The sequence below is a fragment of the Streptomyces sp. NPDC059816 genome, from assembly GCF_042732055.1.
In the GTDB taxonomy this organism is placed as follows: Bacteria; Actinomycetota; Actinomycetes; order Streptomycetales; family Streptomycetaceae; genus Streptomyces.
In genome coordinates, this window is record NZ_JBHWIQ010000001.1 from 386,162 (window position 1) to 442,133 (window position 55,972).

The following is a 55,972-nucleotide window of genomic DNA, read 5'->3' on the forward strand; positions in this document are numbered from 1 at the left end:
CGCTGGCAGTTGAAGATCCCGCAGCTCATCGAGATAGCCCCGGTACCGATCGGACAGGTCGAAGTAATGCCCCAGTACTTCGGCGTCGAGCCACTGCCGCGCCAGATACTCCTGGACCGGCATGCCGTCGCGGCGCAGGGCATGCTCGTCGAGAACGACAGGGCTGAACTGGACCTCCACCCCGGCCTCGGTCACGAGGCCGGCCAGGGCCCGGCACTCGCTGTCGCTCAGGTCCCAGCAGGTGACGTGCAGGATCTTCGTCTCGGTGCTGATGGCGCGCAGCGTGTCGATACCCGAGGCCGCCGTACGGCTGGTTCGACCCAGCAGCATCGCGCCCCGGGAATCCGCGGAGACGGTCACATTGGCCAGGAGATCCGCCACGTGAGAGAGGGCGATCACGTCGGTCACGGTGCGGGCCGAGGTGACCGTCGAAACCGACATGCCGAACTGGAGGGCCAGTCGTACGAGCTGCCTGAGCTGCGGATGGTGGGTCGGCTCGCCGCCGGTCAGACACACCCCGTCCACGCCCGTCTCCTTCAGCCGGGACAGGGTGCGGGTGTAGGTCGGGGTGTCGAGGAAGCCGTGGGCCCGGTCGGCCCGGAAGCAGAATCCGCAGGCCACCTTGCAGTGTCCGGCCGTGGAGATCAGCGCGGTACGGACGTGGCCGCTCATTGCACCCCCGTGTTGTCCCACACCGCGATCTCACTCTGCTCCGCCAGGCGGCCGAGGTGCTCGGCACTGCCGGTCACGAGGAAACCGTCATCGCCGCCCTGTCCGAGATCGTGGCGGGACGGCAGCAGACCGCAGACCTCTCGCGGCTGCGAGAGCAGGTCGGACAGATCGCCGCCATCGCGGGGCTAGCACTCCAAGGCAGGGATTCGGCACTCACCTGATCGGCCCCGACCGTCTCGCAGTGATCAACAGCAGCTGGCACAGGCTGGTCTCAAGACGGCCGCCGGCCAGCCGCTAAGTCCACCGGGAGGCACCCTGACTCGTAGGTCTCCGTCCAACGCTCCCGATGCCGCTGATTGCCCTTCCGCAGACCGTTCACCGCGCCAAGTGACAGGCGAAGTGGGCACACGGGCCGGCTTTCCCTGATCCGAGTCGACCATCAGCGGTCAGGTGCTCGCTGGCCTATTCGCGTCCGAGTTGGTGGAGAGACGAAGGATCTTGTCCCAAGTAGCCACTACCCCCACAGAGGCGGCTGCGGCCAGGGCGACGCCCACAGCTGACGAAGCTAGGGCAAAGACGATGCCAGCGAAACAGAGGGTGAACGCAGATCCTCGCAGCACCTGCTGCCGCCACGCTCTGCGCTCGCGGTGACTGTGCAACAGCCCATCGGCGGATACGTCCCCAGGTGCGAGATCTTGCAGCCGGCCGCTGGCGAGCACTTTCAGGATTCGTTCCACTTCGAGCAGAGCACGCTTCGCACCGTCGATCCGATCAAGCTCTACCCCGTCCCGAAGTTCACGCACGAGAGCAGCGGCTGCTGCCAACCGAGCCACGACCTGGGGCATGGGGTTACGGCCGTCAGGAAGCGCACGTTGCACGGCATACCTCTCCAGCGCGATGGCGAAGTCTTCCAACGCTTGCACTGCCGCAACATGCGGAGAGTTGAAGGGCGATGCCGCCGGAGGCTCCTTCCCCGTTACCTCCAGAGGCTGGAGAAGTGCCTCATAGGCCCTACGCACCGTGACCGTCATGGCCTCGGTTGTCCACCGTTGCATGCCTTGGTTCGCGACAAGCGAGGCGATCACAGCAGTGATCAACATGGGCGTCACCAAAACCCCTATGGCGACGGCGTCGCGCCAGACGTGCCAGCTTGTGCGTTGGATGGCTGCGGCAAGTGCGCCACCCGCTGAGACGGATGTCGCGACGGGGACGACCATCTTGAGGGCGAGTGCCCTCCGGGACGCCTGATACAGAACGTCTTCGCGCTGCAAGTAGTCCAGCGTCGGACGGTCTGGACGCGCCGCCAGGGAGCTGTCCCGGACCTGACGCACCAGGTGAGCGCGGCGCCGTGTTGCGTGTGCCCGCGCATGAGCCCAGCAGATCCGTTCCAAGATCGTTCTGTTGCGTCGGCGCTGCGAGGTTGCCGTCATGGTCAGGGCCCATATCGACAATGTCCAAGCAGCGAAGATCAGCGCCCCAAACTCGGCTTTCGACACGTTCTCCCCCTCCGGAACATCGAGGGGCTCATCCCCATCGCAAGTCCCTATGCCCTGGGGAGGGTCGCCAACGCCTCACTGTCGGCACGAAACCCTGTGCGAGCCGAGTACCGTCGATCTGGCCACCGCGGGCCCGTGACCAGCTACAGGATCAGGCTGCCAACCCGGCAGACGACCCAGCCTCGTGGTCTCAGTTCTGGTCTCATTCGGCCCCGACCGTTGCCCGTCCGGACGAGGCCAGCCCGAACGCTCCGCACCAGGTCAGGATGGGTACGAACCCAGCCGGACCCCCGTACGAACATTTGGAAAACGTGTGGGACAATCCCTCACGCGTTCGGATCTCGTGTCCGCCGCCCTGCCTCACCGGGCACTACGAAGTAACCCTAATCTGCGTTTACGTGGGTCAGGGCTACTTTGCTTTGTGGCGCTCGTGCTGCGACTCCGCATCCAGACAGAGCTAAGCAAGACGCTTCGGCAACGCGGACTCGTCTTGCTGCCCGAAGCCGGGATCGACTAGGTCCAGTCGAGGTCGTACTCAAAGTCGGTACTCGCCCGGCTGCCGCCGGGGCCTGTTCAGTGAGTCAGCCCCTCCACGAACGGCAACGCCAACCAGCCCGGCGACCAGCCAGGTTTACCTCGTGCTGGAACAGATCTGCGAACCGCCCGGCGGTGAAGAGCAGACCCGGCTCGTCCCGGACCCGGACCGCCAGGCACCCCATGGGGACGGCCGCTCGCGCTTTCCGCACCGTCTCGACCGGACTCTCCTCGGCTCCAGTGGCTACATCGGCATCCCCACACGACAGCGTCGGCACCCCAGACCACGACCAGGTCTCGGGAGCCGACGTCTCTCGAGAGCCAGAGACCGTCCCACAGCGTCCGGATCACCGATCCGAGTCCCCTGCACGTTCGATGGCGGTACCCACTGAGACCACGCCCGCCCCGTTCAGCCGCACGGCGGCATCCCGGGTCGGCGAGGGGGCGTGAACCGATCGCGCCTCACCCGGCCGAGAGCCATGGGCAGGGGACCCTGGCAGCCATCGTCAGGGCCACCCGCCGCGCGGTCAGATCAGCTCGCGGGCTCGGCGCTCCCAGTCCGCGATCCGGGCCACCGCGTTGTTGACCTGCTTGACCGCGGCCGAGATGTCCCGACCGGGTGCCCGCAGCTCCCGGCTCATCTTCGCCACCCACCGCATACCGACCTCGACCTCGCCAAGCACGCCGACCACCTCCTGGGTGGACTCGGCGATGCTGACCATCTGCACCAGGAAACCGGTCGCCGAACCGGCTCGCTGCTCGGGCGGCATCGCCGCAATGACGTCGAACGCCGTCTGGACCGCAGCGTCCATCTCCACCATCTGTCCGGCGAAACGGGTACACGCCTCGCGAAGACCGGAGGCCGGCTCGGCGATCGTCTTAGCCAGCTCGGAGATCGCCGGCAGCCACGCGCTCATCGGCGCACCGGGCTGGGAAGCCCGCTCCATCACGGGACCGATCTGCAGGACAACTTCGGTGATCACTGTCATGAATCCGGTGATCGCCTCCGTGGTCTCGCCCATCGCCTCGGTCTGTTCCTCCACCCGGGCAAACCTGTCGATCAGCCCTGGTGCCTCCGGGTCGTCGTCCAGCTCCGCCTCGGCCGGCAGCGGCGCCGCGGGCAGCCCGAACAGGATCCGGGCCGGGGTAAGCGGCTCGAATCCGTTGCATAAGGCGCCCTCCAGCGCGCTCTCCAGGTCCCGTCGCGCCCTGACCAGCCCGGTCCGGCTGCGTTTGAACATGATTGTCCGGATCAGCGAGAGGTCGAACGGCAGCTCGCCGTGCTCGCCGATGTGAATGATGGGCTTGCCGGTCAGGTGCCGGATCCCCAGCTCATAGGTGACATTGGCGTTGCCCCCAGTGAGGTCGGCGATCACGAAGTCGTCCTGCAGCACGTGGCGGCAGATCTGCTCGGTGATCTCGCCCGAGTCGGCGATCCCGTCGGCCCGGACCGGGACGATGCCGTGCTTGGCGCAGGCGGGCAGGATCACCTTCTCGTAGATCTCCAGGTTCTCCTCGAAGGCCAGGAGCTCCGGACTCCCGTCCGGGGCATGCTCGTTGCCGATGGGCGCGATGACGAAGCAGGTCTTCGTCCGCGCCTCCTCGGGCTCCGAAGCGGCGACGGCCACAATGCTCATGCGTAGTCCTCCGTTTCGAATTCCCTTGCACAGCCGCGCTGTTCCGCGAAGTCGGCACCAGCTCGCAGGTCGGCCGGGTAGACGGGGCGCTCTTCGATCCCGAGTGCCCGAAGCAAGTCGGTGGTGGGGATCCGGTACTGCCACCCGAGGCGCAGCACTCGGCAGGGAAAACGACCCTGGTGGACGAGCTTGTAGGCGGTGGCGCGGCAGAGACCGAGCGCTTGGGCTGCGGTGCGCAAGTCGACTACCAGCGGGAGGTCGAACGCCTCCCCGAACGATAGCCAGGTGCCGGGACGCGGGGTCATGGCCGCCCTCCGCCCGGACCCAGCGACAGGATGCCGATCCGGCCGTCGCTCGGGCGCCGCGCTCGGTGCACGTACTCTCCGAGGCCCAGGTGGCCTGCCAGCTCGCCTAGTCGGAAGCTCTCCAGCCGCTCCGGTGCAATGCTGAACCGCACCGTTGCCGACAGGCCGTCAGGCCGGTCAGGCGGCGACACGCATAGCTCCCAGTCATCCCGCCAGCAGCTGACCGGCGGCTCAGGGGGCGCCTCCACGGCGAGGTGGGCGGCAGCCAGGGCCCCGATGTCCGCCACCGGCCGCTCCTGGGCACAGGCCCGGGCAAACGCCCAGACCTGGTTGATGGCGGGACGCAGCAATGCGCGACCTGCTTCCTGGGATTGCGGGTCCACGTCGGTGAGCGCCGTCAGCAGCGCGAACAACGCCTCTGATTCCAGCTCCCGCCGGTCGACCGCGAACCGGATCGCGACCCTGTGAAGGGTGCACCGCATAGCGGGCAGAGCCAGCCACAGTGCTAGCAACCGGCTCGGTCCGGCCGCGCTGGTGTCGCGTTTCGCTGCGCCGACGGCCTCGTGCCAGATCTCCTCGCGGAGTCGCGGGTCCGCCGCCCGGCTGTACAGCGCCCGCCTGGCTGCCAGGGCGGAGAGCCGGGCCGGGCCGTCGGCCGTGGTGACCGGGAAGGGCAGGCCAGCGGGCCGATGCCGGTGCTCCAGTACGTCGAACACCCGGTTGTAGGGGATCAATCCCATGGTGAGCCTCCCGAATCATCGGTGTCGTCACGCAGGCTGTCCACGATGCGCGAGCAGGCCCGGATGATCCGATGCAACTCCTCGCGCAGCATCTCGTAGGGGACCGGCGAGAAGCCCGCCGTGCGCTGCCGCGCACTCGTGGCGGGGTGGTGCTCGCTGGCGGCGGCGTAGTAGTAGTACACGTCGCCGGTCCGGCCCTGCAGGGAGAGGCCCTGGGTACCCTGCTGGCAGTTGCTGCCCGCTGCGCTATCGTCGGATACGCGGCCACCGGCGAGCGGGGCGCTGCTCATCAGTCTGCCTCGCCAGGTGCTGACCTGTGGAAGACTGACCCGTGGATCACGCCAGCCTGAACGGCTGTGCCGCGGATGCCGTGCTGCACAAAGCTCGGTTGCTCCCGATCCCCCGCTCGCTCCGAGGGCCGCGGCCTGTCCTCTCGCCCGCCCGGCCATGACTCCTGCGGGTCCATTCCGGGCAATCGGAGCCAGCCATACCCGGCAAACCCCTTCTGCTGTACGTGGATGCGGCGGTACTGCTCCGGGGCGAGTCCGTGAGATCGCGAGCGCACCACGTCCTGGTAGAGCCGGTCGGACACCACCACGGCCAGGCTCTCCGACACGGCGGCCGCCAAGGTCTGCTTCACCTCCGGTGCGTTCAGGTAGCGGGCCACCGCGACTGGCGCGGGGCCGGAGAAGCCAAGAGCGGCCGTGGTAGCTACGCCAGTATCGATGGCCAGCCGAAGCCGAATTCGCCCAGTGGGCGGGCGGGTGGCGTTGTAGCTGCCGAGCTCGGCCGCCACGTACGTGACGTACTCGCCCAGAACCAGTTGCTCGGACGTGCCGGGCGGAAGCACCGCGAACTCCAGGTCTCCCTGCGGCTGGGTGGACCACTTGCTGTGGTCAAGTCCGCTGCGGTCGGCTGCCACCCGCAACACCCGGGCGAGTTCGGCCTGTGCAGCCCACTGATCCGGGGTGTCGAAGCGACTGTACTGCTCAATGTCCGCCGCCAGGCAGAGGCGGCGGGTGGCCTCCTGACGGGTCTCGTTCCAGGGATGCGCGGTCGGGTGCGACGTCATGTGAACCATCACCTGCTCGCTGAGAGGGAACGGTTGGCCGTGCTGAACGCCAATGGTGGGGCAAACATGCCGCAACCTCGGAGCGGGCCGTAAAAATGCGGGCTTCTCGGTCCTGTCAGCGACTGGTCGTCGGGAGGAGTCCGATCGTTCGGAGGCGGTCCAGCTTGATCACCTCCATCCGGCGGCAGCCAGTCGTGATGACCCCCTCGGCGCGGAAGCCCGCCAGCGTCTTCTGTACCGTCTCCCGCTGGGATCCGATGAACGTGGCGAGTTCGGTGTGCGTGAGGTCGATACAGATCAGGGTGTGCGAACGGACGGCCCGGCCGTAGTCCTCCGCCAGCTCGACGAGCACCCGGGCCAACCGCACTCGGACCGGGAACTCGCCGAACGCGATGCGCCAGGCATTCGCCGTGCGCAGGCGGTGGTTGCTGAGTCGCACGATCTGCATAGCGGCCTCGGGGTGCTTGTCCAGGAAACGTCGCATCGCTCGGCCTTCCACGACGTGCGCGTCGATGTCGTCGCACGCCGTCACTGTGGCCGACCTGGGGACGTTGTCGATCACAGCCATCTCCCCGACCACGTCTCCGCCGACCCGGATGGCGATCAGGCCTTCGTGCCCGTTGCAGAGCCTTCCCGTGACTTTCACACGGCCGGTTGTCAGGAGCACCAGGTAATCACCCGGCGCCCCTTCGACCAGGATCTTCTCCCCGGGTGCATACTGCCGTGGGGAGCCGATGCTCATCAGTTCCTCCCGAACTGGCACCGATAGGCTGCCCAGGAACCGGGCCGGCTTCCGCCCGCCAATGTCATTCGTGCTGCGCCGTACTTTCCCCTGAGTCGTGCGCTCCATACCCCACCTCGTGTTCGAACCCGAGTGCCCTCCCGATCAGGGAATCAGACCCGGATTCGAGTGGAAAGAGCGTGCAACGCACCGACGACGCTCGGCGAACCGTACTCCCGGCACCTGGGCGAAGGGTTACGGGAACTGCGGTTCGCTCTGGGGCACGACGGCAACGCCATCCGTCTGACCTACTGGCTCGCTCCCGGCCGCCGCATCGTCTTCCTGACCGTGTTCCGCAAGACGCGTATGCGTGAGGACGCCGAAGTGCACCGCGCCAAACAGGCGAAGAAGCTCTGCGAAGCAGAGCGCCACACCGTCCATGGCGAGTTCACTCGCGAGACGGGGAAGGAGGAAGGTGGATGAACCACACTCGTTGGAGGCTCGCGCGCGAGCGCGCGACCGTCGAGGGTCAGCAGGAGCCGTCCGAGGTGGAGGCGGTGCGCACCGAGATCCGTATGGCCTTCGACCTCGGCCAAGCTGTGTACGACCGTCGAACCGAGCTCGGCATCTCCCAGAGCGAACTCGCCAGGCGGGCGAGCATGACCCAGCCGCAGGTGTCGAAGCTCGAACTCGGCGGGACCGTCCCCACGCTGCCGCTACTGGCCCGGCTCGCCAAGGCTCTCGACGCTTCGCTCGACATCGCGTTGGACGGCGACGAGTCGACCGTCGTCTTCACCGGGCACGCCGCCTGACTGTTCGCGCATCGCCATCGTCGCGGTGAACGTGCGGAACGCCGTCCGGTACGTCCGCGGGCTGGTGCCCGTGAGGCGGTGGAAGTGGTGACGGAGGTTGGCGGGCGAGCCGAAGCCCGACCGGGACGCGATCTGTTCGATCGGGGTGTCGGTGGACTCCAGGAGCAGTTGCGCGTGGTGGAGCCGTGCGCGGAGCAGGTACTGGAGCGGGGGGAGACCCGTCCGGGCCTGGAAGTGACGGGTGAGGCTGCTGACGCTGAGGCCCGCGTGCGCCGCCAGGTCGTCCAGGGTGAGCGGGCGGTGGAGGTTGGCCTCCGCCCAGGCGCGGGTCGGCTCGATGTCGGTCCGGTGGGCGATCTCGCGTTCCAGCTCCTCCTGGTCGTCGGTGACCTTCTCGTACAGGGGCATGATCAGCCGTCGGGTGGTCGCGGCGGCCGTGTGCACCCCGTGGTCCCGCTCCACGAGGTCGACGCAGAGGTCGAGCCCGCCGAAGACCGCGCCCGAGGTGATGAACGGGCCGTCCTCGACCGAGGGGGAACCGACGGGGACGACGTCGACCCGGGGGTGGAGCGCGGCCAGTTCCGTGACGTGCGGCCAGGACGTGGTGGCCCGGCGACCGTCGAGGAGGCCGGCCGCGGCGAGGGTGAAGACGCCCGTACCGATCCCGCCGATGCGGCAGCCCCGGTCCGCGCACCCGCGCAGGGCGTCGGCCACCGACGGCGGGGGTGGCTCGCGAAAGGTGTCGTGGCCGGTGACCAGGACGGTGTCGGCGTCGCTCAGGGCCGTCAGGTCCCAGGGCGTGGTGACGTCGAGCGGCGGTTCACCGGTGGTGACGGTCCCGGTGGTCGAGCAGATCCGGACGTCGTAGACGGCCCGCCGCAGGGCACGACCGGCCGCGAGGAACACCATGCCCGGGGTGGTCAGTTGGTGGCCCGGCACTCCGTCCGCCACCAGAACCGCGATCACCGACATGAGCAGAATTTAGCGCACGGTGAAGCAGGTACCGCTTTTTCGACGGTCGGGGCGGAACGCAGGATGAGGGCGCAGCGCCGGAAGCGAGGGGACGCCCGGCGGCTCGCCTCCCGTACCCACGACTGAGGGGACAGCCCTGTGTTCCATCCCATCACCACCGTCCGAGCCGGCTCGTCCGGCGCCGTCCCCGGGCGCCGCACGGCCCGGTACGCGGCCGTCGCCCTGGCTGCCGCGACCCTGACCGCGGCGGCCCCCGCCGTCGCCGCCGGCCCACCTGCCGCTGCCGGCCCGTCCGCCGTCGCGGTTGCCGCCGCGGCCGAGCGTCCCGGGGCCCGCGACCGCGCCGAACGGGTCGTCGCCGGGATCGAACGCCGTGCACACCCGCTGCGCACCGCCGCCCCGGGCGGCCCGAGCGGGGACTTGGCGGCCCTGTCCCGCATGGTCGGGGGCGTGAACATCGTCGGCGTGGGGGAAGCCACCCACGGTTCGAAAGAGTTGTTCCAGCTCAAACACCGTCTCTTCCAGCACCTGGTGGAGCGCAGCGGCTTCCGGACCTTCTCCCTGGAGGTGCACTGGTCGGCGGGCGCCCGCCTCGACGCGTACGTCATGACCGGCGAGGGCGATCTGCGGCAGATCATGCGCGACGAGTTCCAGTTCTCCTTCGAGGACTGGCGCAACGAAGAGTTCCTGGCCCTCTTCACCTGGATGCGCGCGTACAACCGCACCGCCGCACCCGACCGGCAGGTCCGCGTCATGGGCAACGACATCGGCGACGTGGGACGGGAACAGTACGCGCGCGTCTTCGCCTGGGCCGCCGAAGACCGTCCCGCGCTGCTGCCCGAACTCCGGCAGCGGTATGCCGCGCTGCTCGCCCTGCCCCACTCCATGGGGGAACGGATACAGGCCCTGGCCGGCAAGCCGCTCGCCGAACGCCGGGCCGTCGACGCCGATGCGCGGGCCGCCCTCCGGCTGCTCGAACAGGCGGGCGCGGTGGACCCGTGGGTGCTCCAGGAGGCCCGTGTCGTCCAGCAGGTGACGAAGCTGTACGCCTACGACCAGAACGACCCCGTCGAGCAGGCGGAGTACAACCGGCACCGCGACCGGGCGATGGCCGAGAACACGGTGTGGTGGCAGCGGCAGACCGGGGACAGGATGCTCGTCTCCGCCCACAACGCGCACCTCGGCTACGAGTCGCCCTCCCCGACCACCCATCCGAAGGTGCAGGGGGCCTTCCTGCGGGAGCTGGTGGGACGCGAGTACCTGGCGGTCGGCACCACGATCCACCGCGGCGAGTACCGGGCGATGGACGGCAGGACCGGGCAGTACGGGGTGTTCTCCACCGGCCGCGCCGCGCCGGGCAGCAACGAGCACACCCTCGACCAGGTCCGCCATCGTGACTACTACGTCGATCTGCGCGAGGCGGGCCGCGATCCGGCCGTCGGTGGCTGGTTGTCCGGCTCCCGGCCCACCTTCGTCGTACCGGGCTCGTACCCCAACGAGCCGCTGCCCGTCTCGCTGGGGCGCACCTTCGACGTGCTCGTGCACCTGCATCGCGTACGGGCCTCGGTACCGGTGGAGTAGCCCGCGGACCGGGCAGGTCAGGACACCGGCCCTGTCGCCGGGGCCGGTTCTTCCGGTGCCGACGGCAGGGCGCGGAGCCGGCTGACGGGGGACAGGACGAGCGCGATCAGCACGGTGGCGGAGCCGATCGCCGCAACCGTCAGCGCGTCGTGGGCGCCGATCCGGCCGGCGAGCAGGCCCGCGGTCAGACCGCCGAGTGCACCGCCGCCGAACAGCAGGGTGCGGAAGACCGCCGTCATCCGGCCCATCATCGACTGCGGGGTGCTGACCTGGCGCAGGCTGACGATGATGACTCCGGCGACGCCGAGTCCGAGGTAGGTGGTGAAGAAGGAGAGGACGAACATCCCCACCATCACCGGCCGGGGTCCGGCGGCCAGGACGATCAGCAGCGGGCCGACGAGGAGGGCCGACTGGGCGACCAGGTAGACGAGACCGAGCCGGAAGCGCCGGATGACCTTCCGGGAGACCGCCGCGCCGATCAGTCCGCCCACGGAGGCGGTGGCGAAGACGGCGCCGATGGTCGTCGAACTCAGGTGCAGGTCGCGCGTTCCGTACAGCAGGAACATCGTCCACACGGTGACCATGGAGAAGTTGCAGCAGAACCCGATCAGCGCCAGCGACCGCAGGACCGGGTTCTTCAGCACCCAGCGCAGGCCGTCCCGGAGTTCGGTCGGCAGGTGCCGTCGTGCGGCGGTCGGTCGGGGCTTGGGCTCGGGGGTGCGGATGAGCAGCAGCGAGACCAGGGACACCAGGTAGGAGAACGCGTCGACGATCAGCGCCACGGGCGCGGTCAGGGCGCCGACCAGGACACCGGCGAGCCCGGGCCCCGCCACATCGGCCGCCGAGGAACTCATCCCCATCTTGGCGCCGGCTTCGACGTACCGTTCGGGGTCGCGCACGAGCGTGGGTACGTACGACATCCAGCTGACGTCGAACAGCACCGAGGCGACGCCGACGGCGCAGGCGATCACCAGCAGCGTGGCCAGGCTGAGGGCGTCCGTCCAGTACAGGACGGGTACGAGGGCCAGCAGGACCATCCGGACGAAGTTGGCGCCGAGCATGATGCGCCGCCGCCGGGCCCGGTCCACCCACACCCCGAAGACCAGGGCGAGACCGAGGTACGGGACGAGCTGGAGGAAGCGCAGGACGCCGACCTGCTCGTCGGTGGCGTCGAAGGCGAGGATCGCGGTCAGCGGCAGGGCGAGGTTGGTGACCTGGGCACCGAGCAGCGAAAGCGTCTCGCCGAGCCAGAACTTGAGGAAGTCGCCGTTGCGCCAGAGGCTCTCCGGGCGGGCCCAGGACGGCTCGGCCGCGCGCGCGGGCGTGGTGGTCACCGTCGTCCCGCAGCGGCGAGGTCCGCGACCGCGTCGGCGACGTGGTCGACCTCCTCCTCGGTGTTGTAGTAGTGCGGCGACAGCCGTAGGCACCATTCGATGCCCTTGGTCCCGAAGTCGAACTGCGCGAACTCGCGGTAACTGAGCGCCGAGTTGATGCCACGGGTGTCCATGGCCGCCTTGAACGGCGCCGGCTGCCAGCCCGCCACGCCGAAGGTGACGAGCGCGGCGAGGCGCGGGCCGCGGTCGAGCAGGCGCACTCCGGGGAGGGGTTCGAGCCGGGCGCGCAGCCGGGCGGCGAGCGCCGGTGCACGCTGCTCGACGGCTTCGATGCCGACCTCGCGGGCGTAGCGCGTGGCGGCGGCGCTGCCGAGGACCGTGGCGTAGGGGAACTCCCACTCCTCGAACCGGGCCGCCGTCCGCACGGGCTCGTAGTCGCCCGGTGCGGTCCAGCGGGCGCCGTGCATGTCGATGAACAGCGGTTCGTGGCCCGCGCGCAGCACGCGGTCGGAGACGTAGAGGAATCCGGAGCCGCGGGGGCCGCGGAGGAACTTGCGGCAGGTGGCGGTGAGGAAGTCGCAGCCGATCTCTTCGACGTCGATGACGAGCTGTCCCACCGACTGGCAGGCGTCGACCAGGTAGAGCAGGTCCAACTCGCGGCAGTGCCGGCCGATTTCGGCTACCGGCGAGATCAGGCCGGAGTTGGTGGGGACATGGGTGGCGGACACCAGACGCGGGCGGTGGGTACGCATCAGCGCGGCCATCGCCGCCACGTCGACCCCGCCCTCGGGCGCGTCCGGCGCATGGACGATGCGCACGCCGAACCGCTTGCGCAAGGACAGGAAGGCGATCTGGTTGGAGACGAAGTCGTCGCGGGTGGTGAGGATGACGTCGTCGGCCTCGAACGGGATCGACGACAGGGCGTTGGCGTAGGCGTGGGTGGCGCTGCCGGCGAAGGCGATGTTGTCGGGCGTGGTGTTGATGAGGGCGGCTGTCTCCCGGTAGAACCCGCGGACTTCGGCGGCCCGGGTGGCCGATGCCTCGTAACCGCCCATCTGCGCTTCGAGGTTCAGATGGTCGACCATCGCTTCGAGGACCGGGGTGGCGAGCAGACCGCAGCCGGCGTTGTTGAAGTGGATGACCTGACGGCACCCCGGGGTTTCGGCCCGCAGCGCGGTGACGTCCAGCTGAAGTGCTTCCCGAGTGGAGCCAGAAGCGCTATTCATCTCTCTCATGAACTACGGTAGCACTTCTCAACACTTCCAGCACGGGAGTCGGCAGTCTTCGCGCGCCGCCCTCCAGAGAGATACGGATAGCTCTATGGAAAGTATGGTTACTTGTATGGCAACCAAGAAGGTGACCGTGACGATCCCTGAGGAACTCCTCGACGAGATCCGCTCTGAGGCGGCGGAGAGGGGCCTGTCCGCCTACGTCTCGGAGGCGCTGCGCTTCAAACGCGACCGGGACCGGTTGCGGGAGCTGGCGGACTGGCTGCAAGAGGAACACGGCCCGGTGACCGAGGACGAGCACACCACGGCACTCGCGGAGCTGGAGGACCTCGATGCCGAGCACGAGCGCCGCGCCCCCGGAGGCCACGACGCCGAGGAAGCCGCGTGAAGAAGCGGACCGGTGAGCAGCGTCCGCGACCACTGCGCGTCTTCGTACTCGACTGCGAGGCCCTGTCCCTGGCCGTGCGCGGCGACCGGAGGATGATCGCCTGGATCGACCTCGCGGCGCGGGGTGAGGCCGAGGTGGTGACGTCCCCGATGACCCTGGTCGAGGCTTACGACGGAAGGACGACAGAGCAGCGCTGGGACTGGGTCCTCTCCCGGCTCACCGTCGCCGACATCGGCAAGGAGGAGGCCCGCCAGGCCCGGCGGCTCCTGGCCGACGCGAAGCTGCACGGTCACAAGCACGCGATCGACTCGGTGCTCGCCGTCATCGCCCGGCAGCAGAAGGGGCAGGTCACCGTCTTCACCTCGGACGTGGATGACCTGGAGCGGCTGGTCCCGGAATCGATCGTCGTCAAGAAGGTCTGACCGGAGGCGTCGAAGGACCTCACACCGCCCCCGTTCAGCGGACCAGGACGAGTCCGCAGCTGTAGGCGCGGGCGTGGCCGACGCCTCGAGTGAGGGCGGTGACGAGTCCGCCCTCGGCTACGTCGCCGGCGGTCGGTGAGGGCCCGTGGACGTCCGCGGGGGCGGATCGGTGCGGAACGCCCGGCGGTAGGCGCCCGGGGTGGTGCCGAGGACGTTGAGGAAGCGTCGGCGGAGGTTGGCGGGCGAGGAGAGGCCGGTGCGGCGGGCGATCGCGTCCAACGGCAGGTCGGAGCCCTCCAGCAGCTCACGGGCCGCGGTGATCCGTTGGGTCAGCAGCCACCGTCCCGGACTGGTGCCGAGTTGGTCGGCGAACCGCCGGGCGAGGGTGCGCGCCGATACGCCCGCGTGCGCGGCCATGCCGTCGAGGGTCACCGGTTCGCCGAGCCTTTCGGCGACCCACTCCAGCAGCGGGGCGAGCGTGCTGTCGAACTGGGTGGGGTGCGGCGGGCCCGCGTACTGGAGTTGCCCGCCCTCGCGATGGGGCGGCATGACCATGTTCCGTGCGACCTGTGCGGCGTAGCGGGCACCCTGGTCGCCGCGGACGAGGTGCAGGCACAGGTCGATGCCGGCGCCGGCGCCCGCGCTGGTGGCCACGTCGCCGTGGTCCACGTACAACACGTCGGGGTCGAAGCGGACGGCCGGGAAGCGCACGGCGAACTCCGCGGCCAGCGCCCAGTGGGTGGTCGCCCGACGCCGGTCCAGCAGCCCGGCGTACGCCAGCGCGAGGGCGCCGGAGCAGATGCTGACCATGCGCGCTCCGCGGGCGTGCGCCCGGAGCAGGGCGGCGACGACCGCGGGCGAGGGCGGTTCCCGGGCGGGCGGCCAACCGGGGACGACCACGGTGTCCGCCCGTTCCAGCGCGTCCAGCCCGTCCGTCACGAGCATGTCGTACCCGGCGCGGGTGGGAATCGGGCCGGGGTGTTCCGTGCACACGCCGAAGTCGTACCGCACGGGCAGTTCGCGTCTCTGGATGCCGAACACTTCGGCCGCGCAGGCGAGTTCGAAGGTCGACTGTGGTGGGTGGACGAGCGCCGCCACTCGGTGCATGGCAGGAAAGTACCCCGGGGTGTCGATCCTGACACTCGTGGGGGGTGTGGCCGACCGCCAGGCTGAGTTCCATGACGACAGAACAGAACCAGCCCGGTTACGTGTGGGCCGACGTCCGGGACGCCCCGGTGCGGGAACTCTTCCCGGGGATCCGTCAGCGTCCGTTGTGGCGCGGGGACGACGGAGCGAGCGCCCAGGTGTTGGAGATGGATCCGCACAGTTGCTGGGAGGGGATCGACGTCCACGACCCCGGGCCCGAGGAGGTCTTCGTGGTCTCCGGGATCTTCAACGACGGTGACCGTGACTACCCCGCCGGCTCCTTCATCCACGCCCCCGCGGGCTCGTCGCACGTCCCGCAGACGAAGACGGGCTGCACGCTGTTCGTCTTCTACCCGGCAGGCTGACCGCCCCGCGCACCACCCGCCGTCCAAGGGGACGACGACCCCCGGGCTCCTGCGCGTGTGGGCGGGCGGAGGGTCCGGTGACGATCCGGAGCGGGCCCTGCGGGCGTTCGTGGACGACTTCGTCATCAGGCTCGCGCGGGCCGAGTACGCCGGGGTCGAGGCCGGCGGGTTCACGGGTGCGGAGGTCGTGTACACCGAGAAGGACCAGGCGGGGAAGGCGCTGCCTCGGAAGTCGCGGGCGTTCGCGGTGAGTTCGGGCGAGGGGGTCGTCATCGTCCACCTCTGGGGAACCGCTGACGCCGAGGCGGGGGTGCGCACCGCGTACGAGCTGGCGAAGAGGACCGTACGCCCGTCGACCTGAGTGCTGCTCAGGCGGTGAACGCCGGCCGCGCCTTCTGCCACAGGTACAGGCTGCCCAGGGTGGGGACGCTCAGCGCGGCGGCTGCGGTGACCATCAGGGTCGTGACGTCGAGCCGGCCGAACGCGGAGAGGCCGGCCATGCCGAACAGGATGACCGGAGTGGCGAAGACGGCGGCCGTACCGATCGCCTTCTCGGAGTTCTGCCACTCGGGCGCGCGCCACAGCAGGACGAGTCCGACGAGGACGGCGACCCCGCCGAGGGCCAGGTTGCCCGCGGTGAGCACGCCGGTGAGGGCGAGCAGGATCAGCAGGCGCTTGGTCCGGACCCTGGAGGCCGTGGCCGCCGCGCCGTCCGGTCGGGCCGCCGGGGCGGGCTCCTCCGCGAGGGCCGCCGTCGCGACGGTGCGGGGGTCGCCGAGGGCGTCGAGGACCTGCTTCACCTCGGCGTCGGTGGCCGGGTGGCCGACGGAGACGGTGATGTGCTCGCTGAGGTCCGCGATCAGTTCGTTGCGCCGCGCGGCGGACAGGGATGCGCACTCCCGGTCGAGGGCGTCGAGGTAGGCGCGGACGAGCGGGTGGTCGAGGGTCGTCGGTACGGCGTTCATGAGTGGGTCCCCCCGGAGGTGATGAAGTGGTCGACGGCTTCGCGGAAGGGCGGCCAGCTCGCGGTGAACTCCGCGAGGGCCGCGTGTCCGGTCGCGGTCAGGGTGTAGTAGCGGCGCGCGGGCCCGCTGGGTGACTCGCGCAGGAAGGTGTCCACCGACCGGTCGCGGCGGAGGCGGGTGAGCAGCGGGTAGATGGTGCCCTGGCTGGTCGCCATGACCTTGACCGAGGACAGACCGTCGAGCAGCTCGACGCCGTAGCGGGGCCCGTCGCGCAGTTGGGCGAGGACGCAGTACTCCAGTACGCCCTTGCGCAGTTGGCTCACCACCTTCCCCTCGGCCGCTTCCGTGCTTGCCTCGCCTTGTTCCATGCAATGCAAGGTACCTGGTGGAGGAAGTGTCAGGCAAGATCCCGGCGGTCGCATTCGACGGGGCTGCTTGTGCCACGGCTGTGAAGTTCCGGTCACCCGGTCGGGCCGGGCCGGGTCGCGGGTCGCCGCCCCGCGCGTGAGCCTGACGGGCACGGGCGTGTCCCCGAACAGCCAGGGGCCGGCCCGCACGGCGAGGAGGGCCCATGGCCAGTGGAGAGGGGTCCGGGGACGACACCCCCGGGGCCGGCGACGCACCCGGGCACGGCGCGAACGCCCCCCACGGTGACGGCGACGGTGCTCAACTCGACGCGCTGCGGGCTCGGGTGGCCGCGCTGGAGGCGGGCCGGGGCGAGGACCGGCACCACCGGGTCCGGAGCTTCTTCGCCGCGCTGCTGATCACCGTCGGCTGCGTGCTCGCACCGCTGTCCGTCCTCTCGTCCTGGGCCGCCGACGAGGTCGGGAACACCGACCGTTACGTGGCCACCGTCGCCCCGCTCGCCTCCGACCCGGACGTCCAGGGGGCGGTGGCCGACCGGGTCACCACCGCGCTGATGGACCACCTCGACCTGACCGCCCTGCTGTCGGAGGCCGCCCCCGCCGACCGGCCCCGGCTGGAGAAGGCCCTCGGTCGGCTCGGCGGCGCGCTGGAGGGAGCCGTGCAGAGCTTCGTCCACGACAAGGCGCTCGCCGTGGCGCGTTCGGACACGTTCGCCCGGGTGTGGACCGAGGCGAACCGACGCGCCCACGACTCCGTGGACAAGGCGCTCACCGGCAGCGGCGGCGGAGCCGTCCACCTCACCGACGACGCCGTGACGGTGGACCTCGGACCGGTCGTGGACCAGGTCAAGCAGCGGCTCGTCGCCGACGGGATCACCGTCGCCGGGAAGATCCCCGAGGTGCACACCGAGCTGACGGTGGCCCGCTCCGACGACATCGGGAAGGTCCGCGTCTGGTTCCGGGTGCTCCAGGTGTTGGGCGACTGGCTGCCCGTGATCGCGGCGGTCCTGATCGCGGGCGGGGTGCTGCTGGCCCGGCGGCGCAGGCAGGCCCTGATCGCCGGGGCGCTGGGCGTGGCCTTCGCGGTGGCGGTGCTGGGCGTCGGACTCACCGTCTTCCGCGCGGTCTACCTCGACGCGCTGCCCGCCCATGTGTCGCAGGGCGCCGCCGGATCGGTGTACGACGCGCTGGTGCGGTTCCTGCGGTCGTCGGTGCGGGTGGTGGCGGCGCTGGGCGTGGTCGTCGCCTTCGCCGCGTGGGTCACCGGGGGCGGACGGCGGGCCCGGTTCGTCCGGGAGGTGTGGGCGGACGGGATCGGCGCGGCCCGGGGGCTCGCCGACCGGGCCGGGTTCCGGTCGGGGCCGGTGGGCCCCTGGGTGCGGCGGTACCGGGTGGCGCTGGGCTGGGGGCTGGTGGGGGCGGCGGCGCTCGCCCTGGTCCTGTGGTCCTGGCCGACGACGGGCGTCCTGGTCGGGCTGGGCCTCGGGCTGCTGTTCGCCCTCGCGGTGGTCGGGTTCCTCGCGGGACCCTAGGCGGGTGCGGGGCCGTCCCGACCGGTGTCGGTGGCGGGGGCCGGGTCACCCGATCGGCGTCGCCCGTGTGGCGGTGCGCAGCGACCCGGACCACGTTGGGAACCCGAGGTTCCGCACGAGGAAAGGGTCCCCCATGAGCCACGACACGCCTCCGCCCGCGGGAGACGCGGGCCGACCGCAGGGCGCCGGGGGCACCCCCTGGGACCACGGGCGAGCCCCCGCGCCCGATCCGCACAGCGGATGGGTCGCCGGCGGAGTGCTGTTCGCCGGGGTGCTGCTGCTGTGCAACGGGGTCCTGGCGATCCTCCAGGGGATCTCCGCGATCGCCCATGACGACGTGTACGAGCGGGTGGGCTCGTACGTGTACGACATCAACCTCACCGGCTGGGGTTGGGTGCTGCTCGTGCTCGGCGTCATCGCGGCGGTGACCGGTTGGGGGCTGCTCAGCAACGCGAACTGGGCTCGGCTCGTGGGCATCGTGCTGGCCTCGCTGAGCCTGGTCGCCCAGTTCCTGTTCCTGCCCTACTACCCGGTCTGGGCGGTCGTCGTCATCGCGATTGACATCTTCATCATCTGGGCGCTGGTGTCCGACCGGCCGGGCGTCACTCCCGTGGGGTAGCCGGTCTGTCGGCGCCGTGTCCTGTGCGGGTGCGTGGTGGTTGCTCGCGCAGTTCCCCGCGCCCCCATCGGGTGCGTCCCGGTGCGGGTTCACCGTTCCGTGCAGGTGCGCGGTGGTTGCTCGCGCAGTTCCCCGCGCCCCTATCGGGGCCCGACGCACGCCCGCTGGGCAGCGCACGCCCACCGGGGCGTACCTCAGGGGCGCGGGGAACTGCGCGGGTGACCACGACGCACCCGCACGGAAGCAACGCACGCCAGCAGGACGCACCCGATAGGGGCGCGGGGAACTGCGCGAACGCGGGACGCACGCCCACCGGACAGCGCACGCCCACCGGGACACGCACCGCTGCGCGGCGCATCAGCCGATCGGGCGACACCCGGGTCCACCGGGCGGTGGGTCTTCGGGGGCCGAGCCGCTGATCCGGGGGTCCGCCCCGGGAGGCAGGGTGGGAGGTGGCACCCATGAGCCACGGCCCACGACAGGAGTGAACGATGCGCGCCAGGTACACGACGGTGGCAGTACTGGTGGCCGGCGTGCTGCTCGGCGGCTGCGCCCAGACACCGGACCGTGGAGCGGGTCGCACCTCCGACGCGCCCGCCGCGAACGGACCCGCGCCGAGCGACTCCGCGCCCGGGGTCGCCACCCCGTCCGGGACACTACTCGTCGCGGACTTCGGAGCGGACACCGTCACGTTCCTGCACCCCGAGGACGGACCCTTCGCCTCCGTCCGGGTCGGCACCGCCCCGTACGGGCTCGCGCTCGGGTCGGACGGCCGGGCCTGGGTCGCCACCGCCGAGGGCGTCGCGGTCGTCGACACCCGGACCCGTAAGGACCTCGGCCGCATCCCGTACCGCACCCCGACCGGGCCGGTGACGGACGGCGAGTACCGCGGGGGCGGCATGGGTATCGCCCTGGCCCCGGACGGGCGGCGCCTGTACGTCGGGGTCAACGTGCCCGACGGACCGGGCGTCCTGGAGGTGATCGACACTGCGGAGCGCGAGGTCACCGACGTGGTGCCGGTGGGGCGTCGACCCTTCGACGTGGACGTGACCCGGGACGGCTCCGCGGTGTACGCGACCAACCACGACTCGTTCGACGTGACCGCCGTGCGCACCGACACCCTGACGACCCGCCGCTTCGAGGTCGCGCCCTACGGCACCGAGGGCGGCCTCGGCTCCTGGCTGAAGCCGCACTACGCGGCGGTCCGGGACGACGGGCGGCTGCTGCTGCCCTTCGAGGGCGAACGGCTCGCGGTGCTCGACCCCCGGACCGGGCGGGTCACCGTCGAGCGGATGACCGCCGACACCCACCAGCACGGCGCCGCCCTCACCGCCGACGGGACGCTGCTCGTGGTGGGCACCGGTCCGGTGGGCGAGGCGACGGGCGGGCCTTCGCTGACGGTCCGCGCACCGGACGGCACCGAACGCCTCGTCCCGCTCGACGGGCCCCACGAGGACGTGACGGTGTCCCGGGACGGGCGCACCGCCTACGTCACCGCGGGGTTCACCCGCGCCGGGTACCGGGACGGGGTCACCGTCGTGGACCTGGCGCGGGGCGAGACCCGCTGGCTGCCCGGCGGACAGCGCCCGTTGGGTGCGGTGGTGCTGCCCTGACCCGGGGGGCGTGACCTGGCTCAGCCGCCCAGCGCGGTGTAGATGCCGACCGCCGTGCCGAACGGGGCGAGCGATTCGCCCGCGTCGGCGAGGATGTCGCGGACGTTGCGGGCGAAGCGCCGCAGCCGGCTGCGCTGAGGCTCCTCCTGACCGGCCTCCTCCGCCAACTCAGCTACCGCGGCGTCGAGTTCCGTAGCGTCCCGCTCGGGCAGCTGGGCCCGGACCTCGGCGATCTCGGTGCGCAGCTGCTCGATCAGGGCGAGCAGGCCCGGGGAGTCCGCGGCGGCCGGGGCGGTGCCGTCGTTGACGGTGCCCGTGCCGTCGCCGACGTTGCCGATGTTCACCTTCGCGCCGTCGCCGGACACGCTGCCGACGGGGCCCTGGAAGGTGTTCCGTACGTCTGCCATGGGTGGTGCCTCCTGGAGGGTGGGTGCTGCACGGGTGGGTCAGGGGCCGGGCGGGGCCTCGGTGTCGGCGGCCGGGCCGGGGGTGCCGACGGAGCCGACGTCGATCCGGGCGCCGTCGCCCGTCACGGCGCCGACCGGCCCGGTGTAGCGGGCGCGGCGCTGCTCGGCGCGGCTGGTGGCGCTGTTCTGGTTGATGACGGTGACCGTGCCCGCGGGCGCCGCCGGGTCCGGTGGTGCGGGCAGGGTGCCGCGCAGCTTCTCCGCGAGGGCCCCCGGAGTGGTGATCCAGGGGGTGCGGGGCTCCTGGAGCACCGCGAAGAGCACCATGCCGACCTCGCCGCGGACCAGTACCTTCGTCGCGGAGTCGGGTGTCGCGGTGTCGGTCGTCCAGGGCAGGCGCCGTTCCGGCTCCAGGAGTTGGTGGAGCAGCGCGGCCAGCGCCACGGTGTCGTGCTGCGGGGTGCGCGGGGCGCCCGGTTCGCACTGGGGACCGTAGTAGACGGAGTCCCAGGTGTGGGGGACCTCGCCCGGGCGGGCCGGGTCGGGAGTGCCGCTGTGGCCCCAGCCGGTGATCCGCACCTCGCCGTCGACGAGGGCCAGGTGATCGGGGTGGACGTCACCGTGCGGAATGCCCCAGCCGCGGTGCACCGCGTCCAGCGCCTCGCAGGCGTCGACGATCCAGCGGACGGCCTGTTCGGGGGCGACGGGCTCGTCGGGGTTGAGGAAGCGGTCGAAGGTCCGGCCGCCGACGTCCTCCTGGAGCAGCCACCGTCCGCAGGCCCGCCAGTGCCGGGGCAGTGCGGTGACCGTCCGCGCGGCCTCGGCGAACCGGTCGACGGTGGCCCCCGGGTCCCCCTCGCTCAGGAACGTCCCCCGGTACCGCTGTCCGTGCGTGTCCCGGACCCGGGCGACGGGGTGGCCGCCGCGCTGGTCCGTGCCGAGGACCTGGAGGGCCTCCCGTTCCAGCATCGCCCGCTGCGGGTCCTGCTCCACGGACTCCTGGTGGCGGCCCCCGTCGAACCAGCGCTCCACGATGGGGTTGACCCAGGCGAGGCTGGCGTCCTTGCGGCGCAGCAGCCCCAGGTCGATGTAGTCGGCGAGCTCGTCGACCTTGGCGTTGCTCCAGCCGGCCTTGACGTCGCCCTCGTGGCGGCTGTCCTTGAGCCGGTCGGCGACCTCGAACAGCAGCGGCGGCACCTTCTCCTGCGCGTCGTACTGGTCGAGCAGCCCGGTCACGGCCCCCTCGCCGGTGACGACCCCGCGCACCGCCTCCTCGACGAGCCCCGGATCGACCACCCGCCGGCCCCGTTCCCCCAGGAGTTCCGCCAGGGCCTCGCCGAGGAGGTGCAGGTGGTAGGGGTGGCCGAGGGTGGCCTCGTACGCGGTGATCGCCGACCGGTCCAGCACCTCGACGCCGAAGCCGTCCTGGTCGTCGTGGAAGCCCTGGTGGATGACCTGCATGGCCGCCATCGGGTCCAACAGCCCGATGGGCAGCGGGCGGGGCATGTCGGTGCCGATGGGGGTGCCCTTCAGCAGTTCCTGTAGCTGTGCGTAGGTGCAGGAGCCGCTGAACAGCAGGGCGATCTCCCCGCGCTGGCTGAGGTCCCGCAGCGCCCCGGTGGCCTGGCGCTTCGCCTCGTTGTCGTCGCGGTAGCCGCGCAACAGCTCCTGGCACTCGTCGATGATGACCAGGGGTTTGACCCGTTCGTCGGGCCACACATCCCGGCGCACCTGCTCCCACCAGGCGGCGAACACCGTGACGAGGCCCGCCTGTGCGCCCGTCCACTGGGAGAGTTCCAACGCCCGGGCCAGGCCCCGGTGCGGGTAGAGGCGGCTGAGCCGGTACTCGGCGTCCGCGGCGATCAACGGCAGGACGTTGCGCACCGGGTGGGCGGCGGACTGTCCGCTGACCAGCACCGGGAACAGTCGGGGCACCGGCCAGTCGGCGGGCTCGAGGAGCGCACCGGTGGTGGGGTTGTGCAGCCGGCGCAGGTCCTCGATGAGGGAGGTCTTGCCGGCCCGGCGGGAGCCGGTGATCAGCAGCGGGCCGACCGGGGCGTGCGCGGCGTTCGCGAACCTGCCGCGGATCTCCTCCTTCTCCCGCTGGCGGCCCACGAACATCTCCTTGCCGGTGCAGATCTTCGGGGTGAACCGCTGCCGCAGCGTGTCCCGCCGTTCCAGGAACTCCACCTCGACCTCGTAGCGGACCGGTTCCGACCAGCCCTGGTCGGGGAACTGCCAGCGCAGCGCCAGAGTCACCCGTTCCACGGCGCCCTCGGCGGTCGGCGCCGGCGCCTCCACCACCAGGGACCCCTTCTTCGCGTCCTGGGCGATCAGGCCGTGGCCCTCCCACTCCTGGGCGGCGCCGGCACAGCTGACAGCGGCGGTCCGCGGCTGCTGCTGTCCGGTGCGCAGTTCGAACACCACCTCCACGGGCCCGTCCCCGATGCGGGTGGCCCGGGGCTTCGCCAGGAGGGGGGCGCCCTGCTGCAACTGCTGCTTCGCGGTGCGCTGCCAGTGCGCGCGCAATCCCGTCTGGACGGTGACCACGCAGTCCAGGTAGGGGCTTTCGCGCAGCAGCAGGTCCTCGGCCAGGTGGTGGCTCTCGGCGAGGGCGGCGGCGGTGCGGGCGATCAGTGCGGTGACGGAGGCGGGGTCGGCGCCGGGGCCCGCGGCCGTCGGGGCGTCGGGGGCCGGGGCCAGCCGGGCGGTCGCCAGGACGAGTCGGGTCAGTCGGTCCCAGCAGCCGGCGAGCCGCCGCACCACCACCCCGGTCAGCGGGTCGACCCCGGCGGCCAGCACGCTGGTGAAACGGGCCACCCGGTCGGGCAGTTCGACGTCGAGCGGGGTGTCCTTGACCTCGTGGGCGAGGTCCGCGGCGGCCCGGGGCGCGGGCCGCCGCTCGGTGGGGGCGTCCCGCTGGACGAGCAGGTTGCGGGCCCGACCGGACGGGTCGGGTTCCCCGTGCCGGGCGCACAGCTGCTGGAGCGGCGCCGTGACCTGCGCCTTGCTCGCCCCGTGGTCCGCGGCCTCCCGCAGCCGGACGACCCCGGCGCCGATGCGGCCGGCCGCCACGTACACGTCGAACAGGTGGAGGCGTCGGGCGACCAACTCGCGGCGCTGCTCCGGGCCCTTCTGTCGGCTGTGGTGGCTGGTGCGGCGCATGAAGGACAACAGCCGGAACGGGTCGCCCTTCAGGTGGGCGGCGATCCGGTCGATCTGCGCGGCCGGGAGCACCGGGGCGCCCACCGAGTTGAGGACCTCCGGGAGGTCCGCGGCGAGCGCGTCGGTGACCAGTCGTTCCGGTGTGCCCTCCCCGGCCACGGCCCGCCGGTAGACGGCGAGCGCGGCATCGGTCAGCTCCGGGGCGCCGCCCCGGTCGGCGAGGACCACCGCGACGGCCGCGGCCCGTTTCCCCGGCGGACCGGGGCACAGCCTGCCGTACTCCAGGAGCAGTTCCGCCGCCTCGACGGGCCGTCCGCACATCTCGGTGCCGGCCCGCAGTCCGGCCTGGGCCCAGATGTCGTCCTCGTTGTGCCACCAGCGGGGCGCTTCGGTCAGCAGGGCGTCGGCCTCGGCGTACCGGGCCCGGGCGTAGGCGAGTTGCACCAGGATCTCCAGCCGGACCTGGAGGGTGCCCGCCATCTCGGACAGCCCGCGGATCTCCCCGTCGACCTGCTCCTTCTCGGTGGCGGTCAGCTCCGGCAGGTCGCGCAGCCGGATCAGGCACATCGCGGCGGCGTTGGCGATGCCCGCGTGCCAGGGCCGCTCGGCGACCAGTTCCCGGGCGTGGGCGGCGGCGCTCTCCCAGTCCTCGGCCTCCGCCGCGGCGATCATGTCGGCGGCATCCGCGAGCAGTTCGTCCGGCGCGGCCCGCCGCCCCAGCCGGGCCCGCTTGTGTTCGCGCAGGGCGGTCAGCAGCGCGGTGCGGCCGGGGGTGGGCCGGTAGCGGGTGAGGGCGTACCGGTCGAGGAAGCCCACCGTGCTGCGGTACGCGTCGGTGAGCAGGGCGACGGCCTCCGTGCGCGGGGTCGACGCGTCCAGCGTCACGGTTCCCGGGGCGGCCTGCACCGCGCGTTTGGCCCGCTTGCTCTGCGGGCCGAGGAGGTAGGCGGCCTCGGCGCAGCTCGGGTTGCGGGCCAGGGCCTGTTGCGCGTAACGGGCCCGCCCGGTGGTGTCCTTCAGTTCGTGGGCGGCCTTCGCCAGGGTCAGGTAGTGCTCGAAGCCGACGTCGGGGCGCAGGTGCCGCAGCAGGGTGTCCCGGACCTGGCGGACCGTGCCGACCTTGCGGGCGATGCGCACCGCCGGGCCCAGCAGTTCGGGGTGGGCCGCGGTGTCGTCGATCCAGCGGGCGAGCAGGGCCCACGCCTCGGCGGTGAGCCCCGCGGTCTCCAGGACCATCACCAGGGCGGCGGCGGTGGCCGGCTCGGGCGGCTGGAGGGCGAACAGTTCGCGCAGGGTCGCCGCGTGCCGCTCCTGGTGCGCGCGGTCGAGGCGGATCGCCTTGCGGACCGCGTCGGCGGCGAGCCGGAAGTGGTGGGTGGTCGGCTCGTTGCGGCACTGGGCCACCAGCCGGGCGGCCGTCGACTCGGCCTCGGTGACGTGCAGCGCGGCCCGCGGCGGGCGGGGGAGCGCGATCCCGGGGGCGGCCCGCCGCACCACGGGCGCGGACCGCAGCGCGGGCCGCGGCACGGACCGGCCGAGCGCGTCGAACAGGGCCCTGAGTTCGTGCTGTTGCCGGGCGGTGAACGGCCGGGTGGTGACCCGGGTCTGGTAGAGGTACGTGTCGGCGGCGGCCGTCAGCCGGCCCGTCGCCGCGTAGGCGCAGCCGAGGTTCCAGGCGGCGCCCGCGGTGAGCCACAGGTCGTCGGCGTAGGTGCTGTGCAGCCGCAGCGCGTCCTCGGGGCGCCCGGCGATGATCAGTTGGCCGAGGGCGTTGCCGAGGCAGACCGGGTGGGCGTGCACGGCGTCGATCCACAGGTCGGCCCTGTCGTTCGGGGTGGCCGTGGCGGGCGGGTTCTGGGCCCGCCAGACGGCGACGAGCGAGGCTTCCGGTTCCACGATCAGCGACATGTGCGGCTGGATGTCGTGGCGGTCGGCGCGCACCGGGCTGCCCGCGTCCTCCCGCACCGGCGGGCAGGGCGGGTTGAGTTCCTCCAGGATGCCGCCGGCCCGCGCCGCCCGGTCCCTCAGGTGCAGTACGCGCGGCAGCCGCTCCGGGGAGATCCACAGCACACAGCTCTGGAGGACCTCCACGGCCTCGTCCCAGTACCGGTTGTCCATCAGCCAGGTCGCCAGGTCGCGGGCCGCGAAGTCGTCGCGGACCTCCATGACGGCCTTGATGACGAGGTTCAGGGTGCCCGGCGGCGGCACGCTCAGCTGCATGGTCCGCAGGTGCGCGAAGACCGTGCCGAGGTCGCGGCCGGGGCGCGGGGTGCCGGAGCGGGCCTCTTCGAGGAGTTCCGGGAGCCGTCCCTCCAGGAGCGCCTGCGCCACCCCGGGCTCGGTGGAGCGCGGCCCGTAGCGCACCGGGCCGCCCGCTGCCGGGGTCGGTGCGGCGAGCTCGGCGGGCCCCCGCTCGGAGGCCCGGGCCAGGCGCTCCTCCAACGGCTGGGTCCACAGCGGTCCGGCGCCGCCCGCCCGGGCCTGGGCGAGTTGTTCGCCGGCCACCTCCAGGTCGGTGCAGCGGCGGTCGAGGGCGACCCTGGCCAGCTCCACGTGGTGGCGCCAGCTCAGCTCGCCGCGGGCTGCGGCGATCCGGCGCACCACCTCGCGGGCGGACGCCAGGTCACCGCGCTCGCGGTGGATGCGCATCAACAGGTACGCGGCGGGGGCGGACGGGTTCGCGGTGAGCAGTTCGTCGAGGAGCCGCACGGCCTCTTCGGTGCGACCGCCCTCGTGGAGTTCCTTGGCGCGGGCGGCGAGCGCGGGTTCGTCCCCCGGGTCGCCCTGCGGTCCGCCGGCGGCGGGCGGCGGGCCCGGCGCGGCTACGGGGGCGGGGGCGACCAGCGGCGAGGGGTGGCCGAGCCGGGCGCAGTAGTCCGCCAGGGCGGCCCGCTGGTCGGGGTCGGCCGCGCCGGGCAGGATCCGGGCGAACACGGTCAGGGAGGCCAGCGCGGCGCCGTCGTCGCCGACGGCCGCGTAGGCGCAGGCGATGTTCCACACGGCGGCGGCCCGGAAGTACTGGGCGTGGGCGTGGCGCCGGTACAGCTCCAGGCCGGCGCCGGGGTCCCCGGCCCGTACGTACCAGCCGACGGCCCAGCCCAGGGCGACCGGTGAGCCCTCGGCGACGGCCCGCGCGAAGTGGGCGGCGGTGTCGCCGGGCGAGGCGCCGACCGGGCCGTTGCCCGCCGGGTCGTCCAGCAGCGGGACGAGCGGCAGCGCCGCGTACGGCAGGGCCGGCGGGCGGTGCCCGGGCGGCGGGAGCGGGGGCCGCCCCAGGGCGAACACCGCATCGGCGCCCGGGGCGTCGCCGGCCGCCCGCAGCTCCAGGGCGAGTTCCTGCCAGAGACGGGAGCGGTGGGTGTGGTCGAGCGTCGCGCGCAGGGCGGCGCCCTTCCCCGGCGAACTGCGGTCGAGCAGGGCGGCGGCGCGCAGCACCGGGTCCGCGGGCGCGGGCACCGGGGCGGGCTCGGGCACCGCGGCGGGCGGCGGAGGCGGCGGGGCGGGCTCGGGCTCGGGTCGAGGCTCCAGGCCGCGTTCGACGACGTCCAGGTACTGCTCGGCGGTGTCGAGTTCACCGGCCGAGGCGTACATCCCGGCAGTGCGCAAGTGCAGCCGCAGCAGGTCACCGGGCTCGTCGTGCTCCGACGGAGCGCCGTCCGGTCCGGCGTCGAGGACCCGGCCGGCCTCCCGCAGTCGACGGGTCACCTCCACCCGCCGGTGCTCCTGCGCGAGGCGCTCGACGGCCGCCTCGGCGCGGTCGACGTCCCCGTGGTCCAGGGCGTCCGCCACGGCGTCCCGCAGCGGGCCGAGCACCACGGCGGCGGCCGGCTCCGCACCGTCGACCAACTCCGCGGCCCGGGTCCGCAGCTCCTGCGAAGGAGCCAGGTGCGGCGCGAGTTCGTCCTCGTCGAGGCCCCAGTCACGGACCGCACCGGCGACCCGGTGCGCATGCCGGGCCGCAGTGGCGTCCAGCGCGGCCCGGGCCAGCGCGACGAGGACGGGCACCCCGTCCTCGGTGTGCGGCGCGTCCGGGTCCGGCCCCGGCTGGAGGGCCGCCGCGGCGACCCGGGCGAGGACGCCTTCGAAGTCGTCCGTGCCGGTGAGCGGCTGTCCCGGCCCGTCGCCGTCCCACAACCGGAGGGTGCTCAGCAGGAGTTCGGCGAGGTCCGGCGCGTCCGCCCGGTGCGCCTCGTCCACCAGTCGCAGCAGCAGCCCGCCGTCGCCGGGCGGAACGGCTGCGCCCTGCGTCCCGGTGCGCCGCAACACCCGCCGGCGCAGGGCGAGGACGGCGGGGACCGCGATCCGGCCCAGTTCCTCCGGCGCGAACCGCACCTCGTCCACACCGTCGTGGAGGAGGAACGCGGCCAGGGCACGGCCCGTGTCCCGGATGTCTTCGCCAGACCAGCTGAGCAACCGAACCCCCGCGCAGCGATCGCCGTTTGCGTACCGATCCTATCCAGCACGGCCGGATATCGACCCCGAGTCACAGCAATCCCGATGACCGCGGGTGGACCGGACGTCACGCAGGGAGACGCCCACCGGGGCGGCACGGTTGCACCGGAGCACCCCGCTCGTCGCCCTGCGCCGGGGTGTCGCCCGGCACTACGCTCGGTACGGGGTCGGTTCCCCCGGGTGGTCGGCGCGCGCCGGCGCCCGGAACGACCCCGTGCCCAGCACGCCCGATCGGGGGAGAGCACGTGAGCGGCAGGCGGCCCCTGCGGCGCGAGGACCGCGCGGCGTTCGAACGCATCTTTGACGACGCCGTCCGGGTGCTGCGCAGGTCCGGCGTGGTGCCGGACCACGTGGAGGACGCGGATCTGCACGCTCTGGTGGTGGAGGCGATGGACTCCGTCAACCCGGTGGCGGACCGCGCGTACGACGCGTACGCGTACCTCCGGGAGCACGCGGAACGGGGGCGGCTGCGCCGGGCGATGGCCGAGGCGGCACCCGAGTTGGACGAGGTGTACGGCGAGGGCTGGACCCGCTGGGCGTTACGGGAGCACGCCGGCCCGCACCCGCCCTCCGAGCAGTGGCTCGCCGAACGGGTGGTCCCCGCAGCCCGCGCCCGCTGGGAACAGGAGCTGCTGTTCCAGGGGATCCTGCCGCTCCTGATCCCGGCGTTCCGTGCCCCTTGGGCCCTCGCGGACATGGACTTCAGCAGCGCCCGGACCGCGCCCCCCGTCAGCCCCGGAGCCGCCCCGGGCGGGACACCACGCCCCCAACCGGCCGGGGACGCCGAGCCGGACCCCGAGCCGGACACCGGACCCGACGTGACCTGGCACGGGGGAACGAACCACACGGGCATCGTCCGCCCCCCGGACCCCCCGACCCAGGTGACCCCGTACGGCAGTCCCCCCGCGCAGACCGCCTTCCCGCGCACCGTGCCGGACCCCGAGCCGCAGCCACCGCCCCCCGACCCGCGGCGCATGGTCGTGGAACTGGTCGACCAGGCCCCGCCGGGCACCCGCGTCCCCCTGCACGTGCAGTTCGTACGGGACGGGCCGGACCGCACGGACGGAGTGCCGCTGCGGGCCTTCGCCGTGCCGCCCGAGGGGGCCCGGCTCCTGGTCACCGTGTACGCCCCCGGGCTCACCGTGCTGGGTGACCTCCAACAGGAGGTCACCGTCCGACCGGGCGCCGACTCCGACGTACTGAGGTTCGGGCTGCGCACCACCGCACCCGGACTGCGCACCGTGACCGTGCGGGCCTTCCACCGCGGCACCTTCCTCGGCGAGGTGCGCGCCCAGGTGTCGGTGGGCACCGGAGCGCCCGTACGGGACGGGCCGCCCCGCACCGCCGCCCTGGGCACGGTCGCCTTCGACCCGGGCGAGGTCACGCTCCAGGTGCTGCGCGGCGCGGACGGCTCGTACAGCTTCCAGCTCATCGGCGAGACCTGCTACGCGCCGGAGTCGTTCCGTACCGTCGGCGGGGACCCCCGGCTGATCTCCGAACGCGTGTACCGGGAGCTGCGCCAGGCGGCGGCCGACGCCGGTCCGGGCGGCGCGGACGGGACCGCGGGCACCCGAAGGCTGCGCAACCTCGGGGTCGAACTGTGGGCGTCCGCGGTGCCGGAGGCGGTGCGCCGACAGTTCTGGGCCGAGGCGGACCGCGTCTCCTCGGTGACCGTCCTCGGCGAGCACGACCTCGTCCCCTGGGAGCTGCTGTACCCGCTGGACGGACCGTCCGAGGGACCGGGGTTCCTGGCCGAGTGGCTGCCCGTGGTCCGTCGCACCTTCGGCCAGCAGCGGGTACGCCGACTCGCCCTGCCCGAGGTGACGTTCGTCGTGCCGCCGGGCTCGCCGCCGGAGGCCGCCCGGGAGGTCGAGACGGTGCGACGCCTGTTCGACGCGGGAGCGACCGGCGCCCGCGTCCTGGACGACCGCGCCTCGGTGGCGGCCCTGGTGGAGGACGGGTACCGCGGCCTGCTGCACTTCGCCTGCCACAACGCGTTCACCACGGAACGGGGTTCGGTGGTGTCGATGGCCGACGGCCCGTTCGACCCGGTGGACCTGGCGTACGCGACCCATGCCGGCACCCTGCGGGAGTCCGGGCCGATGGTCTTCTTCAACGCGTGCCGCAGCGCCGGCCAGATCGACTGGTTCGCCAGCACCCTCGGCTGGGCCCCGCAGTTCCTGCGGGCCGGAGCGGGCGCGTTCGTCGGCACCCTGTGGCCCGTGCGCTCCGATGCCGCGCAGGACTTCGCCCGCGCCTTCTACACCCACTTCCTGGGCCACGGCGGGTCGTTGGGCGAGGCGTCCCTGCACGCCCGGCGCGCCCTGCGCCGCGGGGACGGCGACCCCACCTGGCTGGCGTACGCCGTGTACGGCAGCCCCGCGGCCCGCGCCGAACCCCCCGGACCGGCAGCGACGACCCGTCAGCCCTGAGGGGGCGCGGTGAGCCAGCGCCCGTCCTGGAACTCGGCGGGCACCTGGTCCCCGAAGGGTTCGATCCCGCGGCGTTCCAGCTCGTCGAACCAGGCGTCCCGCTGCGATGCGGGCAGCCGCCGCCCGCACCAGGGACAGAAGTCGATCGTGACGCTCGCCCCGCCCCCGTCACGCACGGGCAGCCCGTACTCCCGGAACCTGGCGCTGAACTCGATCAGCGCGTCCGGGCAGACGGCGGGCTGCATGTGCCGCTCGCAACGCGGGTGCACGGCGTCGTCCATCGCTTCGCAACAGTGCTGGTCGGCCATGGCCCGGTGTCCCCTCGATCGTCAGTGCGCCCCCGTAGGGGACCACACTCCCGGGCGGTCCCGCCGGGCCCTCAGCCCGCGCCGGCCGCCCGGACGGCGTCCTCGGGGGTGAGCCGGCCGCCCCCGCCGAACACCTCGGTGAAGCCGGCCTCGCCCAGTGCGTCGCGGGCCAGCGCGGACGCCCGGTCCACGTCCCCGTGTTCGGCGCGGGACAGCGGCGCCCCGGTGGACTCCCGGGTCGCTGCCGCACAGCCCAACAGCAGGGCCGCGCCGGCCGGGTTGCCGGGGGCGACGGCGCCGGCCAGGCCCTCCAGGGCCAGGGCGACCGCCCGCGGATCACCCGTGGTGAGCGCCACCCGATATCCCTCGCAGTGCAGCCGCAGCGCCGCCGGGACGTCGCCCCGCAACTCCGCGACGAACCCCAACTCGGCGAGGACCAGGGCGTTGGCCCCCTCCAGGCCGACCTCGCGGTGCCAGTCGAGGACCTGCCGCAACTGCCATTCGGCCTCGTCGAGGCCGCCCTCGCGACGGGCGCCGAGCCCCAGCCCCAACCGGGCGTTGATCTCCCCGGCGCGGAAGTCCAGCGCGGCGGCCTCCCGCAGCGCCTGCCCGTGCCGGGCCCGTGCGGTGTCGAAGTCCCGTTGGAGCAGGGCGATCCGGCCGAGGCCGGCGAGCAGGTCGGCGGCGAGGGTGGACAGCCCGAACCGGCGGGCCGTCTCGAGCGCGTCCTCCTGCACCGCACGGGCCGCCTCGTAGTCGCCGTGGATCTCGGCGACCGAGGCCCGTGCGTACACCGACCACACCTGTCCGCAGGCGTCCCCGAGTTCGGCGAACAGCCCGGCGCCGCGCACCGCGTCGTCCGCCGCGCCCGTCAGATCGCCCCGGAGCAACCGCTGGGCCGACCGGTCGGACAGCGCGGCGGCCTCGCCCCACCGGTCGCCCAGGGCCCGGAAGCCTTCCAGCGCGGGCCCGGTCAACGCCTCGGCGGCGGTCAGGTCACCCGTGCCGGCGAGGCTGTGGCCGAGGAACCAGCGCGCCCGCACGGCGCCCGACCCGGTCGCCCCGCCGTCCAGGGCGTCGGTCTCGGCCAGCGCCGCCGCGATCCGCACCGCGCGGTCGGCCCCGTCCCCGGACATGATCCGCACACCGGTCAGCCACACCGCGGCGCGGGCCCGGGCCGCGGGGTCGCCGCCGGGCAGGTCCCGGGCGGCGGTCAGGGCCCGGCGGGCCTCGCCGAGCCGGCCGCGCAGCACCCAGTACCAGGCGAGCGCGTCGCACAGCCGCAGGGCGTGCGACGCGTCACCGCGGGCCAGTGCCGTGTCCAGGGCCCAGCGCAGATTGGCCCGCTCGGTGTCGAGCAGCTCCAGCACCCCGGCCTGGCGTCCGTCGCGCAGTCCCGGCACCGCGGCCTCGGCGAGGGCCGTGTCCCGGGCGAGGTGCCGCTCGTGCACCGCGTCGAGTTCGCAGGCCTCCACCAGCCGTTCGTTGCCGTAGGCGGCGACGGACTCCAGCAGCCGGTACCGGGAGCCGTCCGCACTGACCTGGACGAGGGACCGGTCCACCAGCCGGGCCAACAGGCCGAACACGTCCGCGGCCTCGACGCCGTCCCCCGCACAGACCGCCTCGGCGCCCTCCAACGCGTACCCGTCGGGGTGCGGGGCGAGCCGGCGCAGCACGGCCCGCTCGTCCTCGGCCAGCGGCTCCCAGCTCCAGTCGATCACGGCGCGCAGGGTCCGCTGCCGGGCGGGCGCCCCCCGCTGACCGCCGTCGAGCAGCCGGAACCGGTCGTCGAGGCGGGTCAGCAGCCGCTCGACGCCGAGCGCCCTGACCCGGGTCGCGGCGAGTTCCAGGGCGAGCGGGATGCCGTCGAGGCGACGCACGACGGCCAGGGCGGCATCCCGGTTGGAGTCGTCGAGCACGAACCCGGGCGCCGCCGAGGCCGCGCGCTCCGCGAAGAGCTGCACGCCGCCCGCCGGGTCGAGCGGCGGCACCTGCCACAGCGTCTCGGGGGCCAGGGCCAGGGACTCCCGGCTGGTCGTCAGGACCACGACCTCCGGGGCCCGCCGCAACAGCGTCTCCACCAGCCCCGCGACCTCGTCCACCACGTGTTCGCAGTTGTCGAGCACCAGCAGCGTCCGGGTCCCGCGCAGCGCGGCGGCCAGCTTCTCCGCCGGGCTGCTGGGTTCCTGGACGCCCCACACGCCGTCGTCCCGCAGGCCGAGCGCCGCGGCGACCGCCTCGACCGGTTCGCCGTCGCGGGCCAGCTCCACCAGCCAGGTGCCGTCCGGGAAGTCGTTGCGGGCGCGGTCGGCGACGGCCAGCGCCAGGCGGGTCTTGCCGACCCCGCCGGGACCGGTGAGGGTGACGAGCCGCCGCCCGGTCAGCAGCTGCGCCACCTCCGCGACGGCCCCGTCCCGACCGACGAGTTCCCCGGGCGGCACGAACAGGTTGGTGCGCGGGGCGACCACGGCCCGGGCGGGGGCGGGGGGCGCGCTGAGTTCGGGGTCCTGACGCAGTACGGCGCCGTGCAGGGCGGCGAGTTCGGGGCTCGGGTCGACGCCGAGGTCATCGGCGAGCCGGTGCCGCAGCCGTTCGTACGCGGTGAGGGCGTCGCCCTGCCGCCCGGCCCGGTACAGGGCGCGGACGTGGACGGCGGTGAGCCGTTCGCGCAGCGGGTGTTCGGCGACGAGGGGGGCGAGTTCGGTGGCGAGCGCGAGGTGGTCCCCGGCGTCGAGCCGGGCCGCCGAGCGCTCCTCGACCAGGGTGAGCCGTTCCTCCTCCAGCCGCTCGACGGCCGTCCTGGCGAAGGTCTCCTCGGCGAAGTCGGCGAAGGCGGGGCCCCGCCACAGGTCCAGCGCACCGGCGAGCAGCGCCGCGCGGGCGTCGGCGTCGGGCACCTGCCGGGCCCGCTCCGCCAGCTCACGGAACCGGTCGGCGTCCAACGCGCCTTGCGGTACGAGGAGTTGGTAGCCGGGAGCGCGGGAGGCGAGGTGGGCCCGCCCGCCCGGTCGCACCTCGTCGAACACGCGGCGCAGTTGGGACACCTTCGCTTGGAGGGCGCGCAGCGGGTTGCCCGGCTGTTCCTCGCCCCACAGGTCGTCGATGAGTCGGTGGGCGGCGACCGGACGGCCCGCGTCGACCAGATGGGCGGCGAGCAGCGAGGCGAGCAGGGCCCGTACCTTCAACTCCGGTACGCGCACGGGGTTCCCGTCGCCGTCGAGCACCGCGATCTCGCCGAGCACCGCGAACCGGATGCCGCCGCCCGTGGTCGTGACGGGCGGGCCCGGTGCCCCGTCCGTCGCCGTGTTCCGGTCGTGCACCCCGTTCACGCCGCCCCCTCGTCGTCCGCTCATTGGGGGGCGCCCGACAGCACCCCCTTGCACCCTGTCACACCCCCGGCGCACGCCGGCGGTGCTGCCGGGCCGCGGCGCCGGGTTGGCGTCATCCTGCCGATCTCCGCGCCGGCCCCCGCCGGGCCGTTCCGCCCCCGAACCTCACCCGAACCGGACCCGAGCCCGACCCGAGCCGGCGGGCTCCAGTCTGTGACCACAGCGGACGGGACAACGGAAGTCCCGCCCCCAGCAGTACCGGAGGACGGAACCATGGAGCACGTCAACGACACGGCGCACACCACCACCGCGGCGGCCGAGCAGGTCACCGGGCGGCGGCTCGTCGGCAAGACCGCGCTGGTCACCGGCGGCAGCCGGGGCATCGGCCGGGCCATCGCCCTCCGGCTGGCCGCCGAGGGCGCCCGGGTCGCGGTCCACTACGGCGCGAACGGGACCGCGGCGAAGGAGACCGTGCAGGCGATCGAGGAGGCGGGCGGCTCGGCGTTCGCGATCGGCGTCGCCCTCGGGGTCCCCGGCGACGCGGACGCCCTGTGGGCCGCGTTCGACGAGCACGCCGACGGGGTGGACATCCTCGTCAACAACGCGGGCATCGCCGGCCCCGGCACGATCCACGACGTGACCGAGGAGAGCTACGACCAGATCTTCGCGATCAACGCCAAGGCCCCCTTCTTCATCGTCCAGAAGGGCCTGTCCCGACTGCGCGACGGCGGCCGGATCGTCAACATTTCCTCCGGCGTCACCAAGGTGGCCTTCCCCGGCATGACCGCGTACGCCGCCACCAAGGGCGCCGTCGAGGTGCTGACGCTCACCCTGGCGAAGACCCTCGGCGAGCGGGGCATCACGGTCAACGCCGTGTCGCCGGGCACCATCGAGACCGACATCCACCCGTGGATGGCGGACCCCGCGGCCAAGGCGGCGGCCGCCGCGTACTCGGTGTTCGACCGGGTGGGCCGGCCGGACGACGTGGCGGACGTCGTCGCCTTCCTCGCCTCGCCCGACGCCCGCTGGGTGACCGGGCAGAACATCGACGCGAGCGGCGGGTCCGGCCTTGGCTTCTGACCGCGCCCCCGGGGCGCCCCGACACACCCTGCTGGTCCTCGCCCACCCCCGGCAGGACTCCCTGACCGCGCAGGCCGCGGTCCGGCTGCGCGACAAACTCAAGTCCCGCGGCGGCGACGTCGACGTGCTCGACCTGTACGCCGAGGGCTTCGACCCCCGGCTGACCCCGGTCGACGAACCCGACTGGGAGCACCGCGACAAGCAGTACTCCGACGAGGTCCACGCCCACATGGACCGGATCGCCGCCGCGGACGACATCGTCGTCGTCTTCCCCGTCTGGTGGTTCTCCGTCCCCGCCGTGCTGAAGGGCTGGATCGACCGCGTATGGAACTACGGTTTCGCCTACGGACGCGGTACGCCCCGGCTGGCCGGCAAGCGGATGGTGTGGCTCGGCCTGGCGGGCAGCTCCCGGGAGCACTACGAGACCTCCGGGCTCGGCGCGGCCATGGACCTGCAACTGAGGGTGGGCGTCTCGGAGTTCTGCGGCATCGAGGACGCGCGGGTCCAGGTGCTCTACGGGGCCGAGCTGTCCGGGGTGGCGGAGCACCGCCGCCCGGACCGCGTCCGGCACCTGCTCGACGAGGCGCAGGACGCGATCGCCCACCTCTGACGCACCACCGTCCCCACCACCCCCCGTTACCCCACGCAACGCCGTACGGCACTCGTCGCCGTACGGCGTTGCCTGCGTTCACGGGACCGCGCGGCTCCCGGAACGCACCCGGAAGCGGCCCGAACACGGCCCGAACCGTTCCCGAGACGGTGGGGCCCAAGCTCCTGCCATGACCTCCGAAGAGACACCCCGAGCACAAGCGGCACCCCCCGGAAAGGCCGCCCGCCCCGTCCGGTACCCCTGGCTGGGCCTCGCGGTCCTGTTGCTGCCGGTCACCCTGATGACCGCCGACCTGGGCGTGCTCTGGCTCGCCACCCCCTACCTCGCCGCGGACCTCACGCCCAGCGGCAGCGAACTGCTGTGGATCACCGACATCTACGGCTTCCTCACCGCCGGCACCCTCGTCGTCATGGGCACCCTCGGCGACCGCATCGGCCGCCGCCGGCTGCTGCTGTTCGGCTCGCTCGGGTTCATCGCCGCGTCCGTGGTCGCCGCGTACGCCACCAACCCGGGGACGCTGATCGCGGCCCGCGCGGCGCTCGGCATCGCCGGGGCGGCCGTGCTGCCCTCCACGCTGTCGCTGATCAGCCACATGTTCACCGACGCCCGACAGCGCGCCAAGGCGATCGCCATGTGGGTCACCGCACTCTCCGTGGGCCTGGCCATCGGACCGATCGCCGGAGGCGTCCTGCTGGACCACTGGTGGTGGGGCTCGGTGTTCCTGATCGGCGTCCCTGTGATGCTGCCGGTGCTGCTGCTGGCGAAGGCGCTGCTGCCCGAGTACCGCGACCCGAACCCCGGTCGGCTGGACCTGCTGAGCGTGGCGCTGTTCCTGCTCGCCGTGCTCCCCCTGATCTACGCGGTCAAGGACGTGGCGGCGCACGGCCCCGGACCGGTCGCCGCCCTCTCGCTCACCGCCGGTACCGCACTGGCCGTCGCGTTCGTCCGACGCCAGAACCGCCTCGCCAACCCCCTCCTCGACCTGCGGCTCTTCCGCGACCGGACGTTCACCGGCGCCCTGTTGACCCTGCTGCTCGGCATGACCGCGCTCAACGGCGTCGAATACCTCGTCCCGCAGTACCTCCAGTCCGTCGCGGGCCTGTCCCCGTTGGCCGCCGGGATGTGGCTGCTGCCGGGCGCCGCCGGACTGGTCGCCGGATCCCAACTGACGCCCGCCCTCGCCCAGCGCACCCGTCCGGCCCACGTCATCCTCGCCGGACTGGCCGTGGCCCTGGCCGGCTACGCCGTCACCAGCGTCGTGGAAGGGGTCGTACCGATCTCCCTGGCCCTGGCCGTGATCATGTTCGGGGTGGCCCCGATCAGTGTCCTCGGCACCACGCTGGCGGTCGGCGCGGCCCCGCCGGAGAAGGCGGGCGCGGCGGCGGCGACCGGCCAGACCGCGTACGACCTGGGCCTGGCCCTGGGCATCGCGGTGACCGGCAGCGTCGCGACCGCCGTGTACCGGGCCGAGATGCCCTCCGACGCCCCCGCCGAGGCCCGCGACACGCTGGGCGCGGCGCTGGACCTCTCGGCGCGACTCCCCGAGGGCGCCGGGGACTTGGCACAGCTCGCGAAGTCCGCGTTCACCTCGGGCCTCCAGACGGCGTCGGCGCTCAGCGCAGGGTTCGCCGCGGTGACGGCGGTACTGGTGTGGACGCTGCTGCGGGGCGTTCCGGCGACGGGTACGGTGCCCGCCGCCGAGGAGGGTGCCGCCGGGGCTCCCGGTTCCGAGCGGGTGCTCGACGGGGCGACCCACTGACTGGCACGGCGGCACGGCGGCACCCCGGCACCGGGCGGCGGTACGGAACTCCCGTACCGCCGCCCGCCGGTGTGCGCCCGGCGCGGGGTCACCGCGGGTGCACGGACTCGACCCGGAACAACCGCGGCTGCACGTCCGTCGCGATCACCGCGGCCTGGTCCCTGTGCACCCGGGCCTCCGGGCGGGCCAGCACCGCCCGGTAGCGCTCCTCGGACTCCCACTGGGTGTAGCTCGGCCTGGCGTTACGGGGCGACGGTGGACACGTTGATGAGCGTCGCCACGGGGCGACTGCTGTCGACACTCGCAGTAATAGTCATACCGATTCATTTCCCCTTACAACGGGCAACCGATCGCCCCACGCCCCTCAACCCCCCGATCGGAGTCGAACCCGACACGGACTCCGAAACGCCGGAGTCCGTCGTGCGACCGTCACCATGTGCGGTGCAACCGCTACCGTGGGATCACTGGCTCCGTTGGGGCGTGCACTCCCCGGTGGTCCACCGCACGCATCGGGGAGGCAGACATCCACCGGCGTACTTTCCTGACGAACACGGCCTACAGCGTCACGGCAGCGGCCCTGCCCTTGGGCGTGGGGGCGGGCGGGGAACAGTCCCCCGGCGCACCGCACCGCCCGGTGGGCAACCGGGCCGGGCGCGCGGAGGTCGAGGCCGTGCGGGACATGACCACCTTGTTCACGGAGATCGACGAACGCCACGGAGGACAGCACGGGCGGACCGCCGTCGTGCAGTACCTGCGCAGCGACGTGGCGGACCTGTGCCGAGCGTCGTTCGCCTCGCAGGACACCCGGGACGACGCGCTGTCCACCGCCGCCTGCGTCGCCTACCTGTGCGGCTGGAAGGCGTACGACGCGAAGGAGCACGGCCTCGCCCAGCGCTACTACCTCCAGGCCCTCGCGCTCACCGGGGAAGCCGGCGACGACCTCCACGGCGCGTGGACCCTGCGCATCCTCGCCCACAACGGGATGGACGTACGGCAGCCGCGGCACACCCTGGCGCTGGCCGAGGCCGCGCTGACCCGGGTCCACGGCCGGGTGTCCCCCGTCACGGAAGCGCTGTTCGTGGTGACCCGCGCCCGCGCCCTCGCCGTCGCCGGACGCGCCAAGGAAGCCGTCGCCCAGATCCGCAGTGCCCATGAACTCGTCCTGCGTGACGAGCCGGACGACCTGCCGTTCTGGGCCCGGCTGTGGGGCTCGCCGCACGCGACGGTGGCCTCCCACACCGCGAAGACGTTCCGAGCGCTCGGCGACCACGCCAACGCCGAGACGCACTACGCCGCTTCGGCCCGCACCCGCGGCGGCATGCCCCATCAGCAGCGGATCACCGCCCTCACCCTGGCCGCGCAGGGACGTGCGCAGGCCGCGCAGGGCCACCTCGAAGAGGCGTGCACCACGTGGCACCGTTCGCTGGACCTGTGCGGCGACGTGCACTCCGCCCGCGTCACCGACGAGGTCCGCGCCATCCGCAGCCGCCTGACCACGTTCCGCAGCCGAGGCGTACGCGCGGCCGAACTCCTCGACGAACGCGCCCGCGCCTGGCAGAAGGCGAGGCGATGACCCCCATGACCACGGAGCGTCCGACGACCGAGTACCGCAGGGTCGAGCACCTGCCGGAGATCCGCGGCGCCCTCCTCGGCATCTACGCCGAGGTGTACGCGGACGACATCGCCACCCACCCCTTCTTCTCCCTGGAGCGCTTCGAAGAACGGCTCGCCGGGCACACCACCGCACCGGAGTGGGGATGCGTACTGGCCCGGGTGGCGGGCGAAGCGGTCGGGTTCACCTACGGGTTCCGGGCGCGCGAGGGCGACACGTTCACCCTCTGCGAGAACATGCTCCGGGCGCCCCACCGCGGGCAAGGCATCGCCCGCTCGATGCACGACGAGCTGATCCGGCACCGGGAGGAGGCCCTCGCCCAACTCCTCGTCCGCCGCGAACGCCCCCGCCTGCGCGCCCTCTACGAACGCTGGGGCTACCGGCACGCCGGCGAGAAGCTCCCCTTCCCGGACTCGCCGCTGTACGACGTCATGGTCCTCACCCTGCGACAGCCGAAGCGCCGAGTGGCGGATTAGCGAAGTAGCGGAGTACCGGCCGGACGGGGTCCCGGTGGTGCCCCGATAGGATCGCCCGGTCGAACGGTGTACGGACGGAGTTCACTCATGGGTCACCCGCGCATGGGCATCGCAATCCTCACCATGGGGAATCGCCCGATCGAGCTGCGGGCCCTCCTGGACTCGGTGGCCCGACAGGACCTCGCGGCCACGCGCATCGTGGTGGTCGGCAACGGCTCCCCACTGCCCGAGCTGCCCGATGGCGTGCACGGCGTGGAACTGCCGGAGAACCTGGGCGTGTCCGGCGGACGCAACGTCGCCATCGAGGAACTGCGGCGCCTGGGCGACGTGGACGTGGTGGTCGACCTGGACGACGACGGCCTGCTGGTCGACACCGGCGTCCTCAGCCGCCTCGCCCGGATGTACGGCGAGGACCCCCGCCTCGGCATCGTCGCCTTCCGCATCGCCGACGAGCACGGGGAGACCCAGCGCCGCCACGTGCCCCGGCTCCGCGCCTCGGACCCGCTGCGCGGCGGCGAGGTCACGACCTTCCTCGGCGGCGGTCACGCCCTGTCCATGCAGATGCTGGACGAAGTCGGCGTCTGGCCGGACGAGTTCTTCTTCACGCACGAGGAGACCGACCTGGCCTGGCGGGCGTTGGACGGGGACTGGCGCATCGTCTACGAACCCGCGCTGCTGCTGCAACACCCCAAGACCTCCCCCGCCCGACACGCCGTCTACTACCGCATGACCGCCCGCAACCGCGTCTGGCTGGCCAAGCGCAACCTGCCCGCCCCGCTCGTCCCCGCCTACCTCGGCACCTGGACGCTGCTCACCCTGGCCCGGACCCGCTCCGGGGACGGCCTGCGCGCCTGGGCCGGCGGTTTCTGGGAAGGCGTCCGCACCAACGGCGGCCCCCGCCGCCCCATGCGCTGGCGCACGGTCGCCCGCATGACCCGCCTGGGCCGCCCCCCGGTGATCTAGAACCGGTGAGGTTCATCCGTGCCACACATGCCCTCACCACCGCTCTCCTTCTCACCGCGTGCTCCAGTGCGGCAGGGGACGACGACCGCGCGACCGGAGCCAAAGGCGCCGTCCAGATCAACCCGCGCGAGGACATCTACCTGCTTTCCTTCATCACACGGGACAAGCAGGCGGAAGACATCGCGAAGGACCTACGCTCAGAGAAACCGGTGCGGGCGAGGAAGCAGGACGTCGTTCCGGAGGACGAACTCTTCGGGCACCTCGGGCTGGCCGAACCCCAAACCCTGCCGGGAACGCGCTGGGCGGGGGTTTGTCCACCGTGCGTGGGCGACCACCGGCGCAAGCGGGTGCAGTGGATCGAAACGTACCTCCAGCCGCTCAAGGAGGGTGACCGAACGCGGGTGTACCTGTACGCGTTCTGAGCGGTCGGGGCGTCCTCCGTAGTCCCTTTCGCTGGTCCACCAGAACCAGGTGGGCGCTCCGCCGGGCACCATGTCAGCCTGACACCGACCTACGGCTAGGAAGGCCCGACACCGGTCAGCTGACCGCTCAGGCCCCGCGCGAGCCGACCCGGCGGCGGTTCCGGTCACCCGTCGGGTCGGGCAGCAGCTGACTCGCGGCGATCAGGGCGAGCCCCGCGAACAGCAGGACGTTCCCGCCGATGAAGCGGACCTCCCAGGACGCGTCCGGCAGCACGTCGAAGTCGATGAGTCCGTGCACCACCAGGGACATGCCCATGAGCAGGGCGCCCGAGCCGTGGAGCCGGGGTCGGGCGCCCGAGCGGCGCACCCCGGGCAGGGCCCGCCCCGTCACGATCATCACCAGGCCCGCGGTCATCGCCAACCCGCCCACGAACACGGCCGCGCCCACTACCCACTCCATCTGGCTCACCCCATCTCCGATCGCTCGGGACCGGGGTCGCCACACCCGTTCCGCTGGGGGCACATGGTCACCCACTGGTTCGTGTGCTGGCAATGCCGCCATCCGGCAACCTTCGACGCGCTCCGGCTGCCGTGCCCCGTGCGGTCCACCTCCCCACGGGGCCAAAGGTGTACAACAGCAGGGGCGGCCGGCCCGCGCCGCCCCGACCGAGCGCCGCACAGCCGAGGAGCCGTCCGATGCCCAGCACCCCCCTCACCCCCGCCGAACTGGAAGCGGCCCTGTCCGACCTGCCCGGCTGGTCGGTGCGCAACGGCGAGCTGACCGCCTCCTTCACCGCCGACCGCGGCGACCTGCCCGCCCTGTACGCCGCGGTGGCCGCCGTCGAGGACCAGGCGAACCACCACGCCGCCGTCCGCATCCTGTACGCCACCGTCGAGTTCGGGCTGAACACCCATGACGCGGGCGGCGCCATCACCGCGAAGGACACCGCGCTGGCCGCCCGGATCAGTGATCTCGCCGACCGCCACGGTGCCCGCCCGAGCGGGACGTGAGCTGCGAGCGGATCCGGGTCGACACCGCGGTGGCCGCCGCGGTGAGGAACACGAACGTGTAGACGATCTGGAGGATCACCACCACCCGGGCCGACTGGCCGTGCGCGGTGATGTCGCCGAAGCCGACCGTCGCGAGCGTCACCACCGTGAAGTACAGCGCGTCCACCCGGGTGTAGAGCCCCTCGAACTCCCCCGGGTCCCGCGCCAGCGCCAGGTACGCCACGGCGAAGACCAGCACCGTCACGCACATCAGCACCAGGATCGCGAACGCCGGGTGGGTGCCCTCGCGTTCCAGCAGCACGTCCCGGATGTGCTTGAGGATCAGCCAGGCGATCACGAAGAGGGACACCGCGAACGCCGTCCAGCTCACCAACGGGTGCTCGGGGCCGAAGGCACGCGCCGGGATCAGGAAGTACACGGTGACCAGGACCAGCACGGTGCCGCCGATCGCGGCCCAGCGACGCAGCGGGTCCGGGACGCGGTGCGGGGCCCGCCCGGCGCCGCCCGCACCACCTTCACTGTCCGCACCACCCGCGCCCCCCGCACCGTCCCGCGAGCGCCCCCCCGTCACGACCGCTCACCGGCCCGCCCCGCACCGTCCCCGCGCCCCACCGTCCCGGCCAGGTACGCGATCCCGACCCCGGCGAGCGTCGCGACCGTCCGCTCCCAGAACCGTCCGCCGGCCGTCCCCCGGTCCCCCTGGAACAGGAGCAGCAGCACCAGGAAGGTGGTGAAGCCGCCGAGCACGTACCAGCGGCTGCCCTGCACCCCGCCCGCGCCGCCGAGGGTCAGCAGGCACAGCGCCCCGTACACCCCGTCCGGTGGCAAGGTGCGCAGCACCGCCAGCGCCAGCACCCCGCCGACCAGGACCGACACCGTCCGGCCCACGGCCCGGCGGCGGACCATCTCCGGGCGGGGCCGCATCACCATCAGGGCCGCGACCACCGGCCAGCCCGGGTGCGTGGGCGCGAGCGCGAGCCCGACGACGGTGGCCGCCGCGCCCGCCGCACCGAGCCGCAGCCCGTAACCCAGGGCCTCGTCCCGGCCGAGCGGCAGGCTCAGGTGCCGGCCGGGCAGCGGGCGCTGCGGCCAGACCAGGGAGACCAGCCAGGCGTAGGCCGAGCCCACGGCGATCAACGCGCCGACGGCCAGCGCCCCGGACACCTCCGGATAGCTGAAGCCGACGCCGAGCAGCGGCACGCACAGCGCCATCGCCAGGACCCCGCCCGCCCGCCGGGCCGCGAGCAGCGCGGCGCCCACCGCCAGCACGAACACCCCGGTGACGGCCAGCCAGTCCCGGTACACCAGCAGCGATCCGAGGACGACGGACACCCCGGCGGCGCAGCCGACCAGCACGATCAGCGCCCGGTGGCGCCGGCTCGCCGGCAGCACCAGGGCCACCGCGGGCAGGCCGCCGAGAGTGAGGGCGAGCCCCCGTTCCGGGTCGTCGAACGCGGCGACGAGGCCGCCCGGCAGCGCGTACAGGACCCCGCGCACCGCCGCGCCCCCGTGCCACGCCAGCGCGGGGAGCACGGGCGTGGCCCGCGGGGGTCCCCTCACGTCCGGCGCCGGGCCGCTGTCGCGTAGTGGCGCAGGAAACGGGCCTCCACCTCCGCCATGTGCTGGATCTCGGAGGGGTCCACGCTCTCGTTGGGGGCGTGGATGAGGCACTGCGGCTCCTCGACGCCCATGAGGACGATCTCCGCGCGGGGGTACGTCCGGGCGAGGACGTTGCACAGCGGGATGGAGCCGCCCTGGCCCAGGAACTCCATGGGGCGGCCGTAGACCTCGGTCATCGCCCGGTCGAGCGCCGCGTACGCCGGTCCTTCGGTGGCCGCCCGGAAGGGGGCGCCGCCGCTCTCCGCCTCGACGGTCACCCGGGCGCCCCACGGGACGGCCCGCTCCAGGTGCGCGGTGAGCGCGTCGCGGGCGGTGTCGGGGTGGATGCCGGGCGGCACCCGCAGGCTGACCCGGGCCCGGGCGGTCGCGGGCACCGCGGCGGAGGAGCCGACGACGGGCGGGCAGTCGATGCCGAGGACGGTGACGGCGGGCCGGGCCCACAGCCGGTCGGCGACGGTGCCGGACCCGGTGAGGCGGACCCCGTCGAGGACCCCGGCGTCCCGACGGAACTGCTCCTCGTCGTACCCGGCGCCCGTCCAGGTGCCGTCGGCGGGGAGCCCGTCGATCCGGGTGCCGCCGTCGTGCGGGTCGCGCAGCGAGGCGAGGGCCTGGACGAGGGCGCCGAGCGCATCGGGGGCGGGGCCGCCGAACATGCCGGAGTGCACCTCGCCGTCCAGGGTGCGGACGGTGACCACGAGGTCGGCGAGGCCGCGCAGCGAGGTGGTGGCGGTGGGGACGCCCACGGCGGCGTTGCCGGTGTCGCAGACGAGGAGCGCGTCGGCGAGGAACTCCTCGGGGTGGGCGGCGACGTACGCCTCCAGGCCGCCGGTGCCCTGCTCCTCGGACCCTTCGGCGACGAACTTGAGGCCCACCGGGATGTCGTCCGCCCCGAGTGCGCGCAGGGCCGTGAGGTGCATGACGACATTGCCCTTGCAGTCCGCGGCGCCGCGCCCGTACCAGCGGCCGTCGCGTTCGGTGAGGGTGAACGGCGGGGAGTGCCAGGCGTCCTCGCCCAGCGGCGGTTGCACGTCGTAGTGGCAGTAGAGCAGCACGGTCGGGGCGCCGGGCGGGGCGGGTCGGTGGCCGAGGACGGCGTGGCTGCCGTCCGGCGTCCGGGCGAGGTGGACGTCGTGCAGCCCGGCGTCGGCGAAGGCGTCGGCGACCCAGCGGGCGGCCCGTTCGCACTCCTCGGGCGGGTACTGGCGGGGGTCGGCTACGGAGGGGATGGCAACGAGTTCGGCGAGGTCGGCGCGGGCGCGGGGCATCAGGTCGGCGACCGCAGCGCCGAGCCCGTCGGGGTCCGTGGTGGTGTGGGTCACGGGGTCACCGCCGTACCGTGTCGGAGGTCTTCAGCTGGTCGATGCGGTCCTGGATCTGCTTCAGCTGGTCGGGGCAGTACACGCTGAGCACGATCGCCTCGGCCTCGACGACCTGACGGTCGGAGATCACCGGACGCTGACCGGGGCCGGTGGTGCCGTTGGAGAGGTTGGTCTTCCACTGGGCGGACTTGAGGGCGGAGTCGGGGTCCTGGCAGACGATCCCGCCGTCGGTGCCGAGGGCCCGGGCGACGGCGGCGGTGTCGGGGCGGCGGAAGCCGTCGGCCTCCAGCATGTCGGCGAGTTGGTTGGCCTTCTTGGTGGCCTCGTTGCTGCTGCGCACCGCCTCGTAGCGGAGGAGTCCGATGACCACGAAGGCGACGAGCAGCACGATCGCGCCGATGTAGATCCACTTGTGCTGGGCGGCGAAACGGGTGGGGCTCACGGGGCGCTCCTCCCTTCACCGGCATCGGTATCCGCATCCGTATCGGGCGCGGTGCGGCGCCAACTCGGCCGGCGGAACACCAGGAAGGCCACCGGGATCACCAGTCCGAGGACGACGAGCCCGCCGCCGACGATCCCGACGTACACCCAGACGCTGCCGCCGCCGAACTGCGAGGGCGGTACGAACCCGATGGCGAGCGCGGCGAGCGAGGCGAGCAGTCCGACCCCGCACAGCAGCGGCAGGGCGGGTGCGCGGAATCCGCGCGGATGGTCGGGCTGGGTGCGGCGCAGTCGCACCGCGGCGACGAACATCAGCAGGTAGACGATTAGGTACACCTGTGTGGTGATCACCGAGAAGATCCAGTAGACGCTGGAGACGTTCGGGATGAAGGCGTACATCAGGGCGATGGCGGTGGTGACGACCCCCTGGGTGACCAGGATGTTCTGCTGGATGCCGTGCTGGTTGAGCCGCTGGAGGAAGGGCGGCAGGTAGCCCTCCTCGCGGGAGATCAGCAGCAGGCCCTTGGACGGCCCGGCGAGCCAGGCGAGCATCCCGCCGAGGGACGCCGCGATCAGCGCGACGGCCGCCACCGGGGTGAGCCAGCCGATGTGGAAGTAGGAGAAGAAGGCGTCGAACGCCTGCATGACCCCGGCGGTGAGGCTGAGTTGGTCGGCGGGCACGACCCAGCTGATGGCCAGCGCGGGCAGGATGAAGATCAGCAGCACCAGCCCCATCGCCAGGAACATCGTCTTGGGGAACTCCCGCGGCGGGTCCTTGAGCGAGGAGACGTGGACGGCGTTCATCTCCATGCCGGAGTAGCTGAGGAAGTTGTTGACGATCAGGACCAGGCTGGCGAGCCCGGCCCACTGGGGCAGCAGGTTGGCGGCGTCCATCGGTGCGGCGGACGGATTGCCCTGGCCGAGGAAGACGAGCCCGAGGACGACCAGCAGGGTGCCCGGCACCAGGGTGCCGATGATCAGCCCCCAGGAGGACAGCCCGGCGAGCGTCCCGGTGCCGCGCGAGGAGACCCAGACGCCCGTCCAGTACAGGATCATGATCACGATGGCGGTGTAGAGGCCGTTGGCGGCCAGCGCCGGATCGATGATGTACGCGATCGTGCTCGCGACGAAGGCCAGCAGGCTGGGGTAGTAGAAGATCGTCATCGCGAACTGGCACCAGACGGCGAGGAAGCCGAGCGGCTTCGACAGGCCCTCGCTGACCCAGCGGTAGACGCCCCCGCTCCAGCCGGAGGCGAGTTCGGCGGAGACCAGCGAGGTCGGCAGCAGGAAGACGATCGCCGGCACGATGTACAGGAACACGCAGGCGAGACCGTAGACGGCCATGGTCGGCGCGGCCCGCAGACTGGCGACCGACGCGGTGGTCATCAGGGCGAGGGTCACCCAGGTGAGGGTGGGGTTCGCGGTGCCCCGGGCCGCCCGCGCCGCCCGTTCCTGTTCCTGCTGCTCCCGCTGTTGCTCCTGCGCGAGGCCCTGCGGCCGGTCTTCCGGTACGTCCATCGCGCTCACGCGTCCACCTCGCACCGTCCGGGGAAGCAACCACCCCCACACTCCGTCGCGGTGGCCCGGGGCGCAGCCCGCGGGAGCCGTCCGGGTGACGCCGGCACGTCAGGGGAGGGCCGGGCCCGTCTCCACCAGGGCGGCGAACCCGTCCAGCACGCACCGCAGTCCGAACGCGTAGGCGTGTTCGGCCGAGTACACGCCCCGGTAGGCGTGGGCCGCGGCGCTGCCCACCCGGGAGGCGAGCGGGAAGCGCTCGGCGTCCAGCACCTCCTCCAACAGGGGCGCGTGGGCGGCCCACCACTCGTCGTCGCTCTGGCCGGTGTCCCGAGGGATGCTCCGGGCTTGGAGCGAGCCGCGGGCGACGGACTCCACGAAGCCGAGGAGGTGGCTCAGTGCACAGTCCGTCTCCACGTCGCCGAGTCCGATGCCCTCGAAGGCGCCCAGTTCGTGTTCGTACTTGCCCAGTACCCCGGGCCCGAGCACGGGGCGCACGGTGGCCTGCTCGGCGATCCACGGGTGGCGCAGGAACAGGGCGCGGTTGTCGTCCGCGACGGCGGTGACCCGCTCGCGCCAGGGCGCCCCGGGGCCCGGGCCGGTACGGGGCATCCGCAGGTACGCCCAGTCCAGCATGAGCGTCAGCAGTTCCGCCTTGCCGGGTACGTAGGTGTAGAGGGACATGGGGGTGACCCCGAGGCGTTCGGCGACCCGGCGCATGGTGACGGCCTCGATGCCGTCCGCGTCGGCGAGCGCGACCGCCGAGCTGACCACCTCGTCCACGCTCAGCCCCTGCTTGGGGCCCCGCCCGCTGCGTTCCGCGCCGGGCTCGCGCCACAGCAGCCGCATCGTGCGGGTGGCGTCCGCCGCCCGTCCACCGCCCCGCCCGGTCTTCGACACCCGGACCTCCCAGCGCACGCACATTATCTGCGTACATCGTATTCAATACTGTGTATCCTGTACGAAGTAGAGTACCCGGGCACTCCGTGTCCGCACGCACCAGGCGCCCGAGGAGAGTCATGCCCGCCGAGGCCGACCAGCCGACCGCACCGCACCGCACCGCCCCGCCCCCCGCGAGCCCGCCCGGCCCGGTCGCCGCCGCGGACGCCCACCACCTGATCGAGGTGCGCGGCGCCCGCGAGAACAACCTGCGCAACGTCTCCGTCGACATCCCCAAGCGCCGACTGAGCGTCTTCACCGGCGTCTCCGGCTCCGGCAAGTCCTCGCTCGTCTTCGGCACGATCGCCGCCGAATCGCAGCGGCTGTTCAACGAGACGTACACCACCTTCGTCCAGTCCTTCATGCCCTCCGTCGGCCGCCCCGACGTGGACGGACTGCGCAACCTGAGCGCCGCGATCGTCGTCGACCAGGAGCGCATGGGCGCCAACTCCCGCTCCACGGTGGGCACCGCGACCGATGCGTACACCATGCTGCGGATCGTCTTCAGCCGGCTCGGCGAGCCCTACGCGGGCACGGCGCAGTTCTTCAGCTTCAACGGCTCCGAGGGCATGTGCCCCCGCTGCGAGGGCCTGGGCCGGACCTCCGAGATCGACGTCGACCAGGTGGTGGACCGCACGCTCTCCCTCAACGAGGGCGCGATCCTCGTCCCCGGATACGCCGTCGACTCCTGGCCGTGGAAGGTCCTGGTCAGCTCCGGCTTCTACGACCCGGCGAAGAAGGTCGCGGACTTCACCGACACCGAACTGCACGACCTGCTGCACAAGCCGACCACCAAGGTGAAGGTCGACACCAGCAACCTCACCTACGAGGGCCTGGTCCCCCGCATCCAGCGCTCGTTCCTGTCCAAGGACCGCGAGGCGATGCAGGCCCACATCCGGGCCTACGTGGACCGGGCCGTCGTCTTCGCCGAGTGCCCCGAGTGCGGGGGCGCCCGCCTCAACCGGGCGGCGCTGGCCTCCCGGATCGACGGACGCAACATCGCCGAGTGCTCGGCCATGCAGATCAGCGACCTCGCACGGTTCGTCCGCGGCCTCGACGCCCCCTCCGTCGCCCCGCTGCTGGAGAACCTCGGCGGGCTCCTCGACTCGCTCGTGGAGATCGGCCTCGGCTACCTCAGCCTCGACCGCACCTCCGGCACCCTCTCCGGCGGCGAGGCCCAGCGCGTGAAGATGGTCCGCCACCTCGGCTCCCCGCTCAGCGACGTCACCTACGTGTTCGACGAGCCCACCACCGGGCTCCACCCGCACGACGTCCAGCGCATGAACAACCTGCTGCTGCGCCTGCGCGACAAGGGCAACACCGTCCTGGTGGTGGAGCACAAGCCCGAGGTCATAGCCATCGCCGACCACGTGGTCGACCTCGGCCCGGGCGCCGGAACGGACGGCGGCCTGATCCAGTACACCGGCGACGTGGCGGGGCTGCGCGCCTCGGACACCCTCACCGGACGCCATCTGGGCCACCGCGCCCGACTGCGCGAAACGGTCCGCAAGCCCGTGGCGCAGCTGTCCATCGAGAACGCCAACCTGCACAACCTCAAGGACGTCTCGGTGGACGTGCCGCTGGGCGTGCTCACCGTGGTCACCGGGGTCGCCGGCTCCGGCAAGAGCTCCCTGATCCACGGCCACCTCTCCCACCGGGAGGGCGTCGTGGTCGCCGACCAGTCGCCCATCCGCGGCTCGCGGCGCTCCAACCCGGCCACGTACACGGGTCTGCTGAACCCGATCCGCACCGCCTTCGCCAAGGCCAACGGCGTCAAGGCGGCCCTGTTCAGCGCCAACTCGGAGGGCGCCTGCCCCGGCTGCAACGGCATCGGGCTGGTGTACACGGACCTGGCGATGATGGCCGGGGTCGCCTCGGTCTGCGAGCAGTGCGAGGGCAAGCGGTACACCCCCGCGGTGCTGGAGTACCGGCTGCGCGGCAAGAACATCAGCGAGGTCCTCGGCATGTCGATCGCCGAGGCGCACGCCTTCTTCCCCACCGGCCAGGCGCACACCGTGCTGGGCCGGCTGAACGACGTCGGTCTCGGCTACCTCCGACTCGGGCAACCGCTGAACACCCTCTCCGGCGGCGAGCGCCAGCGCCTGAAGCTGGCCATCCACATGGCCGAGAAGTCCTCCACGTACGTCCTGGACGAACCCACCACGGGCCTGCACCTGGCGGACGTGGACAAGCTGCTCGCCCTGCTGGACCGGCTGGTCGACCAGGGCAACTCGGTGATCGTCATCGAGCACCACCTCGCGGTGATGGCGCACGCCGACTGGATCATCGACATCGGCCCCGGCGGCGGCCACGACGGCGGACAGGTCGTCTTCACCGGCACGCCGACCGAACTCGTCGAAACCGCCGGCGGAACCTCCCTGACGGCACGGCACCTGAAGGAGTACGTGCACGGCGCCTGACGACCCGCCGAAGATCCGGCCTCGCCAGATAGCAGAGGTTAGGCTAACCTAACTTCCAACGCCCCCGGGGTTACGAGTCACCCCGGGGGCACCACGACGGCGGGGAGCTCGCGATGGGTCACGGATGGGAGGGGGCGGTCCTCAAGCTGCTGCGCGGCAAGGACTTCGTCTTCACCGTGACCGGCACCGAGGTGGTCAACGACCGCCTGCGTCGCCTGCACCTCACCGACGGCGGCATGCTCGCCGTGACCGGTACGCACCCCACGATGTGGGTGCGGATCTGGTTCGAGAACGCGGGCAAGCCGCACCAGCGGGGCTACACCCTGGTCGACCCGGACCCGGAGAAGGGCACCTTCAGCCTGGAGTTCATCCTCCACGAAGGCGCCGCCAGCGACTGGGCCCGTGCCGCCCGCCCGGGCGACACCATCGAGGCGACCGTCCACGGTTCGGAGTTCACCCCGCCCGAGCCCGCACCCGCGCACCTCTACGTCGTGGGGGACGCCGCGTCCCTCCCGGCGATCAACTCCCTCCTCGACGAAATGAGCGGGGCGTCCGCGACCATCTGGTACGAGACGGCGCACCCGCTCGACGACCAACTGCCGATGCGCCTTGACCCCGCACGGCACGATCTGCGCACCGTCCCGCGCCGGGAAACCGGCTCGGGACTCCTGGAAGAGGTCCGGTCCACCCTCCCGGACCTCCTCCGCACCCATCGGGGCACCGACGAGTTCTACGTCTGGGTCGCCTGTGACACCGTCACCACACGGTCCCTCACGGCGTACCTGCGCAAGGAACTCTCGGTTCCCAAGCCGCGCGTCAAGTCCCTCGGGTACTGGCGCCCGACGTAGCGGGGGTGGTCGCACGGCTCTTCCCAGTGAGCCGTGCGCCAGACGGCGGACCCGGGCTGTGGCGGCTCTCAGCCCGGTTCCGCCCCGTCTCCCCTCCCCCGTCTCCCCTCCCCCGTGCACCTCCTTCCGGGCCCCGCGCCCGCTCACCCCCGGGCCCGCTTGGCCGCCGCCTTCAGCTCCTGCTTGTGGGCGCGCACCCGCGCCAGCGACTCCGGTCCGGTGATGTCGGCCGCCGACCGGTGGCTGCCCTGCTCCCCGTACTCCCCCGCCGCCTCCCGCCAACCGCTCGGGCGCACCCCCAACTGCTTGCCCAGCAGGGCCAGGAAGATCTGCGCCTTCTGCTTGCCGAAACCGGGCAGCTCGTTCAACCGCCGCAACAGCTCCCGCCCCGTGTCGACGCCCTCCCACACCGCCTCGGGCCGCCCGTCGTAGTGCTCCACGAGGTACTGGCACAGCTGTTGCACCCGCTTCGCCATCGACCCCGGGTAACGGTGCACCGCCGGCTTCTCGGACAGCAGCGCGGCGAACGCCTCCGGTTCGTACGCGGCGATCTCATGGGCGTCCAGATCGTCGGCACCGAGGCGCTGCGCGATCGTGTACGGCCCGGCGAAGGCCCACTCCATGGGCACCTGTTGGTCCAGCAGCATCCCCACGAGCGCGGCCAGCGGGCTGCGCCCCAGCAGGGCATCGGCCTCCGGCTGCTGCGCGAGGTGAAGGTTCACGTCCATACCCCGATCATGCGGCCCCCGACCGCACCCCGCACACGATCACCGCCGACGGGACCGCGCACCGACACCGTCGGCGGGACCGAACACCGTCACCGTCGGCGGGCCGTCCCGAACAGCGACCGGCTGATCTCCCGCCCCAGCTGCGAGCCGAGCGAGCGGGCCAGCGACTTGAACGCCCCGCTCCCCACCACCTGCTCCACCAACGTCGGGTCCTCCCGCGGCGCCTCGGGTGCCTTGGGTGCCTTCGGGGTCTCCGCGGCCGGGCCGGGTGCCGGTGCCGGCTCCGCCCGCGCGCTCAACTTCTCGTACGCCGACTCCCGGTCCACCGCCTGCGCGTACCGCCCGTACAGCGCCGACCCCCGCACCGCCGCATCGAGCGCCTCCCCGGACACCGGCCCCATCAGCGACTCCGGGGCCCGCAGCCGCGTCGCCGCCACCGGAGTGGGCGCCCCGCTCTCGCTGAGCACCGTCACCACGGCCTCCCCGGTGCCCAGCGTGGTCAACAACTCCTCCAGGTCGTAACCCGAGTCGGGAAACGTCCGCACCGTCGCCCGCAGCGCCTTCTGGTCGTCGGGGGTGAACGCCCGCAACGCGTGCTGCACCCGGTTGCCGAGCTGCCCGAGCACGTCGGCGGGCACGTCCTTGGGCGTCTGGGTCACGAAGAAGACGCCTACCCCTTTGGAGCGAATCAGCCGAACGGTCTGCGTGATCGCCTCCAGGAACGCCTTGGACGCCCCCTTGAACAACAGGTGCGCCTCGTCGAAGAAGAACACCAGCTTGGGCCGGTCGACGTCCCCCACCTCGGGAAGGTCGTGGTAGAGGTCCGCCAGCAGCCACATCAGGAAGGTCGAGAACAGCTGCGGCTTGTCCTGCACCGCGGGCAGTTCGAGCAGGGACACCACCCCCAGCCCGTCCCCGACCGTGCGCAGCAACTCGGCCGTGTCGAACTCCGGCTCTCCGAAGAACGTCCCCGTGCCCTGCTGTTCGAACGCCGTCAACGACCGCAGGATCACCCCGGCCGTGGCCGCCGACAGACCACCGATCGTCTTCAGCTCCCCCCTGCCCTCCTCGGAGGTCAAGAACGCGACCACGGCCCGCAGGTCCTTGAGGTCGACCAGCTCCAGGCCCTTCTGGTCGGCGTAGTGGAACACCAGCCCGAGCGACTGCTCCTGGGTCTGGTTCAACTGGAGCACCTTCGACAGCAACACCGGCCCGAAGCTGGTCACGGTCGCCCGCAACGGAATGCCGTGCCCGAGCCCGCCCAGGGCGTAGAACTCGCAGGGACAACCGCCCGCCTCCCACTCCTGCCCCACCTCGGCCGCCCGCCCCAGCACCCGTTCGCCCCGCTCGCCCGGCGCCGAGATCCCGGACACGTCCCCCTTCACATCGGCCAGGAACACGGGCACCCCCTGCGCGGAGAGCTGCTCCGCGATCAGCTGGAGCGTCTTCGTCTTGCCGGTGCCGGTGGCCCCGGCGACCAACCCGTGCCGGTTGAGCATCGCCAGCGGAACGCGGATCTGAGCCCCCGGCAGACAGGTGCCGTCCCACAGCAACGCCCCGAGGTCGAGCGCCGGGCCGGTGAAGGCGTACCCGGCGGCGATCTCCTGCGCGGCCGACGGCACGGACGCGTTCGACTCGTTCTCGGTCATCCTTCGGGCCCCTGTTCCCGGTACGGCGCTGCGACTGGTACCGGTTCGTACCGTGATACGCGTTATGATCCACCTTCGCACTGGCCCGCCATGGCTGCGCCCGGAGAGGCTTGACCGGTAGGCTTTCCGTGTGATCTTCAAGCGCATCGGAAACGGCCGGCCGTACCCCGACCACGGCCGGGAAAGCACCCGGCAGTGGGCGGACGTCGCGCCGCGCCCGGTCCGCCTCGATCAGCTCGTGACGACCAAGGGCCAGCTCGACCTGGAGACGCTCCTCGCCGAGGACTCGACCTTCTACGGCGACCTCTTCGCGCACGTCGTGAAGTGGCGGGGCGATCTGTACCTGGAGGACGGGCTGCACCGGGCGGTCCGGGCCGCACTCCAACAGCGGCAGGTCCTCCACGCCCGGGTCCTCGAACTCGACTGATCCGCGCACGGCACGCGGCGGGCGCCGTTGACCCTTTCGGGTAGCGCGGTTCACCCGCTAATGATCGTTTAGTAGGCATTGCCGCCGCACGGCACTACGCTGCGCACATGAGCATGCTCACACCCCCCGGCATGGGCGGTCAGTACCGCATCACAGGGGGCAAGTACCCACGGATGCGTCGGGGTCGCCGACGGGGCAGGGTCGTGCTGGCCTGCGCCGCGTCCCTGACCGCCGTGGGCGTGATCGGCTGGGGCACCCTCCAGCTCGTCGACGTCTTCACCGGCGGCGGGAACGAGGCGAAGGCCGCGGGCTCCGGGTGCGCACCCGCCTCCGCGAAGCCCTCACCCGGCGCCTCGACCGGACCGGTGGGCCGCGCGGCGGCCGGCCTCCCGAAGCCCTCGACCGTCAAGGTCAACGTCCTCAACGCGACCCCGCGCAGCGGTCTCGCCAAGAAGACCGCCGACGAGCTGCGCAAACGCGGCTTCACCATCGGCGAGGTGGGCAACGCCACCAAGCAGTACGACAAGAAGGTGCCCGGCGCCGGCCTGGTCGTCGGTGCGAAGGGTGCGGCCCGGGGCGCGCTGCCGGTGCTCGCCGCGCACCTCGCGGGAGCCGGTCAGCGCACCGACGCCCGCGCCTCCGCCGACGTCGACCTGATCATCGGGACGGCCTTCACCCGGCTCGCCCCCCGGGACGCGGCCACCCGCACCCTCACGGCGCTGGCGGACCCGGCCCCGAAGCCGGACCCGTCCGCCGCGGCCTGCCGCAACCGCTGACGCCCACTAGCCCGTACGCCCGCTGCCCCCGTCCCCGTTTCCGGTGGCGGGGACGGCCGGCAGAGGCGGCAGGAAGGGGCCCTACTCCGCGGTGCCGTACATCCGGTCACCCGCGTCACCGAGGCCCGGGACGATGTAGCCGTTCTCGTTCAGACGCTCGTCCACCGAGGCGGTGACCACCCGCACCGGGGCGCCCGCCAACTCCCGCTCCATGACCGCGACGCCCTCGGGCGCGGCCAGCAGCACCACGGCCGTGACGTCGTCGGCGCCCCGCCGGATCAGCTCCTTGATCGCCGCGACCAGCGTGCCGCCCGTGGCCAGCATGGGGTCGAGGACGTACACCTGACGGCCGGACAGGTCCTCCGGCATCCGGGTGGCGTACGTGGACGCCTCCAGCGTCTCCTCGTTGCGGATCATCCCGAGGAAGCCGACCTCGGCGGTCGGCAGCAGCCGCACCATCCCGTCCAGCATCCCCAGACCGGCCCGCAGGATCGGCACGACCAGCGGTCGCGGGTGCGACAGCTTCACCCCGGCGGTGCGGCACACGGGCGTCTCGATGTCGACCTGCTCGGTCCGCACATCGCGGGTCGCCTCGTACGCGAGGAGGGTGACCAACTCGTCGGCGAGCCGCCGGAAGGTCGGGGAGTCCGTACGCCGGTCGCGCAGGGTGGTGAGCTTGTGGGCGACCAGCGGGTGGTCGACGACGTGGAGACGCATTCCCCCACAGTAACCGCGGTCACAAGC

Annotated in this window: 52 protein-coding genes (1 of these 52 only partly in view); 24 read left to right on the top strand and 28 right to left on the bottom strand. The window is 72.6% G+C overall.

Going from position 1 to position 55,972, the window contains the following annotated elements:
* A protein-coding gene (locus tag ACFV88_RS01850; RefSeq protein WP_385484883.1) for a radical SAM protein crosses the window boundary here: on the bottom strand, positions 1–672 show its 5' portion. The gene continues 231 nt to the left of window position 1, outside the view; 672 of the gene's 903 nt are visible here — the first part of the coding sequence; the start codon lies at positions 670–672; its stop codon lies beyond the left edge, outside the window.
* Positions 673–728: 56 nt separating this feature from the next.
* On the opposite strand from ACFV88_RS01850, the gene ACFV88_RS01855 reads away from it, so the two are divergent.
* On the top strand, positions 729–893 hold the full coding sequence (locus ACFV88_RS01855; protein WP_385484885.1) for a hypothetical protein: 165 nt from the start codon (positions 729–731) through the stop codon (positions 891–893).
* A gap of 225 nt (positions 894–1,118) precedes the next feature.
* Here ACFV88_RS01855 and ACFV88_RS01860 read toward each other — a convergent pair whose 3' ends face one another.
* The 7 genes from ACFV88_RS01860 to ACFV88_RS01890 form a co-directional block, all read right to left on the bottom strand.
* Entirely contained in the window at positions 1,119–1,943 is an 825-nt protein-coding gene (locus ACFV88_RS01860; RefSeq protein WP_385484887.1) for a hypothetical protein, read from the bottom strand.
* A 1,286-nt stretch (positions 1,944–3,229) separates the two neighbouring features.
* A complete protein-coding gene (locus ACFV88_RS01865; RefSeq protein ID WP_385484889.1) occupies positions 3,230–4,339 on the bottom strand; it encodes a hypothetical protein in 1,110 nt (369 codons plus the stop codon).
* Positions 4,336–4,644: a helix-turn-helix domain-containing protein gene (locus ACFV88_RS01870; RefSeq protein ID WP_385484891.1), complete on the bottom strand. Its 309-nt coding sequence runs from the start codon at positions 4,642–4,644 to the stop codon at positions 4,336–4,338. Before ACFV88_RS01870 ends, ACFV88_RS01865 begins: the two co-directional genes overlap by 4 nt.
* A complete protein-coding gene (locus tag ACFV88_RS01875; RefSeq protein ID WP_385484893.1) occupies positions 4,641–5,384 on the bottom strand; it encodes a hypothetical protein in 744 nt (247 codons plus the stop codon). Before ACFV88_RS01875 ends, ACFV88_RS01870 begins: the two co-directional genes overlap by 4 nt.
* A complete protein-coding gene (locus ACFV88_RS01880) occupies positions 5,375–5,674 on the bottom strand; it encodes a hypothetical protein (RefSeq protein ID WP_385484895.1) in 300 nt (99 codons plus the stop codon). The genes ACFV88_RS01875 and ACFV88_RS01880 overlap by 10 nt, the downstream gene beginning before the upstream one ends.
* Positions 5,674–6,456, bottom strand: coding sequence for a hypothetical protein (locus tag ACFV88_RS01885; protein WP_385484897.1), 783 nt, complete (start codon positions 6,454–6,456; stop codon positions 5,674–5,676). The genes ACFV88_RS01880 and ACFV88_RS01885 overlap by 1 nt, the downstream gene beginning before the upstream one ends.
* A gap of 115 nt (positions 6,457–6,571) precedes the next feature.
* The gene (locus ACFV88_RS01890) at positions 6,572–7,306 is read right to left on the bottom strand and encodes a Crp/Fnr family transcriptional regulator (RefSeq protein ID WP_385484899.1); all 735 of its coding nucleotides are present in this window, start codon (positions 7,304–7,306) and stop codon (positions 6,572–6,574) included.
* Between the two features lie 60 nt (positions 7,307–7,366).
* On the opposite strand from ACFV88_RS01890, the gene ACFV88_RS01895 reads away from it, so the two are divergent.
* Positions 7,367–7,660: a type II toxin-antitoxin system RelE/ParE family toxin gene (locus ACFV88_RS01895; RefSeq protein ID WP_385484901.1), complete on the top strand. Its 294-nt coding sequence runs from the start codon at positions 7,367–7,369 to the stop codon at positions 7,658–7,660.
* Entirely contained in the window at positions 7,657–7,989 is a 333-nt protein-coding gene (locus ACFV88_RS01900) for a helix-turn-helix domain-containing protein (protein WP_385484903.1), read from the top strand. Before ACFV88_RS01895 ends, ACFV88_RS01900 begins: the two co-directional genes overlap by 4 nt.
* On the opposite strand, the gene ACFV88_RS01905 is transcribed toward ACFV88_RS01900, so the two are convergent.
* Positions 7,894–8,961: a GlxA family transcriptional regulator gene (locus tag ACFV88_RS01905; protein ID WP_385484905.1), complete on the bottom strand. Its 1,068-nt coding sequence runs from the start codon at positions 8,959–8,961 to the stop codon at positions 7,894–7,896. The two genes, ACFV88_RS01900 and ACFV88_RS01905, sit on opposite strands and share 96 nt — an antisense overlap.
* Before the next feature lie 138 nt (positions 8,962–9,099).
* On the opposite strand from ACFV88_RS01905, the gene ACFV88_RS01910 reads away from it, so the two are divergent.
* Positions 9,100–10,542: an erythromycin esterase family protein gene (locus ACFV88_RS01910; protein ID WP_385484906.1), complete on the top strand. Its 1,443-nt coding sequence runs from the start codon at positions 9,100–9,102 to the stop codon at positions 10,540–10,542.
* A gap of 17 nt (positions 10,543–10,559) precedes the next feature.
* On the opposite strand, the gene ACFV88_RS01915 is transcribed toward ACFV88_RS01910, so the two are convergent.
* Together ACFV88_RS01915 and ACFV88_RS01920 are read right to left on the bottom strand one after the other, a co-directional pair.
* Positions 10,560–11,876, bottom strand: a complete 1,317-nt coding sequence (locus ACFV88_RS01915; RefSeq protein WP_385484908.1) for an MFS transporter — start codon at positions 11,874–11,876, stop codon at positions 10,560–10,562.
* Positions 11,873–13,102, bottom strand: coding sequence for an aminotransferase class V-fold PLP-dependent enzyme (locus ACFV88_RS01920; RefSeq protein ID WP_385484910.1), 1,230 nt, complete (start codon positions 13,100–13,102; stop codon positions 11,873–11,875). Before ACFV88_RS01920 ends, ACFV88_RS01915 begins: the two co-directional genes overlap by 4 nt.
* Before the next feature lie 115 nt (positions 13,103–13,217).
* On the opposite strand from ACFV88_RS01920, the gene ACFV88_RS01925 reads away from it, so the two are divergent.
* Together ACFV88_RS01925 and ACFV88_RS01930 are read left to right on the top strand one after the other, a co-directional pair.
* The gene (locus tag ACFV88_RS01925) at positions 13,218–13,493 is read left to right on the top strand and encodes a CopG family transcriptional regulator (protein ID WP_385484912.1); all 276 of its coding nucleotides are present in this window, start codon (positions 13,218–13,220) and stop codon (positions 13,491–13,493) included.
* The gene (locus tag ACFV88_RS01930; RefSeq protein ID WP_385484914.1) at positions 13,490–13,915 is read left to right on the top strand and encodes a hypothetical protein; all 426 of its coding nucleotides are present in this window, start codon (positions 13,490–13,492) and stop codon (positions 13,913–13,915) included. The genes ACFV88_RS01925 and ACFV88_RS01930 overlap by 4 nt, the downstream gene beginning before the upstream one ends.
* A 117-nt stretch (positions 13,916–14,032) precedes the next feature.
* Here the strand turns inward: ACFV88_RS01930 and ACFV88_RS01935 are convergent, their stop codons facing one another.
* Positions 14,033–15,022, bottom strand: a complete 990-nt coding sequence (locus ACFV88_RS01935) for a helix-turn-helix domain-containing protein (RefSeq protein WP_385484916.1) — start codon at positions 15,020–15,022, stop codon at positions 14,033–14,035.
* A 71-nt stretch (positions 15,023–15,093) separates the two neighbouring features.
* Here ACFV88_RS01935 and ACFV88_RS01940 point away from each other — a divergent pair, with 71 nt between their 5' ends.
* Together ACFV88_RS01940 and ACFV88_RS01945 are read left to right on the top strand one after the other, a co-directional pair.
* Positions 15,094–15,426, top strand: coding sequence for a cupin domain-containing protein (locus ACFV88_RS01940; RefSeq protein ID WP_385484918.1), 333 nt, complete (start codon positions 15,094–15,096; stop codon positions 15,424–15,426).
* The gene (locus tag ACFV88_RS01945) at positions 15,323–15,787 is read left to right on the top strand and encodes a lipoprotein (RefSeq protein ID WP_385484920.1); all 465 of its coding nucleotides are present in this window, start codon (positions 15,323–15,325) and stop codon (positions 15,785–15,787) included. The genes ACFV88_RS01940 and ACFV88_RS01945 overlap by 104 nt, the downstream gene beginning before the upstream one ends.
* A gap of 7 nt (positions 15,788–15,794) precedes the next feature.
* Here ACFV88_RS01945 and ACFV88_RS01950 read toward each other — a convergent pair whose 3' ends face one another.
* Together ACFV88_RS01950 and ACFV88_RS01955 are read right to left on the bottom strand one after the other, a co-directional pair.
* Positions 15,795–16,391 carry an HAAS signaling domain-containing protein gene (locus tag ACFV88_RS01950; RefSeq protein ID WP_385484922.1) on the bottom strand — a complete coding sequence of 199 codons (597 nt, stop codon included), beginning with the start codon at positions 16,389–16,391 and terminating at the stop codon, positions 15,795–15,797.
* Positions 16,388–16,759, bottom strand: a complete 372-nt coding sequence (locus tag ACFV88_RS01955) for a PadR family transcriptional regulator (protein ID WP_385484924.1) — start codon at positions 16,757–16,759, stop codon at positions 16,388–16,390. The genes ACFV88_RS01950 and ACFV88_RS01955 overlap by 4 nt, the downstream gene beginning before the upstream one ends.
* A gap of 203 nt (positions 16,760–16,962) precedes the next feature.
* On the opposite strand from ACFV88_RS01955, the gene ACFV88_RS01960 reads away from it, so the two are divergent.
* From ACFV88_RS01960 to ACFV88_RS01970, 3 genes are all read left to right on the top strand, one after another.
* Positions 16,963–18,288 carry a hypothetical protein gene (locus tag ACFV88_RS01960; protein ID WP_385484926.1) on the top strand — a complete coding sequence of 442 codons (1,326 nt, stop codon included), beginning with the start codon at positions 16,963–16,965 and terminating at the stop codon, positions 18,286–18,288.
* Between the two features lie 133 nt (positions 18,289–18,421).
* Positions 18,422–18,907: a hypothetical protein gene (locus ACFV88_RS01965; protein WP_385484928.1), complete on the top strand. Its 486-nt coding sequence runs from the start codon at positions 18,422–18,424 to the stop codon at positions 18,905–18,907.
* Between the two features lie 491 nt (positions 18,908–19,398).
* Entirely contained in the window at positions 19,399–20,520 is a 1,122-nt protein-coding gene (locus ACFV88_RS01970; RefSeq protein WP_385484930.1) for a YncE family protein, read from the top strand.
* Positions 20,521–20,540: 20 nt separating this feature from the next.
* On the opposite strand, the gene ACFV88_RS01975 is transcribed toward ACFV88_RS01970, so the two are convergent.
* Both ACFV88_RS01975 and ACFV88_RS01980 read right to left on the bottom strand, forming a co-directional pair.
* Entirely contained in the window at positions 20,541–20,927 is a 387-nt protein-coding gene (locus ACFV88_RS01975) for a hypothetical protein (RefSeq protein ID WP_385484932.1), read from the bottom strand.
* Positions 20,928–20,966: 39 nt separating this feature from the next.
* Positions 20,967–28,505 (bottom strand): tetratricopeptide repeat protein, encoded by a 7,539-nt coding sequence (locus tag ACFV88_RS01980; protein ID WP_385484933.1) that lies wholly within the window; start codon positions 28,503–28,505, stop codon positions 20,967–20,969.
* Positions 28,506–28,789: 284 nt separating this feature from the next.
* Between ACFV88_RS01980 and ACFV88_RS01985 the strand changes: the two genes are divergently transcribed.
* The gene (locus ACFV88_RS01985) at positions 28,790–30,976 is read left to right on the top strand and encodes a CHAT domain-containing protein (protein ID WP_385484935.1); all 2,187 of its coding nucleotides are present in this window, start codon (positions 28,790–28,792) and stop codon (positions 30,974–30,976) included.
* On the opposite strand, the gene ACFV88_RS01990 is transcribed toward ACFV88_RS01985, so the two are convergent.
* Together ACFV88_RS01990 and ACFV88_RS01995 are read right to left on the bottom strand one after the other, a co-directional pair.
* Positions 30,967–31,284 (bottom strand): DUF6980 family protein, encoded by a 318-nt coding sequence (locus tag ACFV88_RS01990; protein ID WP_385484937.1) that lies wholly within the window; start codon positions 31,282–31,284, stop codon positions 30,967–30,969. The genes ACFV88_RS01985 and ACFV88_RS01990 overlap by 10 nt on opposite strands.
* A 71-nt stretch (positions 31,285–31,355) precedes the next feature.
* A complete protein-coding gene (locus ACFV88_RS01995; RefSeq protein WP_385484939.1) occupies positions 31,356–34,613 on the bottom strand; it encodes an ATP-binding protein in 3,258 nt (1,085 codons plus the stop codon).
* Between the two features lie 273 nt (positions 34,614–34,886).
* On the opposite strand from ACFV88_RS01995, the gene ACFV88_RS02000 reads away from it, so the two are divergent.
* From ACFV88_RS02000 to ACFV88_RS02030, 7 genes are all read left to right on the top strand, one after another.
* Entirely contained in the window at positions 34,887–35,693 is an 807-nt protein-coding gene (locus ACFV88_RS02000; protein WP_385484941.1) for an SDR family oxidoreductase, read from the top strand.
* Positions 35,683–36,303, top strand: a complete 621-nt coding sequence (locus tag ACFV88_RS02005) for an NAD(P)H oxidoreductase (RefSeq protein WP_385484943.1) — start codon at positions 35,683–35,685, stop codon at positions 36,301–36,303. Before ACFV88_RS02000 ends, ACFV88_RS02005 begins: the two co-directional genes overlap by 11 nt.
* Before the next feature lie 169 nt (positions 36,304–36,472).
* Entirely contained in the window at positions 36,473–38,062 is a 1,590-nt protein-coding gene (locus ACFV88_RS02010) for an MFS transporter (protein WP_385484945.1), read from the top strand.
* A 679-nt stretch (positions 38,063–38,741) separates the two neighbouring features.
* Positions 38,742–39,635: a hypothetical protein gene (locus ACFV88_RS02015; RefSeq protein ID WP_385484947.1), complete on the top strand. Its 894-nt coding sequence runs from the start codon at positions 38,742–38,744 to the stop codon at positions 39,633–39,635.
* Positions 39,632–40,150, top strand: a complete 519-nt coding sequence (locus tag ACFV88_RS02020; protein ID WP_385484949.1) for a GNAT family N-acetyltransferase — start codon at positions 39,632–39,634, stop codon at positions 40,148–40,150. Before ACFV88_RS02015 ends, ACFV88_RS02020 begins: the two co-directional genes overlap by 4 nt.
* 87 nt (positions 40,151–40,237) lie before the next feature.
* Positions 40,238–41,113 (top strand): glycosyltransferase family 2 protein, encoded by an 876-nt coding sequence (locus ACFV88_RS02025; RefSeq protein ID WP_385484951.1) that lies wholly within the window; start codon positions 40,238–40,240, stop codon positions 41,111–41,113.
* 5 nt (positions 41,114–41,118) lie between these two features.
* Positions 41,119–41,535 (top strand): hypothetical protein, encoded by a 417-nt coding sequence (locus tag ACFV88_RS02030; RefSeq protein WP_385484953.1) that lies wholly within the window; start codon positions 41,119–41,121, stop codon positions 41,533–41,535.
* A gap of 127 nt (positions 41,536–41,662) precedes the next feature.
* Here the strand turns inward: ACFV88_RS02030 and ACFV88_RS02035 are convergent, their stop codons facing one another.
* Positions 41,663–41,995, bottom strand: coding sequence for a hypothetical protein (locus tag ACFV88_RS02035; protein ID WP_385484955.1), 333 nt, complete (start codon positions 41,993–41,995; stop codon positions 41,663–41,665).
* Between the two features lie 236 nt (positions 41,996–42,231).
* On the opposite strand from ACFV88_RS02035, the gene ACFV88_RS02040 reads away from it, so the two are divergent.
* Positions 42,232–42,546, top strand: coding sequence for a 4a-hydroxytetrahydrobiopterin dehydratase (locus tag ACFV88_RS02040; RefSeq protein WP_385484957.1), 315 nt, complete (start codon positions 42,232–42,234; stop codon positions 42,544–42,546).
* Here the strand turns inward: ACFV88_RS02040 and ACFV88_RS02045 are convergent.
* The 6 genes from ACFV88_RS02045 to ACFV88_RS02070 form a co-directional block, all read right to left on the bottom strand.
* Positions 42,500–43,117, bottom strand: coding sequence for a potassium channel family protein (locus ACFV88_RS02045; protein WP_385484959.1), 618 nt, complete (start codon positions 43,115–43,117; stop codon positions 42,500–42,502). The two genes, ACFV88_RS02040 and ACFV88_RS02045, sit on opposite strands and share 47 nt — an antisense overlap.
* On the bottom strand, positions 43,114–44,106 hold the full coding sequence (locus tag ACFV88_RS02050; protein WP_385484961.1) for an FUSC family protein: 993 nt from the start codon (positions 44,104–44,106) through the stop codon (positions 43,114–43,116). Before ACFV88_RS02050 ends, ACFV88_RS02045 begins: the two co-directional genes overlap by 4 nt.
* On the bottom strand, positions 44,103–45,485 hold the full coding sequence (locus ACFV88_RS02055) for a dipeptidase (RefSeq protein WP_385484963.1): 1,383 nt from the start codon (positions 45,483–45,485) through the stop codon (positions 44,103–44,105). Before ACFV88_RS02055 ends, ACFV88_RS02050 begins: the two co-directional genes overlap by 4 nt.
* 4 nt (positions 45,486–45,489) lie before the next feature.
* Positions 45,490–45,927 (bottom strand): hypothetical protein, encoded by a 438-nt coding sequence (locus tag ACFV88_RS02060; RefSeq protein ID WP_385484965.1) that lies wholly within the window; start codon positions 45,925–45,927, stop codon positions 45,490–45,492.
* On the bottom strand, positions 45,924–47,453 hold the full coding sequence (locus ACFV88_RS02065; RefSeq protein ID WP_385484967.1) for an APC family permease: 1,530 nt from the start codon (positions 47,451–47,453) through the stop codon (positions 45,924–45,926). The genes ACFV88_RS02060 and ACFV88_RS02065 overlap by 4 nt, the downstream gene beginning before the upstream one ends.
* 99 nt (positions 47,454–47,552) lie before the next feature.
* On the bottom strand, positions 47,553–48,365 hold the full coding sequence (locus ACFV88_RS02070; RefSeq protein WP_385484969.1) for a TetR/AcrR family transcriptional regulator: 813 nt from the start codon (positions 48,363–48,365) through the stop codon (positions 47,553–47,555).
* Between the two features lie 191 nt (positions 48,366–48,556).
* On the opposite strand from ACFV88_RS02070, the gene ACFV88_RS02075 reads away from it, so the two are divergent.
* Together ACFV88_RS02075 and ACFV88_RS02080 are read left to right on the top strand one after the other, a co-directional pair.
* Positions 48,557–50,800, top strand: a complete 2,244-nt coding sequence (locus ACFV88_RS02075) for an ATP-binding cassette domain-containing protein (RefSeq protein ID WP_385485187.1) — start codon at positions 48,557–48,559, stop codon at positions 50,798–50,800.
* Positions 50,801–50,913: 113 nt separating this feature from the next.
* Positions 50,914–51,648: a siderophore-interacting protein gene (locus tag ACFV88_RS02080; RefSeq protein ID WP_385484971.1), complete on the top strand. Its 735-nt coding sequence runs from the start codon at positions 50,914–50,916 to the stop codon at positions 51,646–51,648.
* A 143-nt stretch (positions 51,649–51,791) separates the two neighbouring features.
* Here ACFV88_RS02080 and ACFV88_RS02085 read toward each other — a convergent pair whose 3' ends face one another.
* Both ACFV88_RS02085 and ACFV88_RS02090 read right to left on the bottom strand, forming a co-directional pair.
* Positions 51,792–52,376 (bottom strand): HhH-GPD-type base excision DNA repair protein, encoded by a 585-nt coding sequence (locus ACFV88_RS02085; RefSeq protein ID WP_385484973.1) that lies wholly within the window; start codon positions 52,374–52,376, stop codon positions 51,792–51,794.
* 89 nt (positions 52,377–52,465) lie between these two features.
* The gene (locus ACFV88_RS02090; protein WP_385484975.1) at positions 52,466–54,025 is read right to left on the bottom strand and encodes a helicase HerA-like domain-containing protein; all 1,560 of its coding nucleotides are present in this window, start codon (positions 54,023–54,025) and stop codon (positions 52,466–52,468) included.
* Positions 54,026–54,155: 130 nt separating this feature from the next.
* Here ACFV88_RS02090 and ACFV88_RS02095 point away from each other — a divergent pair, with 130 nt between their 5' ends.
* Together ACFV88_RS02095 and ACFV88_RS02100 are read left to right on the top strand one after the other, a co-directional pair.
* Entirely contained in the window at positions 54,156–54,452 is a 297-nt protein-coding gene (locus ACFV88_RS02095) for a type II toxin-antitoxin system VapB family antitoxin (protein WP_003949502.1), read from the top strand.
* A 107-nt stretch (positions 54,453–54,559) separates the two neighbouring features.
* Positions 54,560–55,228 carry a LytR C-terminal domain-containing protein gene (locus ACFV88_RS02100; protein ID WP_385484979.1) on the top strand — a complete coding sequence of 223 codons (669 nt, stop codon included), beginning with the start codon at positions 54,560–54,562 and terminating at the stop codon, positions 55,226–55,228.
* A gap of 81 nt (positions 55,229–55,309) precedes the next feature.
* Here the strand turns inward: ACFV88_RS02100 and upp are convergent, their stop codons facing one another.
* Positions 55,310–55,945: a uracil phosphoribosyltransferase gene (gene upp, locus ACFV88_RS02105; protein ID WP_385484981.1), complete on the bottom strand. Its 636-nt coding sequence runs from the start codon at positions 55,943–55,945 to the stop codon at positions 55,310–55,312.
* Between the last annotated feature and the right edge of the window lie 27 nt (positions 55,946–55,972).

Bases quoted from the DNA above. Each gene is read 5' to 3' on its own strand.
- ACFV88_RS01865 (WP_385484889.1), bottom strand. From the start codon at position 4,339: ATGAGCATTGTGGCCGTCGCCGCTTCGGAGCCCGAGGAGGCGCGGACG.
- ACFV88_RS01870 (WP_385484891.1), bottom strand. From the start codon at position 4,644: ATGACCCCGCGTCCCGGCACCTGGCTATCGTTCGGGGAGGCGTTCGAC.
- ACFV88_RS01875 (WP_385484893.1), bottom strand. From the start codon at position 5,384: ATGGGATTGATCCCCTACAACCGGGTGTTCGACGTACTGGAGCACCGG.
- ACFV88_RS01880 (WP_385484895.1), bottom strand. From the start codon at position 5,674: ATGAGCAGCGCCCCGCTCGCCGGTGGCCGCGTATCCGACGATAGCGCA.
- ACFV88_RS01885 (WP_385484897.1), bottom strand. From the start codon at position 6,456: ATGACGTCGCACCCGACCGCGCATCCCTGGAACGAGACCCGTCAGGAG.
- ACFV88_RS01890 (WP_385484899.1), bottom strand. From the start codon at position 7,306: ATGGAGCGCACGACTCAGGGGAAAGTACGGCGCAGCACGAATGACATT.
- ACFV88_RS01900 (WP_385484903.1), top strand. From the start codon at position 7,657: ATGAACCACACTCGTTGGAGGCTCGCGCGCGAGCGCGCGACCGTCGAG.
- ACFV88_RS01905 (WP_385484905.1), bottom strand. From the start codon at position 8,961: ATGTCGGTGATCGCGGTTCTGGTGGCGGACGGAGTGCCGGGCCACCAA.
- ACFV88_RS01920 (WP_385484910.1), bottom strand. From the start codon at position 13,102: ATGAATAGCGCTTCTGGCTCCACTCGGGAAGCACTTCAGCTGGACGTC.
- ACFV88_RS01925 (WP_385484912.1), top strand. From the start codon at position 13,218: ATGGCAACCAAGAAGGTGACCGTGACGATCCCTGAGGAACTCCTCGAC.
- ACFV88_RS01935 (WP_385484916.1), bottom strand. From the start codon at position 15,022: ATGCACCGAGTGGCGGCGCTCGTCCACCCACCACAGTCGACCTTCGAA.
- ACFV88_RS01940 (WP_385484918.1), top strand. From the start codon at position 15,094: ATGACGACAGAACAGAACCAGCCCGGTTACGTGTGGGCCGACGTCCGG.
- ACFV88_RS01950 (WP_385484922.1), bottom strand. From the start codon at position 16,391: ATGAACGCCGTACCGACGACCCTCGACCACCCGCTCGTCCGCGCCTAC.
- ACFV88_RS01955 (WP_385484924.1), bottom strand. From the start codon at position 16,759: ATGGAACAAGGCGAGGCAAGCACGGAAGCGGCCGAGGGGAAGGTGGTG.
- ACFV88_RS01960 (WP_385484926.1), top strand. From the start codon at position 16,963: ATGGCCAGTGGAGAGGGGTCCGGGGACGACACCCCCGGGGCCGGCGAC.
- ACFV88_RS01965 (WP_385484928.1), top strand. From the start codon at position 18,422: ATGAGCCACGACACGCCTCCGCCCGCGGGAGACGCGGGCCGACCGCAG.
- ACFV88_RS01970 (WP_385484930.1), top strand. From the start codon at position 19,399: ATGCGCGCCAGGTACACGACGGTGGCAGTACTGGTGGCCGGCGTGCTG.
- ACFV88_RS01975 (WP_385484932.1), bottom strand. From the start codon at position 20,927: ATGGCAGACGTACGGAACACCTTCCAGGGCCCCGTCGGCAGCGTGTCC.
- ACFV88_RS01990 (WP_385484937.1), bottom strand. From the start codon at position 31,284: ATGGCCGACCAGCACTGTTGCGAAGCGATGGACGACGCCGTGCACCCG.
- ACFV88_RS02000 (WP_385484941.1), top strand. From the start codon at position 34,887: ATGGAGCACGTCAACGACACGGCGCACACCACCACCGCGGCGGCCGAG.
- ACFV88_RS02010 (WP_385484945.1), top strand. From the start codon at position 36,473: ATGACCTCCGAAGAGACACCCCGAGCACAAGCGGCACCCCCCGGAAAG.
- ACFV88_RS02015 (WP_385484947.1), top strand. From the start codon at position 38,742: ATGACCACCTTGTTCACGGAGATCGACGAACGCCACGGAGGACAGCAC.
- ACFV88_RS02020 (WP_385484949.1), top strand. From the start codon at position 39,632: ATGACCCCCATGACCACGGAGCGTCCGACGACCGAGTACCGCAGGGTC.
- ACFV88_RS02025 (WP_385484951.1), top strand. From the start codon at position 40,238: ATGGGTCACCCGCGCATGGGCATCGCAATCCTCACCATGGGGAATCGC.
- ACFV88_RS02035 (WP_385484955.1), bottom strand. From the start codon at position 41,995: ATGGAGTGGGTAGTGGGCGCGGCCGTGTTCGTGGGCGGGTTGGCGATG.
- ACFV88_RS02040 (WP_385484957.1), top strand. From the start codon at position 42,232: ATGCCCAGCACCCCCCTCACCCCCGCCGAACTGGAAGCGGCCCTGTCC.
- ACFV88_RS02070 (WP_385484969.1), bottom strand. From the start codon at position 48,365: ATGTGCGTGCGCTGGGAGGTCCGGGTGTCGAAGACCGGGCGGGGCGGT.
- ACFV88_RS02080 (WP_385484971.1), top strand. From the start codon at position 50,914: ATGGGTCACGGATGGGAGGGGGCGGTCCTCAAGCTGCTGCGCGGCAAG.
- ACFV88_RS02085 (WP_385484973.1), bottom strand. From the start codon at position 52,376: ATGGACGTGAACCTTCACCTCGCGCAGCAGCCGGAGGCCGATGCCCTG.
- ACFV88_RS02090 (WP_385484975.1), bottom strand. From the start codon at position 54,025: ATGACCGAGAACGAGTCGAACGCGTCCGTGCCGTCGGCCGCGCAGGAG.
- ACFV88_RS02100 (WP_385484979.1), top strand. From the start codon at position 54,560: ATGAGCATGCTCACACCCCCCGGCATGGGCGGTCAGTACCGCATCACA.
- upp (WP_385484981.1), bottom strand. From the start codon at position 55,945: ATGCGTCTCCACGTCGTCGACCACCCGCTGGTCGCCCACAAGCTCACC.